General features: G+C 67.1%; 50 protein-coding genes (2 of these 50 running past the window's edge). 15 read left to right on the top strand and 35 right to left on the bottom strand.

What is annotated here, in order from left to right; translation table 11 throughout:
* Both VG561_RS11890 and VG561_RS11885 read right to left on the bottom strand, forming a co-directional pair.
* Positions 1-281: the start of a LacI family DNA-binding transcriptional regulator gene (locus VG561_RS11890; RefSeq protein WP_005411045.1), read on the bottom strand. 787 nt of this gene lie to the left of the window's left edge; the window shows 281 of its 1,068 coding nt (coding positions 1-281); the start codon lies at positions 279-281; its stop codon lies beyond the left edge, outside the window.
* A gap of 39 nt (positions 282-320) precedes the next feature.
* Entirely contained in the window at positions 321-1,610 is a 1,290-nt protein-coding gene (locus tag VG561_RS11885; protein ID WP_241887116.1) for a sugar MFS transporter, read from the bottom strand.
* A 375-nt stretch (positions 1,611-1,985) separates the two neighbouring features.
* Between VG561_RS11885 and VG561_RS11880 the strand changes: the two genes are divergently transcribed.
* The 3 genes from VG561_RS11880 to VG561_RS11870 all read left to right on the top strand — a co-directional run bounded on the left by VG561_RS11880 (position 1,986) and on the right by VG561_RS11870 (position 8,281).
* Positions 1,986-3,005 carry a glucokinase family protein gene (locus VG561_RS11880; protein WP_111205667.1) on the top strand — a complete coding sequence of 340 codons (1,020 nt, stop codon included), beginning with the start codon at positions 1,986-1,988 and terminating at the stop codon, positions 3,003-3,005.
* Positions 3,006-3,148: 143 nt separating this feature from the next.
* Positions 3,149-5,812: a TonB-dependent receptor gene (locus tag VG561_RS11875; protein WP_046432541.1), complete on the top strand. Its 2,664-nt coding sequence runs from the start codon at positions 3,149-3,151 to the stop codon at positions 5,810-5,812.
* Positions 5,813-5,923: 111 nt separating this feature from the next.
* The gene (locus tag VG561_RS11870; RefSeq protein WP_014648424.1) at positions 5,924-8,281 is read left to right on the top strand and encodes a beta-N-acetylhexosaminidase; all 2,358 of its coding nucleotides are present in this window, start codon (positions 5,924-5,926) and stop codon (positions 8,279-8,281) included.
* A 116-nt stretch (positions 8,282-8,397) separates the two neighbouring features.
* Here VG561_RS11870 and VG561_RS11865 read toward each other — a convergent pair whose 3' ends face one another.
* Together VG561_RS11865 and VG561_RS11860 are read right to left on the bottom strand one after the other, a co-directional pair.
* Positions 8,398-8,790 (bottom strand): membrane protein, encoded by a 393-nt coding sequence (locus VG561_RS11865; protein ID WP_049439957.1) that lies wholly within the window; start codon positions 8,788-8,790, stop codon positions 8,398-8,400.
* Positions 8,787-9,971: a class I SAM-dependent methyltransferase gene (locus VG561_RS11860; protein ID WP_014648426.1), complete on the bottom strand. Its 1,185-nt coding sequence runs from the start codon at positions 9,969-9,971 to the stop codon at positions 8,787-8,789. Before VG561_RS11860 ends, VG561_RS11865 begins: the two co-directional genes overlap by 4 nt.
* 59 nt (positions 9,972-10,030) lie before the next feature.
* Here VG561_RS11860 and VG561_RS11855 point away from each other — a divergent pair, with 59 nt between their 5' ends.
* The gene (locus VG561_RS11855; RefSeq protein ID WP_014648427.1) at positions 10,031-10,768 is read left to right on the top strand and encodes a pteridine reductase; all 738 of its coding nucleotides are present in this window, start codon (positions 10,031-10,033) and stop codon (positions 10,766-10,768) included.
* Positions 10,769-10,833: 65 nt separating this feature from the next.
* Here VG561_RS11855 and folK read toward each other — a convergent pair whose 3' ends face one another.
* Positions 10,834-11,319, bottom strand: a complete 486-nt coding sequence (folK, locus tag VG561_RS11850; protein ID WP_014648428.1) for a 2-amino-4-hydroxy-6-hydroxymethyldihydropteridine diphosphokinase — start codon at positions 11,317-11,319, stop codon at positions 10,834-10,836.
* Between the two features lie 89 nt (positions 11,320-11,408).
* Between folK and VG561_RS11845 the strand changes: the two genes are divergently transcribed.
* Positions 11,409-12,152: a 20S proteasome subunit A/B gene (locus tag VG561_RS11845; RefSeq protein ID WP_423179614.1), complete on the top strand. Its 744-nt coding sequence runs from the start codon at positions 11,409-11,411 to the stop codon at positions 12,150-12,152.
* 74 nt (positions 12,153-12,226) lie between these two features.
* Here VG561_RS11845 and VG561_RS11840 read toward each other — a convergent pair whose 3' ends face one another.
* The 4 genes from VG561_RS11840 to VG561_RS11825 form a co-directional block, all read right to left on the bottom strand.
* On the bottom strand, positions 12,227-13,738 hold the full coding sequence (locus tag VG561_RS11840; protein WP_046432552.1) for an ATP-binding response regulator: 1,512 nt from the start codon (positions 13,736-13,738) through the stop codon (positions 12,227-12,229).
* A 4-nt stretch (positions 13,739-13,742) separates the two neighbouring features.
* Positions 13,743-14,183, bottom strand: a complete 441-nt coding sequence (locus VG561_RS11835) for a response regulator (protein WP_005411057.1) — start codon at positions 14,181-14,183, stop codon at positions 13,743-13,745.
* Positions 14,180-15,997 carry a sensor histidine kinase gene (locus tag VG561_RS11830; RefSeq protein ID WP_142235163.1) on the bottom strand — a complete coding sequence of 606 codons (1,818 nt, stop codon included), beginning with the start codon at positions 15,995-15,997 and terminating at the stop codon, positions 14,180-14,182. The genes VG561_RS11835 and VG561_RS11830 overlap by 4 nt, the downstream gene beginning before the upstream one ends.
* Before the next feature lie 192 nt (positions 15,998-16,189).
* Positions 16,190-16,573, bottom strand: coding sequence for a BON domain-containing protein (locus VG561_RS11825; protein ID WP_014648433.1), 384 nt, complete (start codon positions 16,571-16,573; stop codon positions 16,190-16,192).
* Positions 16,574-16,743: 170 nt separating this feature from the next.
* Here VG561_RS11825 and VG561_RS11820 point away from each other — a divergent pair, with 170 nt between their 5' ends.
* Complete coding sequence (locus VG561_RS11820; RefSeq protein ID WP_423179613.1) at positions 16,744-17,787, top strand: oxidoreductase; 1,044 nt, start codon at positions 16,744-16,746, stop codon at positions 17,785-17,787.
* Positions 17,788-18,107: 320 nt separating this feature from the next.
* Here VG561_RS11820 and gnd read toward each other — a convergent pair whose 3' ends face one another.
* From gnd to VG561_RS11785, 7 genes are all read right to left on the bottom strand, one after another.
* On the bottom strand, positions 18,108-19,013 hold the full coding sequence (gnd, locus tag VG561_RS11815) for a phosphogluconate dehydrogenase (NAD(+)-dependent, decarboxylating) (protein WP_014648435.1): 906 nt from the start codon (positions 19,011-19,013) through the stop codon (positions 18,108-18,110).
* Positions 19,014-19,023: 10 nt separating this feature from the next.
* On the bottom strand, positions 19,024-20,277 hold the full coding sequence (locus tag VG561_RS11810) for a hypothetical protein (protein WP_423179612.1): 1,254 nt from the start codon (positions 20,275-20,277) through the stop codon (positions 19,024-19,026).
* Positions 20,278-20,279: 2 nt separating this feature from the next.
* Positions 20,280-20,876 (bottom strand): DUF2242 domain-containing protein, encoded by a 597-nt coding sequence (locus VG561_RS11805; RefSeq protein ID WP_423179611.1) that lies wholly within the window; start codon positions 20,874-20,876, stop codon positions 20,280-20,282.
* Positions 20,877-21,090: 214 nt separating this feature from the next.
* Entirely contained in the window at positions 21,091-23,268 is a 2,178-nt protein-coding gene (locus VG561_RS11800; RefSeq protein ID WP_014648438.1) for a carboxy terminal-processing peptidase, read from the bottom strand.
* Between the two features lie 247 nt (positions 23,269-23,515).
* The gene (gene lipA / locus VG561_RS11795) at positions 23,516-24,526 is read right to left on the bottom strand and encodes a lipoyl synthase (RefSeq protein ID WP_032960206.1); all 1,011 of its coding nucleotides are present in this window, start codon (positions 24,524-24,526) and stop codon (positions 23,516-23,518) included.
* Between the two features lie 17 nt (positions 24,527-24,543).
* A complete protein-coding gene (lipB, locus tag VG561_RS11790) occupies positions 24,544-25,254 on the bottom strand; it encodes a lipoyl(octanoyl) transferase LipB (protein ID WP_014648440.1) in 711 nt (236 codons plus the stop codon).
* Entirely contained in the window at positions 25,242-25,520 is a 279-nt protein-coding gene (locus VG561_RS11785; protein ID WP_005411067.1) for a YbeD family protein, read from the bottom strand. Before VG561_RS11785 ends, lipB begins: the two co-directional genes overlap by 13 nt.
* Before the next feature lie 352 nt (positions 25,521-25,872).
* Between VG561_RS11785 and VG561_RS11780 the strand changes: the two genes are divergently transcribed.
* Positions 25,873-26,931 (top strand): lipid A deacylase LpxR family protein, encoded by a 1,059-nt coding sequence (locus tag VG561_RS11780; RefSeq protein WP_168708239.1) that lies wholly within the window; start codon positions 25,873-25,875, stop codon positions 26,929-26,931.
* Positions 26,932-27,272: 341 nt separating this feature from the next.
* Here VG561_RS11780 and VG561_RS11775 read toward each other — a convergent pair whose 3' ends face one another.
* The 3 genes from VG561_RS11775 to mltB all read right to left on the bottom strand — a co-directional run bounded on the left by VG561_RS11775 (position 27,273) and on the right by mltB (position 31,004).
* On the bottom strand, positions 27,273-28,493 hold the full coding sequence (locus tag VG561_RS11775) for a D-alanyl-D-alanine carboxypeptidase family protein (protein ID WP_014648443.1): 1,221 nt from the start codon (positions 28,491-28,493) through the stop codon (positions 27,273-27,275).
* Between the two features lie 100 nt (positions 28,494-28,593).
* Positions 28,594-29,862, bottom strand: a complete 1,269-nt coding sequence (locus tag VG561_RS11770) for a septal ring lytic transglycosylase RlpA family protein (protein ID WP_069117853.1) — start codon at positions 29,860-29,862, stop codon at positions 28,594-28,596.
* Positions 29,859-31,004: a lytic murein transglycosylase B gene (gene mltB, locus VG561_RS11765; RefSeq protein ID WP_032957863.1), complete on the bottom strand. Its 1,146-nt coding sequence runs from the start codon at positions 31,002-31,004 to the stop codon at positions 29,859-29,861. The genes VG561_RS11770 and mltB overlap by 4 nt, the downstream gene beginning before the upstream one ends.
* A gap of 45 nt (positions 31,005-31,049) precedes the next feature.
* Here mltB and VG561_RS11760 point away from each other — a divergent pair, with 45 nt between their 5' ends.
* Positions 31,050-31,370, top strand: a complete 321-nt coding sequence (locus tag VG561_RS11760; protein ID WP_414615787.1) for a hypothetical protein — start codon at positions 31,050-31,052, stop codon at positions 31,368-31,370.
* A 323-nt stretch (positions 31,371-31,693) separates the two neighbouring features.
* Here the strand turns inward: VG561_RS11760 and rodA (VG561_RS11755) are convergent, their stop codons facing one another.
* The 6 genes from rodA (VG561_RS11755) to VG561_RS11730 form a co-directional block, all read right to left on the bottom strand.
* Positions 31,694-32,788, bottom strand: coding sequence for a rod shape-determining protein RodA (gene rodA / locus VG561_RS11755; protein ID WP_049406772.1), 1,095 nt, complete (start codon positions 32,786-32,788; stop codon positions 31,694-31,696).
* Between the two features lie 123 nt (positions 32,789-32,911).
* On the bottom strand, positions 32,912-34,024 hold the full coding sequence (gene rodA, locus VG561_RS11750) for a rod shape-determining protein RodA (protein WP_014648447.1): 1,113 nt from the start codon (positions 34,022-34,024) through the stop codon (positions 32,912-32,914).
* Positions 34,021-36,096: a penicillin-binding protein 2 gene (gene mrdA, locus VG561_RS11745; RefSeq protein ID WP_142235157.1), complete on the bottom strand. Its 2,076-nt coding sequence runs from the start codon at positions 36,094-36,096 to the stop codon at positions 34,021-34,023. Before mrdA ends, rodA (VG561_RS11750) begins: the two co-directional genes overlap by 4 nt.
* Before the next feature lie 3 nt (positions 36,097-36,099).
* Positions 36,100-36,585 (bottom strand): rod shape-determining protein MreD, encoded by a 486-nt coding sequence (gene mreD, locus VG561_RS11740; RefSeq protein ID WP_005419400.1) that lies wholly within the window; start codon positions 36,583-36,585, stop codon positions 36,100-36,102.
* Positions 36,582-37,730, bottom strand: coding sequence for a rod shape-determining protein MreC (gene mreC / locus VG561_RS11735; RefSeq protein ID WP_423179610.1), 1,149 nt, complete (start codon positions 37,728-37,730; stop codon positions 36,582-36,584). The genes mreD and mreC overlap by 4 nt, the downstream gene beginning before the upstream one ends.
* 121 nt (positions 37,731-37,851) lie before the next feature.
* On the bottom strand, positions 37,852-38,898 hold the full coding sequence (locus tag VG561_RS11730) for a rod shape-determining protein (RefSeq protein ID WP_005419402.1): 1,047 nt from the start codon (positions 38,896-38,898) through the stop codon (positions 37,852-37,854).
* A 283-nt stretch (positions 38,899-39,181) separates the two neighbouring features.
* On the opposite strand from VG561_RS11730, the gene VG561_RS11725 reads away from it, so the two are divergent.
* Positions 39,182-40,120, top strand: a complete 939-nt coding sequence (locus VG561_RS11725; protein WP_005411078.1) for a carbohydrate kinase family protein — start codon at positions 39,182-39,184, stop codon at positions 40,118-40,120.
* 185 nt (positions 40,121-40,305) lie between these two features.
* Here VG561_RS11725 and VG561_RS11720 read toward each other — a convergent pair whose 3' ends face one another.
* The 4 genes from VG561_RS11720 to ubiE all read right to left on the bottom strand — a co-directional run bounded on the left by VG561_RS11720 (position 40,306) and on the right by ubiE (position 44,775).
* Positions 40,306-40,926 carry an HAD family hydrolase gene (locus VG561_RS11720; RefSeq protein WP_049406055.1) on the bottom strand — a complete coding sequence of 207 codons (621 nt, stop codon included), beginning with the start codon at positions 40,924-40,926 and terminating at the stop codon, positions 40,306-40,308.
* On the bottom strand, positions 40,926-41,657 hold the full coding sequence (locus tag VG561_RS11715; protein ID WP_423179609.1) for a hypothetical protein: 732 nt from the start codon (positions 41,655-41,657) through the stop codon (positions 40,926-40,928). The genes VG561_RS11720 and VG561_RS11715 overlap by 1 nt, the downstream gene beginning before the upstream one ends.
* A gap of 127 nt (positions 41,658-41,784) precedes the next feature.
* Positions 41,785-43,713 carry a M1 family metallopeptidase gene (locus tag VG561_RS11710; protein ID WP_423179608.1) on the bottom strand — a complete coding sequence of 643 codons (1,929 nt, stop codon included), beginning with the start codon at positions 43,711-43,713 and terminating at the stop codon, positions 41,785-41,787.
* 300 nt (positions 43,714-44,013) lie between these two features.
* Positions 44,014-44,775, bottom strand: a complete 762-nt coding sequence (gene ubiE, locus VG561_RS11705; RefSeq protein ID WP_005411082.1) for a bifunctional demethylmenaquinone methyltransferase/2-methoxy-6-polyprenyl-1,4-benzoquinol methylase UbiE — start codon at positions 44,773-44,775, stop codon at positions 44,014-44,016.
* An 80-nt stretch (positions 44,776-44,855) separates the two neighbouring features.
* Here ubiE and VG561_RS11700 point away from each other — a divergent pair, with 80 nt between their 5' ends.
* From VG561_RS11700 to VG561_RS11685, 4 genes are all read left to right on the top strand, one after another.
* On the top strand, positions 44,856-45,308 hold the full coding sequence (locus VG561_RS11700; RefSeq protein ID WP_005419409.1) for a nucleoside deaminase: 453 nt from the start codon (positions 44,856-44,858) through the stop codon (positions 45,306-45,308).
* A gap of 199 nt (positions 45,309-45,507) precedes the next feature.
* Entirely contained in the window at positions 45,508-45,768 is a 261-nt protein-coding gene (locus tag VG561_RS11695) for a hypothetical protein (RefSeq protein WP_014648454.1), read from the top strand.
* A gap of 75 nt (positions 45,769-45,843) precedes the next feature.
* Positions 45,844-46,179 carry a hypothetical protein gene (locus VG561_RS11690; protein WP_005411085.1) on the top strand — a complete coding sequence of 112 codons (336 nt, stop codon included), beginning with the start codon at positions 45,844-45,846 and terminating at the stop codon, positions 46,177-46,179.
* Positions 46,180-46,246: 67 nt separating this feature from the next.
* Positions 46,247-46,669, top strand: a complete 423-nt coding sequence (locus tag VG561_RS11685) for a low affinity iron permease family protein (RefSeq protein ID WP_032961193.1) — start codon at positions 46,247-46,249, stop codon at positions 46,667-46,669.
* A 142-nt stretch (positions 46,670-46,811) separates the two neighbouring features.
* Here VG561_RS11685 and smeF read toward each other — a convergent pair whose 3' ends face one another.
* The 3 genes from smeF to smeD all read right to left on the bottom strand — a co-directional run bounded on the left by smeF (position 46,812) and on the right by smeD (position 52,624).
* A complete protein-coding gene (smeF, locus tag VG561_RS11680) occupies positions 46,812-48,212 on the bottom strand; it encodes a multidrug efflux RND transporter outer membrane subunit SmeF (protein WP_115444190.1) in 1,401 nt (466 codons plus the stop codon).
* Positions 48,213-48,304: 92 nt separating this feature from the next.
* A complete protein-coding gene (smeE, locus tag VG561_RS11675) occupies positions 48,305-51,427 on the bottom strand; it encodes a multidrug efflux RND transporter permease subunit SmeE (protein ID WP_014648457.1) in 3,123 nt (1,040 codons plus the stop codon).
* Between the two features lie 12 nt (positions 51,428-51,439).
* On the bottom strand, positions 51,440-52,624 hold the full coding sequence (gene smeD / locus VG561_RS11670; RefSeq protein WP_423179607.1) for a multidrug efflux RND transporter periplasmic adaptor subunit SmeD: 1,185 nt from the start codon (positions 52,622-52,624) through the stop codon (positions 51,440-51,442).
* Positions 52,625-52,848: 224 nt separating this feature from the next.
* Here smeD and smeT point away from each other — a divergent pair, with 224 nt between their 5' ends.
* Positions 52,849-53,508 (top strand): efflux transporter SmeDEF transcriptional repressor SmeT, encoded by a 660-nt coding sequence (gene smeT, locus VG561_RS11665; RefSeq protein ID WP_032961200.1) that lies wholly within the window; start codon positions 52,849-52,851, stop codon positions 53,506-53,508.
* A gap of 46 nt (positions 53,509-53,554) precedes the next feature.
* Positions 53,555-54,547, top strand: a complete 993-nt coding sequence (locus tag VG561_RS11660) for a Gfo/Idh/MocA family protein (protein ID WP_423179606.1) — start codon at positions 53,555-53,557, stop codon at positions 54,545-54,547.
* A 96-nt stretch (positions 54,548-54,643) separates the two neighbouring features.
* On the opposite strand, the gene hslU is transcribed toward VG561_RS11660, so the two are convergent.
* The 3 genes from hslU to xerC all read right to left on the bottom strand — a co-directional run.
* Entirely contained in the window at positions 54,644-56,017 is a 1,374-nt protein-coding gene (gene hslU, locus VG561_RS11655) for an ATP-dependent protease ATPase subunit HslU (RefSeq protein WP_164077329.1), read from the bottom strand.
* 103 nt (positions 56,018-56,120) lie between these two features.
* Positions 56,121-56,672 carry an ATP-dependent protease subunit HslV gene (hslV, locus tag VG561_RS11650; RefSeq protein WP_005411093.1) on the bottom strand — a complete coding sequence of 184 codons (552 nt, stop codon included), beginning with the start codon at positions 56,670-56,672 and terminating at the stop codon, positions 56,121-56,123.
* Positions 56,673-56,757: 85 nt separating this feature from the next.
* On the bottom strand, positions 56,758-57,138 hold the 3' end of the coding sequence (xerC, locus tag VG561_RS11645) for a tyrosine recombinase XerC (protein WP_423179605.1). The gene runs 516 nt beyond the window's last position; 381 of the gene's 897 nt are visible here — the last part of the coding sequence; its start codon lies beyond the right edge, outside the window — the gene reads right to left on this strand; the stop codon is at positions 56,758-56,760.

Below are 57,138 nucleotides of genomic sequence, written 5' to 3'. Positions count from 1 at the left end.
AGGCCGAACCCGGTCTCGCGGCAGGCGGCGAGCACGCCGTTCTGCACGCCGATGATGTGGTACGGGTTCGGGTTGTCGTAGACCAGCCCGATCACGAAGGTGGTGCCGCTGCGCAGGTTGCGCGCGGACGGATCGGGCTCGTAGTCCAGCTCGGCGATGGCACGCAGCACCCGCGCGCGGGTGGCCTGCATCACCGAGGGCTCGTTGTTGATCACCCGCGATACCGTCTTCAGCGAGACCTTGGCCTTTTCGGCAACGTCCTTGATGGTCGCTCTGCGCATCGGTTTTTCCTGGGGTTGGCTGCCGTCCATCATCGCCGATCAGCTCCGGTCCTGCGGCAGGCCCACGCGGTGGCCCACCACCGAATAGAACAGGATGTACAGGTAGCAGGGCACCATCAGCAGCACGAACACCAGCTGGAAATCGATGTGCTGCTTGAGCAGAGCGAACAGCTGCGGAATGATCGCGCCACCGGCGATGCCCATCACCAGCAGGGCCGAACCGGTTTCGGTGAAGCGCCCCAGGCCGCGGATGGCCAGCGGGAAGATGGCCGGCCACATCATGGCGTTGGCAAAGCCCAGCAAGGCCACGAAGGCCACCGACACATAGCCGTGCGTTGCCCACGCGCCCAGGCAGAACACCACGCCCAGCACCGCCGAAATGGTCAGGTAGCGCGACTGCGACACCACCCGCGGAATCACCAGCAGGCCGACCACGTAACCGACCAGCATCGCGCCCAGGGTGAAGGCGGTGAACATCTTGGTCTCGTCCAGCGGCAGGTTGAAGCCATGGCCGTAGGTGCCGATGGCATCACCGGCCATCACTTCCACGCCCACGTACACGAACAGGCACAGCACGCCCAGCCACAGGTGCGGGAACTGGAAGATGCTGCGGCGCTCGACCGCACCGGCGGCCACCGGCGTAGCGTTGGCTTCGGACGATTTGATTTCCGGCAGCGGCGAGAACAGGATCGCCACCGCCAACACCACCAGCAGCGCCGCCATGGCCAGGTACGGAGCATGGATCTTGGCGGCGAACTGGTTCAGCAGCACGGCTTTGGTCGCGGCATCGGCCGCCTGCACCTGCACGTCCAGATCGCCAATGCCATGCAGCACCACCGTGCCGATCAGGATCGGCGCCAGGATGCCGGCGATCTTGTTGCAGATGCCCATCAACGCGATGCGCCGCGCCGCCGTTTCGATCGGCCCAAGGATCGAGATGTACGGGTTGATGGCCGTCTGCAGCAGGGCCAGGCCGCTGCCGATCACGAACAGGCCGCCCAGTGCGCCGGGGTACCAGCGCTGGGTGGCGAATTCGCCGAACAGGGCGGCACCACCGGCCATCACCAGCAGGCTCAGGCTCAGGCCCTTCTTCATGCCGGTGCGGCGCAGGATCCACGACGCCGGCAGGGCCAGGAAGAAGTAGGACAGGTAGAACACCATCAGAACCAGGAAGGCGCCGACCTCGCTGAGCTCGAAGGCGAGCTTGACGAAGGTGATCAACGGGCCGTTGAGCCAGGTGAAGAAGCCGATCAGGAAGAACAACACGCCGACGATGGCGATGGAGGTGGCCACGTTCGGGCGCGCGCTTGCAGCGGGGACGGCGGACATCAGGAGGGCTCCTGCGGCGACAGCCGCAGAACGCGGCGTCGGAGAGTGGCTGGGAACAACGTTGTCACATTCTTTCGGTGGACAACGGCGGTTTGTCAACTTCCATGCACGCCCCTTCAACCTCGTGCTGCACTGCGCAAGTCGATTGCGGTGCTCCGCGCTGAATGCGCGCCAGGCCTAGAGCCCCATGCAGCAACGGTTCCCACGTGAAACCCGCACTCACGCCATGTAAACGTTTACTGCCTGTCGCATTCGTTGCGGCGCAGCAACGAAAGTGTCACGAACTCGTTGACATCGTTGTCAGCGCGGTTACAGACTCCGCCCCAATCGCTGCCCCCGATCCCGGGGCCAGCCCCACCTGCAGCAGGAGCCCGCGTGACCGCCAGCCACCCCGCCCCGTCGCATGTCCTGTCCCGCGTCGCGCCCTCGTTCCTGGCCGCGGACGTCGGTGGCACCCATGTGCGCGTGGCCCGGGTCCAGGCCAGCGGTGACACCGCCCATCCGGTGCAGGTGCTGGAATACCGCAAGTACCGCAACGCCGACCATGCCGGCCTCAGCGCGATCCTGTCCGACTTCCTCGGCGAAGGCCCGCGGCCCACGCATTGTGTGGTCGCCAGCGCCGGCTACGCCCGCGAGGACGGCACGGTGATCACCGCCAACCTGCCGTGGCCGCTGTCGGCACGCCAGGTGGAGGCCGATGTCGGCCTGCAGCGGGTCTACATCGTCAACGACTTCGAAGCGGTGGCCTATGCCGCTGCGCAGGTGGACGCCAGCGGCGTGCTGCACCTGTGCGGGCCGGACACCGGCACGCGTGGCCCGACTCTGGTGGTCGGTCCCGGCACCGGCCTCGGCGCCGCGCTGTGGATCCCCACTGCGCACGGCCCGGTGGTGCTGCCGACGGAAGCCGGCCAGCCGACCCTGGCCGCCAGCACCGAACTGGAAATGGCCATCGTCCGCCACATGCAGCGCGACCGCGCGCACGTGTCGATCGAGCATGCGATCTCCGGCCCGGGCCTGATGAACCTGTACCGCGCGGTGTGCGCGCTGCAGGGGCAGGCACCGACGCTGGCCAGCCCCGATGCGGTCACCGCCGCCGCCATGGCCGATACCGATGCGCACGCGCGCCAGGCGCTGGATGTGTTCTGCGGCCTGCTCGGCAGCACCATCGGCGACATGGCCCTGTTCTATGGTGCCCACGGTGGCGTCTACCTGGCCGGCGGCATCCTGCCGCAGATCCGCGAATACCTGCACGCCAGCACCTTCGTCGAACGCTACCTGCAGAAGGGGCCGATGGGCGAAGCACTGGCACGCATCCCGGTGAAGGTCGTCGAACACGGCCAGCTGGGCGTGGTCGGCGCTGCCAGCTGGTACCTGCAGCAGCAGTCGGCCGCCTGACACCGCAACAGGCTTCAACGCAATCGCAGCACGCAGTACGTGGCACGCCAACGCACGGGACTTCGCCGCCGCCCCGCGCATGTCATCGCAACCGTTATCGAACACCGCCGCCGGCATCCAATCGAGTGATGAGGAGAGACATCATGAATACCCGCAAGACCCTGCTTTCGGCCGCCATCGTCAGCTGCATCGCCTTCAGTGCGCACGCGCAGCAGGCTGCCCCGACCGCCACCGACCTGGACACCGTGACCGTTACCGGCATCCGTGGTTCGATGGAAAAATCGCTGGACACCAAGCGCGAAGCCAATGCGCGCGTGGAAGTGGTCACCGCCGAGGACGTGGGCAAGCTGCCGGCGCACAACGTCGCCGACACCCTGCAGCGCCTGCCGGGCGTCAACATCAGCTCGTCCAGCGCCGATGAAGGCGGTTTCGACGAAGCCGACCGTGTCAGCCTGCGCGGCACCAGCCCGAGCCTGACCCAGACCCTGATCAACGGCCACACCGTCGGTTCGGCCGACTGGTTCGTGCTCAGCCAGGGCAACAACGTCGGCCGTAGCGTCAGCTACTCGCTGCTGCCGTCCGAACTGGTCAGCTCGGTGGAAGTGAACAAGTCCTCGCAGGCCAAGCTGCAGGACGGCGGCACCACCGGTACCGTCAACATCATCACCCGCAAGCCACTGGAATTCTCCAAGCCGTTCACCGCGGAAGGCTCGATCGGCCTGGTGCGCTCGGACCAGGCCAAGTCGAACGACCCGCAATATTCGGCGCTGTTCAACTACAAGAACGACGAAGGCACCTTCGGCGTGATGGTGCAGGGCTTCAGCCAGAAGCGCGAACTGCGCCGTGAAGCGCAGGAAATCCCGGGTGGCTTCTTCAAGATCGGCGCAAACGATCCGGTCGCCAGGACCAATCCGGACCTGATCGGCGTCAACGTTCCGGGCCTGCTGGGTTCGACCCTGTTCGAACAGACCCGCGAGCGCAAGGGCGGCCTGGTCTCGCTGCAGTTCAAGCCGAGCGACAGCCTCACCCTCGGCCTCAATGGTTTCAGCTCCGAGCTGAAGGCGAACAACTACAACCGCAACTTCATGATGTTCGGCAACAGCTTCGCCAAGTCGCAGGCGCCGGATCCGGGCTATGTGGTCAAGGACGGCGTGCTGACCAACGCCAACTACAAGGGCGTGCCCGGCACCGACTATGCGGTGTACGACATGATCTACCGCGAGTCGAAGGCCAAGTCGAGCTATGTCACCTTCGATGCCGACTGGCAGATCAGCGACAGCCTGACCGCCAAGTTCCAGGCCGGCAGCACCAAGGGTACCGGCGAGACGCCGCGCCAGTACATCGCCGAGGTCACCCTGGCCAACGGCGGCGGCGCCAGCTGGGCTACCCACGGCAATGGCTCGCCGATCGACTGGAACGTCGGCGGCGACATCTCGCCCAACGGCGTGACCAGCTTCGGCACCTGGGGCAACCAGCAGGTCACCGCTGAAGACAAGGAGAAGTGGGCCACGCTCGACTTCAACCAGTACTTCAACGATGGCGGCGTGCTGAGCTCGATCGACTTCGGCCTGCGTTTCGCCGACCACAAGCGCGAAGCGCTGTCGCCGGAAGGTGCAACCCCGGGTGACATCTGGAGCGCGCTGAAGAACGGTGCGACGGCCAACTATCCCAGCGGCTTTGCCGGTGACATCGGCGGCACCTTCCCGCGCAACCTCTGGTACTTCACCCCGGGCGCGCTGAAGGACGCGGTGACCAACAACTCCACCTGGCTGGCCGGCAATGATGGCCCGACCGGTCGCCACAACTATGGCGCCGAGTGGAAGGTGAAGGAAAAGAACTTCGCCGGCTACGTGCAGGCCAACTTCCGCGGCGACTGGTGGAGCGGCAACGTCGGCCTGCGCTACGTCAACATCAAGCAGGACATCGACACCTACAACGCCGTCAGCAAGGCCGCCGATGCCGATGTCAGCAGCCTGTTCGGCATGTGGGAGCGCCTGGCCTTCCAGAACAAGCGCAACCGCGTATTGCCCAGCGCCAACATCAAGTTCGACCTGGACGACTCGCTGGTGCTGCGCGTCGCCGCCTCGCAGACCCAGACCCTGCCGGACTACTCGGCACTGGGTGCCTCCTCGTACGGTTCGGACCTGAACCGCACCGGCGGCGGTGGCAATCCGAACCTCAAGCCGACCCTGTCGACCAACCTGGACGCCAACCTGGAGTGGTACTTCATGCCGCGCGGCCTGCTGTCGGTGGGCGCGTACCACATGAACCTGAAGGACTACATCGCCTTCGACGTGGTCTCGCGCCAGCTGTACAGCGAACTGACCAACCAGCTTGAGACCTACCAGATCTCCACCCCGATCAATGCCGACGGCAAGGTCACCGGCGTGGAAGTGGCCTACGAACAGCCGATCGGCGAGTACTTCGGCGTCAATGCCAATTACACCTACGCCAACGGCACCACCTCGCACACCTGGTCGGACGGCTCGCACAACCTGCTGGGCACCTCGAAGAACACCTACAACGTGGGTGCCTACTTCGAGAACGAGCGCTTTGGCGCCCGCGTCAGCTATACCCGCCGTTCCTCGTTCCTGATCAGCCTGTCGGGCACCAATCCGTACTACCAGGATGACTTCGGCACGCTGTCGGCGTCGCTGAGCTACAAGGCCACCGACTGGCTGAGCATCACCCTGGATGGCCTGAACCTCAACAACCCGACCTACAAGTACTACCAGACCGCGGCCATCCCGACCTCGTTCTACAGCAACGGTCGCCAGTACTACCTCAACTTCCGCTTCAAGTACTGATCCAGCGGCGGCAACATCGCCGAGTCGTGCACGCACGCCGGGCCTGGGTCATTCCGGGCCCGGCGTTTTTCATGTATAGCGTTCATCGCACCGTTCCAAGGAGTCGTACCGATGGTCAAGCCTTCCCGCGCCCGGATGCGCAGCGCAGTGCTGCTGGGCAGCCTGCTCGCCCTGTTGCCGGCACTGCCGGCACTTGCCGCCGACCCCATGCCGGCCGCTGAGGCACCCGGCCCGCAGCTGCGTGCCGGCAGCCTGATGCTGATTCCCGCCCCCAGCAATGTGCAGCCTGGCCAGGGCAGCGGCATCACCGTGCGCGCCGATACCGTGCTGCAGGCCGAAGGCGAGGCCGCACAGCGCGTCGCCAGCCAGTTCGCCGACCTGCTGGCGCGCAGTGGCGGCCCGCGCCTGGGGCTGGCCAAGGGCAAGGCGGCGGCCAGGACCGGTGGCATCCGCTTCCAGATCGTGCCCACCTTCCGCGACAGCGGCGAGGGCTACACGCTGGAAAGCACCGCACAGGGCGTAGTGGTACAGGCCGGTAACGAAACCGGCCTGTTCTACGGCGCAACCACCCTCGCCCAGCTCGCCACCGGCGGCAGCAACGGCGTGCTGCCAGCGGTGCAGATCCAGGACGCGCCACGCTTCAGCTGGCGCGGTTTCATGCTCGACTCGGCGCGGCATTTCCAGAGCCTGGACGAGATCAAGCGCGTGCTCGACGCAATGGCCGCGCACAAGCTCAACACCTTCCATTGGCACCTGACCGATGACCAGGGTTGGCGCATGGAGATCAAGCGCTATCCGAAGCTGACCGGAGTGGGCAGCTGCCGCCTGCCGGCCGGCGACGGTGGCATCGATCCGGTCACTGGCAAGGAGCATCCGTATTGCGGCTTCTACACGCAGGACCAGATCCGCGAAGTGATTGCCTATGCCGCGAAGCTGCATATCCAGGTGATTCCGGAAATCGATGTGCCGGGGCACGCGACCGCAGCGATTGCCGCATACCCGGAACTGGGTTCGATCAATACCCCGCTGAAGCCGATCAGCGAATGGGGCGTGTTCCCGAACCTGTTCAACGTGGAAGACAGTACTGTCACCTTCCTCGAGAACGTACTGGAGGAAGTGATCGAACTGTTCCCGGCCAAGTACGTGCACGTCGGCGGCGACGAGGCGGTCAAGGACCAGTGGGAAGCCTCCAGGCAGGTCCAGCAGCGCATGCGTGCGCTGGGCATCAAGGATGAAATGGCCATGCAGAGCCACATCATCAAGCGCCTGGAGACCTTCCTGGAGGAGCACGACCGGCGCCTGATCGGCTGGGATGAAATCCTTGAAGGCGGGCTGCCGCCGCAGGCCACGGTGATGTCCTGGCAGGGCACCGAAGGTGGCCTGGCCGCGGCCAGTGCTGGCCATGACGTGGTCATGTCGCCCGTGGGCTACCTCTATCTGGATTACCTGCAGACGGCCTCGCCGAACGAACCGCCGGGCCGCCCGGCCCAGGTCAACCTCGGCAAGCTGTACAACTTCGAGCCCGTGCCGGCCGAGCTGGCCGCTGACAAGCGCGGGCACATCCTCGGCCTGCAGGCCAACATGTTCACCGAACACACGCGCACCTATGCGCGCCTGCAGCACAACCTGTTCCCGCGCCTGGCCGCGGTGGCCGAGACCGGCTGGAGCACGCCGGAACATCGCGACTTCCGCGATTTCCTCGCGCGCCTGCCCGCGCAGCTGCAACGCTACCGCGCCTGGGGCCTGGCCTACGCGCAGACCCCGTTCGAAGTGGGCGTGGACTACACCGACAACCGCGCCGCCAACACGGTGACCGTGTCGCTGGCCAACCCGCTGGGCTATGAAGTGCGCTACAGCACCGATGGCCAGCCGGTGACGGCGCAGTCGCCGCTGTACCGGCAGCCGCTGACCAGTACGCTGCCGACCACGGTGCAGGCCGCCGCGTTCTACCAGGGCCAGATGCTGGCGGCGAAGCCGACGGTCGCGGACTTCAGTGCGCAATCGCTGCTCAGCCGCCGCAGTGACGAACTGCTCAGCTGCGTAGGCAAGAAGGGGCTGGTGCTGCGCCTGGAAGACGATGGCCCGCGCGAGGGAAACCGCGCAGTGTTCAACGTGGACATCTTCCAGCCATGCTGGCGCTGGCCACAGGCACAGCTGGACGGCATCGGCAGCGTGGAAGTCCGCGCGGGGCGTATTCCGTACTACTTCCAGCTGGCCCACGACGAGCCCAAGCGTCGCTTCGAGAAGGCCAAGCGTGCGCATGGCGAGATGCTGGTGCGTCGCGGCGACTGCAGCGGCAAGGTGCTGGCCGAAGTGCCGCTGCCGGCCACGCCGGATGCCGATGGCTTCGTGACGCTGCGTGCGACGCTGCCGAAGGGCTCCCAGGGCACCGGTGACCTGTGCATCAACTTCACCGGCGACACGCGCCCGGCGATGTGGGTGCTGGATGAGGTCACGCTGGGGAAGTGACCCCAAGCCTGTCCTGGCGCAATCGATCCACGCATGGCGTGGATCTACTGTAGAGCCGAGCCCATGCTCGGCTGCCTTTGGGAGGAAGCCGAGCATGGGTCGGCTCTACAGGAACTTTACCCGCGCCAGCGCAGCAGCAGATCGCGCAGCGGGGTCAGTGCCGTAGCCAGGCCGGCCAGCACGCCGATCATGTTGGCCAGCGCGTCCATCGGATCGGCCATGCGGTCATCGGTCAATGCGCCCTGCGCGAACTCGATGCCGATCCCCATCAGCACCAGGCCCACGCCCACACACAGCAGCGGACGTCCGTGCCGGAACAGCTGTACCGCGCTGCCAGCCAGGATGAAATAGGCGAGGAAGTGCTCACCCTTGTCGCCGTTTTCCGGCAACGGAATCGGTGGCGGTGGGATCAGGCAGACCACGATCACCAGCAGCACCGCGCTGAACCACAGTGCGGCCCACAGCCGCGGCCGCCGCAGCGGCTTGATCAGCGGCAGTGCATCGCTCACAGGCGCCAGCTCAGGTCACCCAGCTCGAAGGCGGGCTCGAAGTCGACGCCGCGCTGCAGGCCGATCGCCTGGAAGCGCTCCCCCATCTCGGTCGGCAGGGTCAGCTTCTTCACCTGGTCGCGCAGCTGGATGCGGCCGACCTCATCAGTGCGCTCCTCGGCCAGCGACAGCACCTGGTCCAGGCCGTTGCCGAGCAGGAAGCTGGCCTGGCTGCAGTAGCCCGCCAGCTCGAAACCGCCGTGCATGCCGGCCTCGGCCATCGCAGTGAAATCCACCGACGCGGTGATGTCCTGCAGCCCCGGCCAGCGGTGCACGTCGTTGTGCACGTGGTGGCGGTAGAACGCGCGTACGGTGCCCTCATCGCGGTCGTGCTGGTAGAACTCGCCACGGTTGTAACCGTAGTCGATGAACAGCATCGCACCGCGCTGCAGGCCGCCCGCCACCGCCTGCAACCAGTACGGCAGCTGCGGCAGCACCTCGGAACGGTAGCCCTCGGCGAAGGGGCGCTCCAGGTAGCGCTCGATGTGGCGCACCGCACCGTTGAGCAGGATGTCGGCCGGCTGCGCACCACGGATGAAGTTGCCTTCGGCGTCCAGTTCCACGGTTTCCTCGTAGACCTCGCCATCCCGGATCAGGAAGCGCGGCGTCGGCAGCGCGTCGATCACTTCGTTGGCAAACACCACGCCCTCCCAGTCCTCTTCGAACGGGCGATCGACCCAGTCCACGCGTGCGGCCAGCTCGGCCGGCAGGTTCTGCTGCAGGCGCTGTTGCTGGCGCTCGCGCAGGTCGGCGCTGGGTTCGAGGATGGCGTAGCGCGACGGCAGCGCGTCCAGCTCGGCCAGGCGCAGCAGCACCGCTTCGGCGAAGGCGCCGGTACCACCGCCCAGTTCCAGCATCCGCGCCTGCGTACCCAGCTGGGCGAACACCGGCGCCAGCGCGTTGGCCACGCTGCCGGCGAACAGGCTGCCGAGCTCGGGCGCGGTGGTGAAGTCGCCACTGCCGCCGAATTTGCTGGCGCCGGCGCTGTAATAGCCCCAGCCGGGGGTGTACAGGCACAGCTCCATGAAGCGGGAGAACGGCATTGCCCCGCCCTGCGCAAGGATTTCGGCGCGCAGGGCAGCGGCCAGCTGGTCGCTGTGGGCCAGGGCATCGGCTTCGGGCAGGGGGAAGGTGGGCTGCATGGCGTCTTCGAATGCGGTGACAATGGTGCACAGGATAGCCGAGCCTTGGAGGACCCTCGATGAGCGATACCCACCCCGTGGTCCTGATCACCGGCAGCGCGCGCCGGATCGGTGCGGCCATCGCCCGCCAGTTCCACGCCTGTGGCTGGTCGGTGGTGCTGCACGCCAACACCTCCAGCGCCGAGCTGCAGCAGGCTGCGTTCGATTTCGACAACGTGCGCCCGGGCAGCGTGCTGGCCCTGCAGGCCGACCTGCGTGACGCCGACGCCCTGGCCGATCTGGTCGAACAGGCCGTCACCCACTTCGGCCGCCTGGACGCGCTGGTCAACAACGCCTCCAACTTCTTCCCCACCCCGCTCGGCCAGGTCACCGCCGAGGCGATGGACGCGCTGTATGCGGTCAATGCACGTGCGCCGCTGCTGCTGTCACAGGCGGCAGCGCCCTACCTGCGCCGCCAGCAGGGCTGCATCGTCAACCTCACCGACCTGCACGGCACCGACCCGATGCGTGACCACATCGCCTACACCATGGCCAAGGCCGCGCTGGAGATGGCAACGCGCGCGCTGGCGCTGGAGCTGGCGCCGAAGGTGCGGGTCAATGCAGTAGCGCCGGGTGCGATCCTGTGGCCGGAACAGGGCAAGGATGATTTCGCCCGCGAAGCGCTGCTGGCACGCACGCCTTTGGCGCGGATCGGTACCGTCGAGGAGATCGCCGAGGCGGTGTATTGGCTGGTGGCCGAGGCCAGCTTCGTCACCGGCCACACCCTGCGCGTGGATGGCGGGCGTACGGTCAGCTGAAAGGTTGCCGGGGTCCACAACGGGGTCAGATGCCTTTTCCCGGCGGGAAAAGGGATCTGACCCCGTCACTCCAGATCCACCACCTCGAACGCCTCGCCAAACTGCGGGTGCGCGCGCCACAGCGTGGCCAGGTCCTGGCCGCTGACCGGGTCGATGAAGCCCGGCGCGATGTCGGCCAGCGGCTTCAGCACGAACGCGTGCTTCAGCTCCGGCCGCGGGATGCGCAGGTGCCCCGGGCCTTCCAGCACCAGGTCGCCATAGAACACCACGTCGATGTCCAGGGTCCGGTCGGAGAAGCGCGGCCCGCTGCGGTCGCGACCGTGCGCGTCTTCCAGCGCGTGCAGCCAGTCGTCCAGTTCCTGCAGCGGCAGATCGGTCTCGATCGCCACCGCATTGTTGAGGAAGGCCGGGCCATCGAAGCCGACCGCGGCGGTACGGTAGGCCGGCGATACCTGCAGCGCGCCGAAGCGCTCGCGCAGGGCCGCCACCGCGGCGTGGAGGTAGCGGCGGGGCTGGACATTGCTGCCCAGGCTCAGGAGCACGGTCGTCATGCGGTTCAGGTGGCAGCAATGGGGGCGTGGACATGCCGTCGTCACGGCGGCCTGCCTACAATCCGGGATGCACATGATAGGGCACCGACATGACCTATTGCGTTGGAATCGAGGTGGACGAGGGCCTGGTCTTCGCTGCCGACACCCGGACCAATGCCTCGCTGGACGATGTGCGCGTGCACCGCAAGCTGCACGTGTTCGAGTATCCCGGCCAGGCAGCCTACGTGCTGATGGCGGCTGGCAACCTGGCCACCACCCAGCTGCTGGTGTCGCGTCTGGGCCGCGACGCCGCAGAGCGGCGCGTGCCCAACCTGCGCGACATGCCCCACCTGTTCGAAGCCGCCGAGTACGTCGGCCAGCTGCTGGTGGACAGCCAGGTGCACAGCAACCACAGCGAACATGGCCACGATGGGGTCAATACCCAGGCCACGCTGATCTTCGGCGGGCAGATCGCCGGCGAGCGCCCCGGGCTGTACATGATCTATCCGCTCGGCAACGCCATCGCCGCCTCGCCGGAGACGCCCTACCTGCAGATCGGTGAATCCAAGTACGGCAAGCCGATCCTCGACCGCATCCTCAGCCCGGCCACGCGCCTGGAGGATGCCGCACGCACGGCGATCGTCTCGTTGGACTCCACCATCCGTTCCAACCTGTCGGTGGGCCTGCCGATCGACCTGGCGCTGCTGCGCGACGGCGAACTGCGCATCGGCCAGCAGCTGCGGCTGGGTGCGGATTCCACGCTGTATGCGGACATCCACCAGAACTGGTCGCGGCGGCTGGAACAGGCAGTGGACGCCCTGCCGCGCTTCCCCTGGGAACCTGCCGAACGGTAGTGCCGGCCGCTGGCGGCAACCGCGTTGATCCCACCACACAGGGATGCCGGCCAGCGGCCGGCACTACCGCGACATCAGCCCAGCGCTTCGGACACCGCGCGGAACACCTGCTGCATCTGCAGCGGCTTGCGCAGCACGTGCACCTGCACGCCAGCGGGAAATGCATCGGCCGCCACCTCCACCGCTGCGTCTTCCAGCACCAGCGCCGGGCCGCGATAGCCCAGCGTGGCCATCTCGCCCAGCAGCTGGCTGGCCGGCAACAACTTCGAGCCGGCGTCGGCAATCACCAGCGCCGGCATTGCCTCCTGCTGCATCCAGCGCAGCGCCGCCGGGCCATCGGAGGCCAGCTGCAGCTGATATCCCTGGCTTGACAGCGCATTGCCGAGCAACGACAGGCGCGTGGCCTCGCCATCGACCACCAGGATCGACTGGCCACTGCCCAGGGCCACCAGCTGCTCGATCGGCTCACTGCCGTCGCTGGCTTCGTGCATCGGCAAGTGCAGTTCGAAGCAGGTGCCCTGCCCCGGCTGGCTGCTGACATGGATGCTGCCGCCGGCACCTTCGACGATGCGCTTGCAGGAAATCAGGCCCAGGCCGGTGCCGTCGGCCTTGGTGGTGAAGAACGGATTGAACAGGTGCGACAGCGTGTCTGCATCCATGCCGATGCCTTCATCGGCCACGCAGATCCGCATCCAGTCCACGCCATCGCGCTGGCCGGCATGGCTGGCGGTCAGGCTCAGGCGACCGCCGTTGGGCATCGCCTGGATCGCGTTGAGCGCCAGGTTCAACATCACCTGCTGCAGCTCGGTGTAGTTGGCATCGACCACCAGGCCTTCGTCCTGCACCTGCAGTTCCAGGCGCACGGCATCGGGCACGTTGCTGCGCAACAGCAGTGCAACCGCATCGAACAGGCCATCGATCTCGATGCGCTCGCTCGGCTTGCGCGAACCGCGCACGAACGACAGCATCGATTCGGCCATCTCATGGCCACGGCGACCGCACTCGGCGATGACATCGGCCAGGTGGTGCAGCTGCGGATCCTCGGTGCGCGCCTTCAGCAGGTCCGGCATGATCAGCAATGGCTGCAGGATGTTGCGCAGGTCATGGCTGAGGCCGGCAGCAAGCAGCGACAGGCTTTCCAGGCGCTGCGCGCGCATCAGCTCGGTTTCCACCCGTGCACGCTCCACCGCGCTGCGTGCATCGCGGATCGCACGCGCCACCGCCGACGGCAGGCGCGCCGGCAGGTGCTTGATGATGTAGTCATTGGCGCCCTTCTGCAGCGCCGCCACCGCGTTCTCCTCACCCATCGTGCCGGAGACGAAGATGAAGGGCACGTCCGGCGAGGTCTCGCGCACGATGCGCAGCGCGTCATCACCGGAGAACCCTGGCATGCTCAGGTCGGACAGCACGATGTCCGGCTGGAACGCAGCCAGTGCCTGGCGCAGTTCCGCCTCGCTCTCGACACGCTCGAAGCGGGCGTCCAGGCCCGCGTCGAGCATCTGTTCGGACATCAGCTCGGCATCCTCTGGTGAGTCTTCCACCAGCAGGATGCGCAGCGCCCCCAGGGCGGGACCGGTCAGGGGCATGGGCTCACTCGAGTTCCGGTGCCTGGTTGATCAACGCCCAGAACTTGCCCAGGGTCTGCACCGCGCCGAAGAACTGGTCCACGTCCACCGGCTTGACCACGTAGGCGTTCACGCCCATGTCCCAGCTGCGGGCCAGATCGCTTTCCTCGCGCGAGGACGACAGGATCACCACCGGCAGGCGCTTGAGTTCTTCATGCTCGCGGATCTGCCGAAGCACTTCCAGGCCATCCATGCGCGGCATCTTGATGTCCAGCAGCAGCACCGCCGGCAGGCCTTCCTCGCGATTGGCGAAGGCGCCGCGGCGCAGCAGGTAGTCCATCACTTCCACGCCGTCTTCGACGTGCACGATGGGATTGGCCAGACGCGCCTCTTCCAGGGCATCGATCGCCATTTCGGCATCCGCCGGGCTGTCTTCGGCGAGAAGAATGGTGCGCAGAGTGGTCATGCAGAAGGCCCTTGTTTGTCCGCGTCGATCGCGGGAGGCAGGTAGAAGTGGAAGGTGGCGCCGACGTCCGGTTCGGCCTCGGCCCAGATACGGCCGCCATGGCGGGTCAGCACGCGGCGCACGCTGGCCAGGCCGATGCCGGTACCCGGGTAGTCGCTGGCCTTGTGCAGGCGCTGGAATACACCAAACAGCTTGCCGGCGTAGGCCATGTCAAAGCCTGCACCATTGTCGCTGACCGTGAACTGATGGCCGCCATCGGGCTGCGGCTGGTAGTCCACGCGGATCTTCGCCGGCTCGCGGTTGCCCGAGTACTTCACCGCGTTACCGAGCAGGTTCAGCCAGACCTGGCGGATCATGTTCTCGTCGCCCACCACGATCGGCAGCGGCGCGATGCTCCACTCCACGTGGTGCGCATGGCCGCTGTTCTCGGCCTCGGCCTGCAGGTTGGCATCGAGCATGGCGCGGGTATCGGCCACCAGCGACTGCATGTCCACCGCCTGCTGGCGCATCGCTGCGCGGCCCAGCCGCGAATAGACCAGCAGGTCGTCGATCAGCGCCGCCATGCGCCGGGCCGAACTGGAGATCACCTCCAGGTAATGCCGGCTCTTGTCATCGGCGGCGTCGCCGAGGTGGCGCGACAGCTTGTCGGAGAATCCGGCCACGTGGCGAAGCGGCGCACGCAGGTCATGCGAAACCGAGTAGCTGAAGGCTTCCAGCTCGCGGTTGACCTCGGACACCTGCGCGACCTTGCCCTCCAGCTGGCGGTTCAGCTCTTCCACGCGCAGCTGCACTGCGCGCTGCATGGTGACGTCGCTGATGGTCAGCAGCACCACTTCGTCATCGGTGTCGGGCAGCGGCATGCGCCGTGCGTTGAGCAGCATATAGCGCACCATGCCAACGGCGGTACGCTGCTCATGCTCGAAGTCCCAGAGTTCGCGGCCACGCGACAGCACATCGGCCAGGCGCTGGCGCACCACCGGATCCCGCCAGGCGCCGTCGCCGATGTTTTCCAGCAGCAGGCCATCGGCGCGCTCGTCCTGCAGGTCATACAGTTCGGCGAACGCCGGGTTGTGCAGCTGCACGCGCAGGTCGCGGTCGAGCAGCACAATCGGTTCGCGCACGGTCTGCAGCACCGACGCCGCGCGTGCGGCCGAGCGCAGCGATTGCCGTTCCGCATGCAGGCGGCGGCCGATCTGCCGCTGCAGCAGCCACAGCACCAGGCCGAGCAGGGCCAGCTGGATCGCCAGCGAACTCCACGACACCAGTTCGGTCTGCTTGCGCTGGCGCGCGGCCTGCTGGGCGCGCAGTGCCAGCAGATTCTGCTCGCTGGCCTGCAGCTCCTCCACCAGGCCACGGATCGGATAACGCGTGCTCAGGTCCTGCACCAGCTCACGCTGGTCGGAGTTCGGTTCGGACCGGGCCAGCTCGCGGGCAAGCGCCATGCGGCCTTCGAGCATCGATTCGATCCGACCAATGCGGATCAGCTGATCGGGATTGTCACGCGTCATCCGGCCCAGTTCGGCCAGGCGCCCGGGGATCTCGTTGGCCTTGGCCATCCGCTCGCGCAGGCCGGGCGCATCCACGCCCTTGGACAGGGTCAGGGCGGCGGATTCGACGTCGCGCACATCGGCCTGCAGCTGTTGCAGCGCCACACCAACGGACTGGGTGTGGTTGACCCAGGCCATCGCCTCTTCGCTGTCCTGCTGCAGTTTGCGCAGGGTCAACCACGGCACCACGATGATCGCGGCAGCCGCCAGCGCCAGGGCCGGCAACCGCCAGCGGTCCCAGATGTCGTCACTGAAAACCAGCGCCATAGTTCCTCGTCAGCACGGCCGCGGAGCGGGACCCGGGACGAGCCCGGCTGCGGCGGAACCGGCAATATAGCGCAGGCAATCACAACTCTGGAGTCCAAAGCGCGGCAGGCTGAACGGGCCCCCGCAGCCGGCCCCATACGCGAGTGGGCGCCCCCTTCGGGGCGCCCACCCTGTTCAACGGTCGGTGGATGCTCAGCGCTTGGCAGCGGCGCTGACCTTAAGCGCGGCGGCATCGACGCGGGTCACGCCCTTGATGCCCTTGGCGGTGTTGACCGCCTTGTCCTTCTCCGCCTGCGTAGCGACGGCACCGCTCAGGCTGACCACGCCGTTCACGGTTTCCACCTTGATCTCGGTGCCCGGAACGTTGCTGCTGGCCAGCAGATCGGCCTTCACCTTGGTGGTGATCCAGGTATCGGTCACCGGCTCATTGGAGTCGTGACGATCAGCATGGGTCGTCGGATGGGTGCTGGTCGGCGGGCTCTTCGCGGCCGGGTCCTTGGCGAATGCGGCCGAGGAGGACAGCGCCAGGCCCAGGGTCAGGGCGGAAGCAATCAGCGTGCGGGTGGTATTGCTCATCGTGTCGTACTCCTTCGGAATGTGCTGCCAGTCTGGACAACCCACCGTAGAGCAGGCGTGGCGTTGCGGTCATGCCGCCGTGAATCGAAACGTTTCCAATGGCAACCGTTCAGTTTTGGACGGCCAGCACCCGTCGTTTACCCTGCCCTTCCCACTGCCGGAGCCCTGCCATGCGCCCCGACCTGCAACTGGCCCTGATCGGCTACGGCCTCGCCGGCCGCGTCTTCCATGCACCGCTGATCCAGCACACCCCCGGGCTGGCGCTGCACAGCATCGTCAGTTCACAACGCGACACCCTGCTGCGGACGTTCAGCGATGTGCACGTGCGTGCCACGCCGCAGCAGGTATTCGATGATCCGGCCGTGGATGCCGTAGTGATCGCCACGCCGAACGAACAGCACGCGCCACTGGCCATCGCGGCGCTGGCGGCAGGCAAGCATGTGCTGGTCGACAAGCCGTTCGCGCTGGATGTGGCCGAAGCGGAAACGGTGCTGGCTGCGGCACGCGATGCCGGGCGCATCGCCACCGTGTTCCAGAACCGGCGTTTCGATGCCGACTTCCTCACCCTGCAGTCGCTGCTGGCCGAAGGCAGCTTGGGCGACGTGGCCGAGTGCCACGCGCACTTCGACCGTTACCGTCCGCAGGTGCGCGACCGCTGGCGCGAACAGGACGGGCCCGGCAGTGGCCTGTGGTACGACCTCGGTCCGCACCTGCTGGACCAGATGCTGGTGCTGTTCGGCTGGCCCGAGGCAATCGATGCCGACCTGGCCGTGCAGCGCGAAGGTGGCGGCGGCATCGATTACTTCCACGCGATACTGCACTACCCACGGCATCGGGCGATCGTCCACGCCGGTTCCCTGGTGGCAGCGCAGACGCCGCACTTCAGTGTGCATGGCAGCGCCGCCAGCTGGATCAAGCACGGCGTGGACGTGCAAGAGGCGCAGCTGCGCCGCGGCGTGGCGCCGGGCGCACCAGGCTGGGGCATCGATCCGCGGCATGGCGAGCTGGTGCGCTGCGATACCGAAGACAACGTGCAACGCAGCACCGTCGACAACCTGCCCGGCGACTATCGCCGGTTGTATGCGCAGTTCGCAGCGGCGATGCACGGCGAGGGCGAAGCCACGGTCAGCCCGGTGCAGGCGCTGCAGCTGATGCGGTTGCTGCAGGCCGGCATGGACAGCGCGCGCGAAGGGCGGCGGATCGCGTTGGGGTGATCGGCAGGGCTGCGCCCTGCACCCGCAGAAACGGTAGTGCCGGCCGCTGGCCGGCAACCTCAACAGCAACGGCAAAAAACGGCTACCCGTGAGATGGCGGCCCCCCCCGCCTTCGACAGTTATCCGCGCCCGACGGTAGGTGTCGACCTTGGTCGACACATCAACGTGGAAGCGATCGGAGCAGGCTTCTGTAGAGTCGAGCCATGCTCGATTGGCTGCATGGGGTCAGAGCCCGTTCCGGCGGAAAGGGATCCGACCCCGATCTGCCTGGGGCCGGATCCCTTCGGCAACGCCGAAGGGCTCTGACGCCACCGCAGTGCTTACGACTTCTTGATGGCGTGGCCACCGAATTCATTGCGCATCGCCGACAGCAGGCGGTCGGTGAACGAATTCGATTCGCGCGAGCGCAGGCGTTCCAGCAGCGACAGCGTGATCACCGGCGCCGGCACATCCAGCGCGATGGCTTCGGCCACGGTCCAGCGGCCTTCGCCGGAATCCTCCACATACGGGGCAATGCCATCCAGCGAAGGATTGCGCTTGAGGGCTTCCGTGCTCAGGTCCAGCAGCCACGAACGCACCACGCTGCCGTGGCGCCACACCTCGGCCACCTGCGCCAGGTCCAGTTCCATCTCCTGCTTGCGCTCCATCAGCGCGAAGCCTTCGGCATAGGCCTGCATCATTCCGTACTCGATGCCGTTGTGGACCATCTTGGTGAAGTGGCCGGCACCGGACGGGCCGACGCGCCCCCAGCCACGATCTTCGGCCGGGGCCAGCGTGCGCAGCAACGGTGCGATCTGCTCCACCACCGACGCTTCGCCACCGACCATCAGGCTGTAGCCTTCCTGCAGGCCCCACACGCCACCGCTGGTGCCGCAGTCGACGTAGCCCAGATCATCCTCGGCCAGCGCCTTGGCGCGGCGGATCGAGTCCTGGTAGTTGGAGTTGCCGCCGTCGATGACGATGTCACCCTCGGCCAGGTGCGGGGTCAGCTGGCCCAGCGTCTGGTCGACGGTTTCGCCGGCCGGTACCATCAGCCACACCACGCGCGGCACCGGCAGCGCGGCCACGGCGGCGGCCAGCGAATCAACCACCTCCAGGCCGGCCTCGGCGGCGCGCTGGCGGGCGCCTTCGCCCGGGTCGTAGCCGACCACGCGGTGGCCGCCGCGATGCAGGCGCTGGGCCATGTTGGCGCCCATGCGGCCGAGGCCGATCATTGCAATATCCATTGTTTCACCTTCAGTTGGGGTCTAGGGTCAGGCTGCCTGGCCTGCCGGTAGCCGCGCAGTGGCGCAGCTGCGCCTCGCGCCAACGCCGGTAGAGCGTGGTATGCAGATTGTGCACCGCCAGGTCGATTGAAAACGGGGTTCGCGGGTTGCGATCGAGCAGGCGGGCGACGTGGTAGCCGATGGGACGTATACCGCGTGGATGCACATAGATCACGAACTGCTGGTAGAACGGATCGTCCAGCAGCTGGTCCATGCGCGCGAGCGTGTCGTGGTAGCGCGGCGCCAGCCGTGCGCGCAACTGCGGATCGCGCTCGAACAGCAGGCGCTCGAAGTAGCGCTGGCCGATGCGCGGGATGTCCTGCGCCAGGTTCCAGAGTTCGGCATTGCGCTGGTCGTACCAGGCCAGGCCGCCGTGCTGCGCCAAGGCCTGCGCAGCGCCCTCGCCCACAGTGACGACCACGAAGTTCTCGGCCTGGTTGCTCAGGTCATCCAGCGTACCGTTGTCGTACACATGTTCGATGAAGCCGGGCACACCCACGAACGCCTGCCGCCCCATCGCCGAGGTGCGCACCGCCTTGCCGTCGGCGAAGAACTCGCCCGCGTGCGCGCCAAGCAGGATGCTGTCGGTGGCGTGCAGCGCGAGGAAGGTGCCGATCGACAGTTCATCCGCTGCGAACTCTGTATCGAACGCAGCATCGCCATACAGCTCGCGCTGGGTGGCCAGCTGCGCGACCTGGCGGCCGACACCGCACTCGGCGCGCACGGCACCGCTGTAGAACGCCTGCAGCGCATGGCTGTTGCCCGCACTGGGCACGAAGCCACGGCCGAAACTGCGCGTACGCTGCCAGCCCTGTGCCGGCGCGCCGCGCAGACCAAAGCCGATCCAGCCCAGTTGTGGGCCGGAGAAACGGAACGTGGCATTGCCCTGCAATGCCGAGGTCGCGCGCCGCGTGGCCGCCCCCAGCTCGAAGGCATAGGCGCAGACCGTAGCAGGGTCTTCCAGCAGCTGCTGCAGCAGTGCCTGTCGTTCGCCTGCAGGCAGATCCGCCGGCCAGCGTACACGCAGGTCACCCGCTGCCTGTGCCGCGGCGAGCGAGGAACGCGTACACACCGGGCCCTTGTGTACCTGCGGTGCACGCAGCCCGGCATCCTCGAAGCGCCACCCCAACCGCTGCAGCAGACCCTGCGTACAGCCCGGGGATGGCGCTGCGACGACCCACGCGGGCGCCAGCAGCAGGGCTGCAATCAGCCACCTGCCGCGCACGCTCAGCCCTGGTCCGTGACCGCCGGTGCGGGTGCGGGCTCCGGTGCCGCCGCCGGCGATGGCGGCGGCTTGCCCGCCGCGGCCGGCAGGTACTGGTGCAGGCGCTGGAAGAAGCGACGATAGAACTCGGCATCGGTGACCGTGCTGCTGGCCACCTTCACCAGCGAGTCGTCGTTGCTGCCGAAGGGCAGCGATACCGAACCCAGCGCTCCCACACCGACACTGGCCGAGGTCGGGCTCTTCTTCAGCGCGTAGCGATCCTGCACTGCGCTGACGAACACCAGCGTCTGGCCGCCACGCGGGGCGCAGGAGATGCGCAGCACCAGCTGCTCATGGTCATCCTCGCGCGGCTGGAAGTTCTTGTTGCCTTCCACCTGTGCATCGTCGGAACGGGCGATGGCATAGCCCTGGCTGAGCAGCGTGCGGCGCGCCGCTTCGCAGGCTTCGCCCGGGCGCCCATCGACCGTGCGCGAGAAGGTATCGCCGGAATCGAAGGACTCGCGCAACACGGTGCTGTCGGCGGCACGGCCACCGCAGGCCGAGAGGATCAGGGCGCTGGTGAGCGCCACGGCGGCGCTGGAAAGACGGGAGGCCCGCATGGGTACTCCTGCGAGAACGGAAGCACCAAGGGTAGTCCCACCCCCGTGTGCGGCAGGTCGACATACCCTCCCACGTTGCTCCCGGTTCATGCACGAAAAAGGGGACGGAGGGAATTAAGTCGTTTGTGCCACAAACGACTTAATTCCCTCCGTCCCCTTTTACGCCGAGGGGCCGGCAATGCCGGCCCCTGAGGTGTCACATGCCGTGGCCGGCTCAGTCCGCCCAGCGCCCCGCGCCGGTGGACTGCGGCAGCACCTGGGCCGACAGCGGGCGGTCATTGGCCAGCAGATTGACCGCGTCAGCGAGGATCGAGGCCGACTCGCGCAGCAGCGGGTCCGGACGCTTTTCAGCGGCCTTCTCACGGGCGGCATCCTTGACGATGTCGCGCTCGTTGCCGGTCAGGCCATCGTCGCTGCTGTCGTCGGCCAGCGGGTCCAGGGCCAGGCCCAGTTCCTTGCGCTGCACCTGGCGCTCCTTGCGCTGGGCGTCCTGGCGCTCGCGCTCGGCACGACGGGTCGCCTCGTTGAGCGAGATGTACTTCTTCGCGGCCTCGGTGCGGAACTGCTCCACGTCCTCGTTCCACCACTGGAATTCCTTGTCAGTGGCGATGCGCGCGTCGTGACGGGTCTCCAGCTTCGGCAGCAGCGGCGCGAAGTTGCCGTACTGGGTGTGCGGCACGGCGGCGATGCGGGTCCACGGCAGGGCGTTGTCGTAGGTGCTTTCGCCGAATTCGGTGGCATCGACGCTGGCCGGGAAGGCCAGGTCCGGCACCACACCCTTGTGCTGGGTGCTGCTGCCGCTGATGCGGAAGAACTGGGCGATGGTCAGCTTGACCTGGCCGAAGCGCTGGGTCTCGCCGCTCGGCCAGCGATCGAGGTCGACGATGTTCTGCACGGTGCCCTTGCCGAAGCTGGTTTCACCGATCACCAGGCCACGGCCGTAGTCCTGGATGGCACCGGCGAAGATCTCCGAGGCCGAGGCCGAACCGCGGTTGATCAGCACCGCCAGCGGGCCATCCCACGCCACGCCCTGGTTGCGGTCGCTGTTGACGGTAACGCGGCCACCGGACTCGCGCACCTGCACCACCGGGCCCTGTTCAATGAACAGGCCGGTCAGTTCGATCGCTTCATCCAGCGAGCCCCCCCCGTTGTTGCGCAGGTCCAGCACCACGCCATCCAGCTTGTCGTTCTTGAAGCCGGCCAGCAGCTTGGCGACGTCGCGGGTGGCCGAGGCGTAGTCAGCGGCATTGCGGCGACGGCCTTCGAAGTCCTGGTAGAAGGTCGGCAGCTTGATCACGCCGATCCTGCGCGCCGGTTCGCCGTTGGCGGCCGGGATGCTCATGGTCTCGCCCTTGGCGGCCTGTTCGGCCAGGCGCACCTTCTGGCGGGTCAGGACCAGCGTGTGGTGCTTGCCGTCCACGCCCTCGGCGGCCGGGATGAATTCCAGCTTGACCTGGGTATCCTTGGCACCGCGGATCTTGGCCACGACGTCGTCGATGCGCCAGCCGATCACATCCTCGACCAGGCCGGACTTGCCCTGGCCAACGCCGACGATGCGGTCCCCCGGCTTCAGGGTGCCGTCCACTGCGGCCGGACCACCGGCGATGATCTCGCGGATCACCACCATGTCGTCCTGCCGCTGCAGCTGCGCACCGATGCCTTCCAGCGACAGCGACATCGCCTGGTTGAAGTTCTCGGCGGTGCGCGGGGTGAAGTAGTCGGTGTGCGGATCAACCGCGCTGGTGTAGGCGTTCATGAAGAACTGGAAGACGTCTTCGCCCTTCAGCTCGTTGACCGACTTCTCCAGCGTCGCGTAGCGCTTGTCCAGCGTCTTGCGGATGTCGTCCGGCTTCTTGCCGGCCAGCTTCAGGCGCAGCCAGTCGTTCTTCACCGACTTGCGCCACAGCTCATCCAGTTCGGCACTGCTGGCCGCCCACGGAACCTTCTTGCGGTCGTATTCGAAGCGCTCGTCGGTGGTGAAGTCCGGCTCCTGCTTGAGCAGCTTGCGCGCATAGGCCACGCGCTCGCCGACGCGCTGCTTGTAGACCGCGAACACCTGGAACGCCGGCTCCAGCTCGCCGCCACGGATGGCCGAAGAGATGTTGGCTTCGAACGGCGCGAAGCGCGCCACGTCGGCCTGGGTGAAGTACTGCTTGCCGCCGTCCAGGGTCTCCAGGTAGCGCTTGAACACGTCCTTGGAGGTGGCCTCGTCCAGCGCGCGCGGGCGGTAGGCGTAGCGGCTGTCGGACAGCAGGCCGTACACCAGCTTGGAGGTGGTCACCTGATCGGCGGTGGCCGCCGCGGGCAATGCGGGCGAGTCGGCCTTGGCCGCCAGCGCCAGCGGCGCGACCAGCGCCAGGGCCATCAGGAATGCGGGGGCTTTGAATTTCATTGACGTGCTCGAAGGCGCCTTGCCAAGGGGGAGACTGCAGGGTGTTCAGACACCACGACAGTGCCGAAAGTTGCCGGGTTTGTCATCCGGCCGCGCTCGGTGGAAAACCAGCCTAGCCGGGCCGGTGTAGCAAATTGTGAATGCAGGTAGAGCCGAGCCCATGCTCGGCTGGCCGGCAGCAAGCAGCCGAGCATGGGCTCGGCTCTACGGCAGGCAGAGGCGTGCGGACCAACGGTCCGCACCCACCTCAGGAGATGCCGGCGCCCTTGGCCTGCACGTCAGCGTGGTACGACGAGCGCACCATCGGGCCGGACGCCACGTGGCTGAAGCCCAGCGCGTAGCCGTAGTCTTCCAGCGCCTTGTAGTCCTCGGGGGTCCAGTACTTCAGTACCGGGTGGTGATGCGCGGTCGGCTGCAGGTACTGGCCGATGGTGATCATGTCCACATCGTGCGCGCGCAGGTCGCGCATGGTGGCCTTGATCTGTTCGAAGTCTTCGCCCAGGCCCAGCATGATGCCGCTCTTGGTCGGCACGTCCGGGTGCTGTGCCTTGAAGTTCTTCAGCAGGTTCAGCGACCACTGGTAGTCCGCACCCGGGCGCACGTTGCGGTACAGGTCCGGCACGGTCTCGATGTTGTGGTTGAACACATCCGGCGGGTTCTGCGCCAGGATCTCCAGCGCGCGCTCCATGCGGCCCTTGCCACGGAAGTCCGGGGTCAGCACTTCGATGCGGGTACCCGGCGACTTTTCGCGGATGGCGGTGATGCAGTCGACGAAGTGCTGGGCACCGCCGTCACGCAGGTCATCGCGGTCGACGCTGGTCACCACCACGTACTTCAGGCCCATGTCGGCCACGGTCTGGCCGAGGCTGGCCGGTTCGTTGGCATCCGGCGGCTTCGGGCGGCCATGGGCCACGTCGCAGAACGAGCAGCGGCGGGTGCAGACCTCGCCGAGGATCATGAAGGTGGCGGTGCCATGGCCGAAGCATTCGTGGATGTTCGGGCAGCTGGCTTCCTCGCACACCGTCACCAGGCGGTTCTCGCGAAGCTTGGCCTTGAGGTTCTGCACGGCGTTGCCCGAGGGAATGCGCACGCGGATCCACGACGGCTTGCGCAGCACCGGCGCGTCGGCGAACTGCACCGGCGAACGGTTGATCTTGTCACCGCCCAGCTGCTTGACCCCGGCCTGCAACGGCGCGGCGGACGGAGAGTCGCCCTGCACGATCTGCAGGGGAATGGAACGGGCGGTGGTTTCAGTCATGGCAGTTCCGGGGGCGGTCAGGCGGCCGCAGAAAGATCGGGCAGTTCCGGCGTGTGCTGCAGCAGCAAGCCGAACTGGCGGGCCAGGTGGTCCAGCAGCACCGGCTTGACGGCATCCAGCCCGGAGGGGCCGCCCAAGTCTACCACCGAGGTCACCTGCAACCCCTGATAGCCACAGGGGTTGATGCGGTGGAAGGGTTCCAGGTCCATGGCCACGTTGAAGGCCAGGCCATGGAAGGTGCAGCCGCGGCGCACGCGGATGCCAAGCGCAGCGATCTTGGCGCCACCGACGTAGACGCCCGGGGCACCCTCGCGGCGTTCGGCGCCGATGTTCCACTCGGCCAGGGTATCGATGAGGGCCTGCTCGATGCGGCACACGTAGTCGCGCACACCGATGCCCAGCCGCGGCAGGCGCAACAGCGGGTAGACCACGATCTGGCCGGGCCCGTGATAGGTCACCTGGCCGCCACGGTCCACGTGCAGCACGGGGATGTCACCCGGCGCCAGCACGTGCTCATCCTTGCCGGCCTGGCCCAGGGTGAACACCGGATCGTGCTCGACTACCCACAGTTCGTCGGCGTCGGCGTCGCTGCGCTGGTCGGTGAAGCGCTGCATGGCGCGCCACACCGGCTCGTACGCCTGGCGGCCGAGGTCGCGAACCACCGCCGGACGCGGCGCGCGGTCTTCCGGGGCGGCTTCGGCCGGGCAGCTGTCGGCTACAGCGTCCACTTCACTTCCGGGTGGTCGCGCAGTGCCTGGTGCGCCAGGTCGTACTGCTCGCGGCTCTCGGCCTTGAACACGATGCGGACGGACACGTACTTGCCGTTGGACGAATGCTTCCAGCTGATGCGTTCGTTCACCACATCGATGCCGGCAGCCAGCAGCAGACGGGGAAGCTCATGCTCCAGGCCGCGGTTGGCCGGGCCCATGGCGCTGAGCTCGAACTGGCCGGGGAACTGGAAGCCGTGGTCGGGGTTGTCGGACTTGATTTCCATGGCCCCATTATCGGGCCGCAGGGCAACAAACCCAAGAGTATTCATCAACGTCAAAGACAGCACTGGCGGCCTGCTGCGTTGCAGCTGGCCCAAAAGCGCGGGCGGAGAGCCCAACGGCAGCTGACTGGTTCTTTCGGCCCCTCACTGACCGGGGCATCGTGCGCGCGGCCTGCAGTCGCCTTCACGCCAGGCCTGCGGCGCGTGCGCGGGTAACGAATTGTGTCCGCCGGACAATGTTGTTTTCGGAACAGACAAGTGATCCCAACGTGCTCGTTCCGGCGCGCGGGCACGAGTACCGTAGCGTTGCAGAAAACGACAGAAAACCGCCCCCTTCCCCATGAGCATTCCATCCATGCATAGTGTCGCAGCCCTCGGGCTGGCCGGCCTGCTGGCCTCTGCCCTCCCCTTTGCCGCCCAGGCGGCCGAACAATGTGGCCCGGACGCGATGCGCGATCACCCGCCGCAGGTCAATTTCCGCGTCGACAACGACCTGTTCGGCGGCCGCCACCAGGACCAGGGCTATACCAACGGTGCGCTGTTGACCCTGGTCTCGCCCAATCTGGTCGATTACACCGACGACCCGTGCCTTCCACGCATGGCGCGCTGGGTGAACCAGTACCTGGAAGGCCTGCATCCGGGCAGGTTCGAACAGCAGAACATGATCTTCAGCATCGGCCAGGGCATCTTCACCCCGACCGATTTCAGCCGCAGGGACCTGATCGAGGACGACCGCCCTTACGCGGGCGTACTGATCGCAAACTTCGGTTTCAATGCGCGCAGCGGCGACCGCCTGCAGACCACCCAGCTGACGTTGGGCGTAGTTGGCCCGTGGGCACAGGGCAAGCAGGTGCAGAATGCCGTGCACGAAGTGCTGGGCGACGAGAAATTCAAGGGCTGGGACAACCAGCTGCACAACGAGCCGCTGTTCATGCTGACCCATGAGCGCATGCGCCGCTGGCCGGGTGATGCCAGCATCAATGCCGACGGCTGGGGTTGGGACGCGATCAGCCACTACGGCGGCTCGATCGGCAACCTGGAAACCAAGGCCAACCTCGGCGGTGAAGTGCGCTTCGGCTGGAAGCTGCCGGACGACTTCGGCAGCACGCCGTTGCGCCCGGCCGGTGAGAACACGGCACCGACCCGCAGCGGCCGTCCCAATGGCTGGTCCTGGCACCTGTTCGCGACCTCGGACGCGGCCTGGGTGATCCGCGACATCACGCTGGATGGCAACACGTTCCGCAACAGTCACAGCGTGGACAAGCGCCATGTGGTGGCCTACGGCGGCTATGGCGTGGCCGTGATGTACGGACGCTGGAAGTTCGCCGCTGCGCGTTACCACAGCACGCGGGAGTTCAACGGCCAGCGCCAATCGCCGGTGTTCGGCAGTTTCACCATCAGCCGCTCGCTGTAGGCGAGGGGCTGAGGGTGAAGCGGGTAGGTGCCGACCGTTGGTCGGCACACCGGTTACCGCATCGCTCGCTGCAAGTCAGGCGCTGCAGGTCGTGCCGGCCGCTGGCCGGCTGCCGGCAGTTCCGGATGAGTTGCTGGGGAGCCGGCCAGCGGCCGGCTCTACCCGCATCCGGGTGGGCTCATGCGGAGCCGGCCAGTGGCCGGCACGACCCGCATCCGGATGGGCTCATGCGGAGCCGGCCAGCGGCCGGCTCTACCCCCCGCGTGCGGGGGGAAGCGGCATCCCGAAACAGAAAAGGCCGGCATTGGCCGGCCTTTTCGTTCACCACGCCAAGGCGTGGATCATTCCGATTCCCACCACATCCAGAAGCTGTCCCACAGGCGCTTGAAGAAGCCGGCCTGCTCGACGGCGGCCACGGCCACCAGCGGTGCCTCGGCGATGACCTTGCCATCCAGCGTGACCTTCACGGTGCCGATCTGCTGGCCGGCGGTGAACGGTGCTTCCAGGGTCTTGGGCACGTCGATGCTCGGCTTCAGATCGTTGTAGCGGCCGCGCGGCACGCTCACCAGCATCGGCTGGGCCACGCCCAGCTGTACCTTGTCGGTGGTGCCCTTCCAGACCTTGTGCTCGGCCACGGCCTTGCCCGGTTCGTACAGGCGGTGGGTCTCGAAGAAGCGGAAGCCCCAGTTCAGCAGGGCCAGGCTGTCGTCGGCACGCTGCTTCTCCGACGCACCACCCAGCACTACGGCGATCAGGCGCTGGTCGCCACGCTGGGCCGAGCTCATCAGGCAGTAGCCGGCTTCGGACGTGTGGCCGGTCTTGATGCCATCCACGCTGCCATCGCGCCACAGCAGCAGGTTGCGGTTCGGCTGCTTGATGTTGCCGACCTGGAATTCCTTGATCTTGTTATACGCGTAGGTTTCCGGGTAATCACGCACCATCGCGCGGCCCAGCAGCGCCAGGTCGTAGGCGGTGCTGTGGTGGCCCTGTGCGGTCAGGCCGTGGGCGTTGACGAAGTGCGAGTCCTTCATGCCGATCTTGGCGGCGTAGCTGTTCATCAGCGACGCAAAGGCCTCTTCGCTGCCGGCCACATGCTCGGCCAGGGCGATCGCGGCGTCATTGCCGGACTGGATCGCCATGCCCTTTTCCATGTCTTCCAGGCGTGCGGTCTGATTGACCGGGAAGCCGCTGTAGCTGCCGTCGGTACCGGCGCCACCTTCGCGCCAGGCGCGCTCGCTCATCATCACCTGGTCATCTGCACGGACCTTGCCGTTCTTGACCTCGGCGGCAACCACGTACGACGTCATCACCTTGGTGATGCTGGCCGGGGCCAGCTGCTCGTGGATGTTCTCGCCGGCCAGCACCTGGCCGGTGGCGTAGTCCATCAGGACCCAGGCCTTGGACACGCTCGGGGCCGGGGCCGGCGGGGTCGCGACGGTGGCCGGGGCGGCAGCGGCGGCGGCAGGCGCCGGCGTGGCCGGGGTCGGCAGCGGCGTCTGGGCGGAAGCCAGGCCCACCACCAGGGTGGCGGCCAGGGCGGTGGCGGCGGAACGGAAATTCATTGGACAGCAGGCTCCAGGGGACGGCCGGGAATGGAGGGTGGAACGTAACGGCCATTGTAAGGCCGGGGGAGCCTGGGCCGGCAGCACCGGCCCGGGCGGATCAATCCTTGACGATCTGCGGCGAACCCAGGCCCAGACCGGCGATGCGGCCGGCAAGTTCCGCGGCACTGGCATGGTCGGTGGCAGGAACGCGCAGACGGAACAGGGTGCGGCCACCGGCGGCGATGTCGCTGATGGTCGCGCCGACGATGCCGGCAGCGTTGAGCTGGCCCATCGCACGGTTGGCGTTGTCGCGACTGGAGAAGCTGGCGACCTGCACCATCACCGCGCCCACCACCTGCTGCGACAGGCTGGGTGCCGCCGGCGTGGCGGCGACGGTGCGCACGGGTGCCGGCGCGACGGCGCGCGGCGCGGCGCTGGCGACTGCAACCGGCGCCGGTGCGGTGCTGCGCAGCGGTGCACTCGGCGGCAGGCTGCTGACCGCCACGTCCGGCACGGTGCTGGCCACGCCCTGGGTGGTGGCCGGCTGGCCGCGTGCCGGCATGCCATCGGCCGGCAGGCGCTTGACCAGGCGATCGATATCGCTGTCGGCAGTGGCGCGCGCGGTCGCTGCCGGGCGTGCACTGGCCACCGCAGCTGCCGCTTCGGCGGCACGACGCTCGCGGCGGGACGGCTTCTGCGCCAGCAGGTTGCTCTCGCCCGGCTGCAGCGCGCGCACTTCCACGTTGCCGGTACCGCGCTGGGTGATGCCCAGGCGCACGGCGGCGGCATAACTGAGATCGACCACGCGACCATCGTGGAACGGGCCGCGGTCGTTGACGCGCACGATCACCGACTCGCCATTGTCGAGGTTGGTCACGCGGGCGAAGCTGGGCAGCGGCAGCGTCTTGTGCGCGGCGGTGAACTGGTACATGTCGTAGACCTCGCGGTTGGAGGTCAGGCGGCCATGGAACTTGGCGCCGTAGTACGACGCGGTACCGCGCTCGACATAGTCGTGGGTATCGTCGAGCACCTTGTACGACTTCCCCAGCACCACGTACGGCGACTTGTTGCCGATCGCCGAGCGCTCCTCGGCGGTCACTTCCGGCTCGGGAATGCAGGCCACGTTGGGAATGTAATCCGGCGTGCTGTCACGCACGCCCGGCTTGTACAGGCCACCGGCAGTGTAGTTGCCGCGGGTGCTCAGGTCTTCCTTGGCCGCCGCGTACGGTGACCCTTCCGGGCAGTGTGCCGGGCGCGAGCCACGCCCCTGCACCAGCGTGCCGCCGGACTTGCCACCATGGCCGGCCGTGGCCGGCTTCTTCGGCGCGCTGCTGCAGGCAGCCAGCGCGAGGACGATCAAGCCTGGGACCAGCCATCTGATGTTCATGCCGGGGGCAGCTCCTGTCCGGCGATGGCCTGGGACAACTGGAACACGGCCATCGCGTACATCTTCGAGAGGTTGTAGCGGGTGATCGCGTAGTAGTTCTGGAAGCCCAGCCAGTACTGCTTGCCGGTGCTGCCTTCAAGCGTGATCGGCGTGGCGGTGGCGCCCGGCTGCACCGGCGCGCCCGGCTGGTAGCCGCGCTGCGCCAGGTCGGCCATCGTCCAGGTCGGCATCCATTCGGTCGGGTTGAACTCCTCGCGGCCCGGCGCCAGCGTGGCCGGCACGGCCACCTGCCCGCCACGCACCCAGCCGCCCTTCTTCACGAAGTAGTTGGCGATGGACGAGAACACGTCGTCGTAGCTGGTGAACAGGTCGCGGCGGCCATCACCGTTTCCGTCCACGGCGTAGTCGAGATAGCTGGACGGCATGAACTGGCCCATGCCCATAGCACCGGCATAACTGCCCTTGAGCGTGGTGATATCCAGTTTCTCTTCGTGGCCCAGCTCGAACAGCTTGGCCAGCTCATCGCGGAAGAACAGCTCGCGGCGCACTTCGCGTTCCAGCTTGGCCGGGTCGCCGCTGCGCGGGTAATAGAACGCCAGCGTGTACAGCGCATCGAGCACGCGATGGCTGCCAGCATTCCTGCCGTAGCTGGTTTCCACACCGATGATCGCGACGATCACTTCGGCCGGCACGCCGGTGCGCTGCTGCACGCGATCCAGTTCGGCGCGGTGTTCGGCCAGGAACGCGCGGCCGCCATCGATGCGCGCCTTGCTGATGAACATCGGCCGGTACTCATTCCACGGCTTGACCCGTTCGGCCGGGCGCGACATCGCGGCGATGATCGGCTGGCGCACCTGCGCCTGGTCGAGCACGCTGCTGATCTGCTCCGGCTTCAGGCCATAGCGCTTGGCGGTATCGGCAATGAAGCGGGCCCGTGCGACCTCAAACGGCACCGGGGTGAGATCGACCGGCGCCGCGGTGGCGGCGGTGGCTTCAGGCGCGGCCTCGGCCGGGCCATGGGCCTTGGCGGCGGGCTGGCGCGGCGTACTGCTGGCCTGGGGCGAAGACGGTGGGGACTTCGGCTGGGTCGCGCAGGCGACCAGGCCGAGGGTGAGCATGCAGGCCAGAGTGCGTCGAATCATCGTCGCAGGTTAGCAGGTCATGGATGAATTAAAACCCCTAACACCATGAATCACAACGATTTGCCTGCGACCAGCGGGAAATGTGAAGGCACCGTGATCGCCCTTCCCCATTCAGATGGAGGTTGCCGGTTGCGTCCCCATCCCCGCAGACGCAACCGGCGACCGGATCCGGTCGGTACCTGCGCGGCTGCCGCTCCCCAGTGGCAGTACCCCGCGCTCCCTGTACCCGTTGGATCAGTACTGCTTCCCGCCCGACGCCCCCTCGCGCTGCAACGATTGACGGCGCGCCGTGCCGAACGGGCCGCCATTGTGCAGGCCGATTACGACAAGTCCATTGATCAAGATCAACGCGGTGTAAAAGTGTGAACCAGCTAACGTTTTTTGCGGACTTTCGTCAGCGGGCGTGCTGTCGTGCATCGGTGTGAGAACGCTTCCACAACGGGCGTTGCGCAGTCAGGAGTTTCCAGCCAACGGCGCAGCCCCTCGTGGGTGGCCGCGAAAAGCAGTTCATGGGTGGGGCCGGGTAGACGGGCTGCGCAGGGGCCGCTGCAAGTACGTCCATGTAAGCTCGGTCGCCGCATCCATGCGGCTCACGCCCCTGCGCAGCCCGTCTACCCGGCCAGCCCTCAGCAATCCGGCTTTCAGCGACCCATTCCACCCACGAGGGGCTGCGCCGTTGGCTGGAAACCCTATCCCCCGTGCACGGGCCGGTGCCCGCGTACCGCCATCACCAACCCGATGCCGGCCAACAGCGAAACCGCCGATGTCCCGCCGTAGCTGATCAGCGGCATCGGAATGCCCACCACCGGCAGCAGGCCGGAAATCATTCCGCCGTTCACCAGCACGTAGACGAAGAACGCCAGCCCCAGGCTGCCGGCCAGCAACCGTGCATGCGTGTCGCGCGCGTGCACGGCAATCCACAGGCAACGCCCGACCACGAACAGGTACAGCGCGAACAGCGTCGCCACGCCGATCCAGCCGAACTCTTCGGCCAGCACCGAAAACGCGAAGTCGGTGGTGTATTCGGGGAGGAAATCCAGCGTGGCCTGGGTGCCCTGCCCCCAGCCGCGTCCCTGCCATCCCCCGGAGCCGATCGCGATGCGTGACTGCAGGATGTTCCAGCCGGTGCCCAGGGGGTCGGCCGCCGGGTCGAGGAAGGTCAACACACGATCCTTCTGGTACTGACGCAGCAGACCGAACCACGCCAGCGGCGCGGCCACTGCCAGCCCCGCCGCGCCGGTCGCCACCCAGCCCCAGTGCAGGCCCGCCAGCAACAACGCGAACACGCCGCTGGCGGTGACCAGCGTGGCGGTGCCGAGGTTGGGCTGCATCAGGATCAACACCGCCGGCGCGCCGATCAGCACCGCGGCGGTCAGTACCGTGCGCGGCGACGGCGGCAGCGGTTGCCGGTGCAGGTACCAGGCCATCATCAACGGCAGGCTGAGCTTGAGCAGCTCCGACGGTTGCAGGTAGAACACGCCGAGGTTGAGCCAGCGCTGCCCATATTTGCCGGTGCCGATCACATACACCGCCATCAGCGGCAGCATCGACAGCGCGTACAACGCTGGTGTCCACGCGCGCAGGCGCAGCAGCGAAACACGTGACAGCAGCCACATCGCCAGCAGTCCACCCGCAAAGCGCGCCGCCTGCCCGGCCACCGGCCCGGACACACTGTGCAGCACCGCCAGGCCCGCGCCCATCAGGATCAGCAATGCGACCAGCAACGGCAGATCGATCGTGCGCACTGCCTCACGGCAGCCGCCAAACAGTCGTTTCCATTCCACGCGCAGCACGCTAGCAACGGGCGCTTGCGTGAAGCTGTCAGGGTGCTTCTGATCTCCGTAGCCGGGCTGTGGGGTCAGATCCCTTTTCCCTGTGGAAAAAGGGATCTGACCCCGACGCCGTACTCAGCCGTAGCCGCCGTGCACCGGGTTGTGACTGCGCACCGCCATCACCAATCCGAAGCCGGCCAGCAGTGACACCGCCGAGGTACCGCCGTAGCTGATCAGCGGCATCGGCACGCCCACCACCGGCAGCAGGCCGGAAATCATCCCGCCGTTCACCAGCACATAGACGAAGAACGCCAGGCCGGTGGCGCCGGCCAGCAGGCGCGAATACGAATCGCGCGACTGGCTGGCGATCCACAGGCAGCGCCCGATCACCACCAGGTACAGCGCCAGCACGGTGGCCACGCCGATCCAGCCGAACTCCTCGCTCAGCACCGAGAACGCGAAGTCGGTGGTCTGTTCGGGAATGAAGTTCAGGTGCGACTGCGAGCCCTCGCCCCAGCCCTTGCCATCGAAGCCGCCGGAACCGATCGCGATCTTCGACTGGATGATGTTCCACCCGGCCCCCAGCGCATCCATCTCCGGGTCCAGGAACATCATGATGCGGTCCTTCTGGTACGGCCGCAGCAACCAGAACCAGGCCACCGGCGCGACCGCGGCCACGCCACCCACGCCCAGGCCGACCCACCACCACGGCAGGCCGGCCAACAACAGCACGAACACGCCACTGGCAGCGATCAGCACACCAGTACCGAAGTCCGGCTGCAGCATCACCAGGCCAGTGGGCACGCCGATGATGACCAGGGCCACGAGCACGGTGTTGAAGCGCGGCGGCAGCGGCATCTTGTGGAGGTACCAGGCCACCATCATCGGCAGGCTGACCTTCAGCAGCTCGGCCGGCTGCAGGTAGAAGAACTTCAGGTCCAGCCACTGCCGGCCGTACTTGCCGGTGCCCAGCACGAACACCGCCAGCAACGGGATCATCGAGATCGCGTAGATCATCGGCGTAGCCGAGCGGATGCGCAGGATCGGCACCCGCGAGATGCCCCACAGCGCGGCCATGCCCACGGCGAAGCGCGCGCCCTGGGCCATCACCAGGCTGTCGCCACCGGCGCTCTTCAGGGTAGCCAGGCCGATCACCATCAGCGTCCCCAGGGCCAGGCACAGCACCCAGTCAAGCGTGCTGAAGAAGCGGCGCAGCATGTCGCCGGCCCAGCGCAGGAACACTCTCATCGTACGGGCTCCGCGACGGTCGGGCGTGGCGTGGCGGGCAACGCGGCGGCGGCCGGCGTACCCGGCTGCGGTGCGGGTACAGGTTCCGGCGCCGGCACGCCGACCAGCACCGGATGTTCACCCAGCTGCGCCGCGGCGAGGTCGCCAGCCTGGCGCGCGCCGGCATCTTCGTTGTCGAACGCGGTGGCGCCGATGGCGGTGGTGCCGCGCTCGCTGTCCAGTGGCTGCATGCCTTCGGGCATCTTGCCCAGCAGGTAGGCGTCGAACACCTTGCGTGCGATCGGCGCGGCCGCCGAACCACCATAGCCGCCGCCTTCCACGGCCACCGCGATCGCGATCACCGGGTTTTCCACCGGTGCGAAGCCGACGAACAGCGCGCGATGGCGCAGGTGCATCGGCAGGCTCTTCGGATTCACTGCCGCCGTGCCCTTTCGGCTGATGACCTGCGCGGTACCGGTCTTGCCGGCCATCACGTACGGCGCACCCACTGCCACGCGCCAGCCGCTGCCGCCGGGCCGCATGGTCGCCATCATGCCCTCGCGCACGGCCTGCACGTTGGCGGGGTTGGGGCTGACCGGCTTGCTCTCGCCAGCCGGCATCGCCGACCAGTTGCTGTCGAAACCCTCGCGCTGCTGGATCACCAGGTGCGGGGTGCGCAGCTGGCCGTCGGCCAGACCGCTGACGCCGCGCGCCAGCTGCAGCGGGGTGACCTTCCAGTCACCCTGGCCGATGCTGATGTTGACCGTATCACCGGGGTACCAGGCTTCCTTGCGGCTCTTCCGCTTGTAGGCCGGCGACGGCAGGATACCGCCGATCTCGCCGGTGAGGTCGATGCCGGTCGGCTGGCCGAAGCCGTAGTACTCCATGTAATGGTCGAAGCGCTCGATGCCCAGGTCCAGCGCCAGCTTGTAGTAGTAGGTGTTGACCGATTCGGCGATGGACTTGCGCAGGTCGGTCCAGCCATGGCCGCCACGGTGGGCGTCACCCCAGCCGCGGGAAGTGCCCGGCAGATAGAACATGCCGGTGGACAGCACCTTGTCTTCCGGGCGTCGAACGCCCGAATCCAGGCCGGCCAGGCCGATCAGCGGCTTCAGCGTGGAACCGGGGGCGACGCCACCGAGCACCAGGCGGTTGAACTGCGGCCGCGACGGGTTTTCGTTCAGCGCCTTGAAGTCGGCATGCGAGATGCCGTTGACGAACAGGTTGGGGTCGTAGGACGGCAGGCTGACCATCGCCAGCACTTCGCCGGTGCGCGGGTCCATCGCCACCGCCGAGCCTTCCTGGTCGCCGAAGGCGGCCACCATGGCGCGCTGCAGGTCGGCGTCGATCGACAGCCGCAGGTCGGCGCCGGACTGCGCGGCGACGCGGCCGATGGTGCGGATCGCGCGCCCCTGCACGTTGGTCTCGACCTGCTCGTAGCCGACCTTGCCGCGCAGCTGCTGCTCGTAGTAACGCTCCAGGCCGGACTTGCCGATGTGGGTCAGCGCGGCATTGCCTTCGCCGAGGATCTCCAGATCCTTGTCATCAACGCGGCCAACGTAGCCGATGATGTGCGCGAACAGATCGCCGTAGGGGTAGCGGCGGGTCAGGTAGGGCTCCAGCTCGACGCCGGGGAAGCGCCAGCGGTCGACCGCGAAGCGCGCCATCTCCTCGTCGCTCATGCGCAGCTTCAGCGTGACCGGCAGGAACTTGCGGCGCGCCTTGCGCGACTTGTTGAACGCTTCCAGCTCTTCCGGGCTGATGTTGATGATCTTCGCCAGCCCTTCCAGGGTGGCGTCCATGTCCTTGACCTTGTCCGGGGTCACGTCCAGGCGGAAGGCCGGCACGTTCTCGGCCAGCAGGCGGCCATTGCGGTCGTAGATCATGCCGCGCCCGGGCACCACCGGCCGCGGCTTGATGCGGTTGGCTTCCGAGCGCGTGGCATAGACGTCGTGGTCCAGCACCTGCAGCTTGAAGTACCAGCCGCCCAGGCCCAGCAGGCAGACCAGCACGCCCAGGAAGCCCAGCGCCGCGCGGCGGCGGAACTGTTCGGCTTCGGCGTGCGGGTTCTTGACCTGGCGGCGCGGGATCATGGCTCAGCGCCCGCGCTTGCCGAAGCGCACCGCGTCCAGCAGCACGAACACCAGCGGCCACAGGCCCATGCCCAGCAGCGGTGCCCACCAGTACGACCACGGCAGGGTCGGCTCATCCACCACGATGTGGACCAGCGCGCTGACGATGCGGTCGTTGAACAGCAGGCCGCCGATGGCCAGCATCTGCTGGGACATCGGGAAGAAGCGGATGCGGGCGCGGAAGCGCTGCAGGATGAAGGCCAGCATCACCAGCCGCAGCGCCTGTTCGCCCAGCACGCCGCCGTACAGCAGGTCGGCAACCACGCCGCTGGCGAAGGCGATGCCCAGGCCGACGCGTTCGGGGGCTTCGATGACCCAGTACGCCAGCACCAGCGCCAGCCAGTACGGGCGCAGCGGCTGCAGCAGCGCCGGCAACGGCAGCAGGCCCAGCAGCAGCGCCACCACCAGGCTGGCCGGCAGCACCCACGGGTTGTCGCGCAGGCGGCTCATCGCTGGGCCTCCGGCGTGGTCGGTTGCCGGCCAGCGGCCGGCACTACCGTAGCGCCGGAGGCTGGGGTGGAGCCCCCCTCTTGTTGAGGGGGGCGCGCCGAAGGCGCGGGGGTAAGGGAGAATGCGGGGGCAACAGTCCTCGTTTGCGACGAGGGCTGTTGCCGGCCAGCGGCCGGCACTACCGGGGAGCTGGCCGGAGCCGGCGTCGTTGCCGCTGGCGCGGCTCCCGCAGGCACGCTGGCGCCGGTGGCCGGCCCCCCCGGGGCGGTTTCTTCCAGCTGCAGGCGCAGTTCCGGCGGAATGCGGATCGCCGCCCCCGGGCGCAGCAGCAGCACGTCGCGGCCGCGGTCGAGCTGGGCCGCCGGCTTCAGTTCGCCGACCAGGAAGGCATGGGTGTCGTCCGGGCGCAGGCCGGTGATGGTGCCGACCGGGAAGCCGGCCGGGAAGCGCCCGCCGAGGCCGGAGGTGACGATCTCATCGCCCACTTCCACGCCGGCGCTGAGCGGGATGTCGCGCAGTTCCAGCGTGTCGCCGCGGCCATAGACGATCAGGCGCACGCCGTTGCGGGCCACGGTAACGGGCACCGCGTGGTCGGGATCGGTCAGCAGCAGCACGGTGGAGGTGCCGCCGGTGACGCTGATCACCTGCCCCATCAAGCCGCCGGCATCGATCACCGCCTGGCCGACGTGCACGCCTTCGCGGGTGCCGGCGTCGAGCACCAGGCGCTGCTTCACCGGGTCCAGGTCGATGTCCAGGATCGGCGCCAGCTGCACGTCCAGGCCGCTGCGCTCGGCCACGTTCAGCAGTTCGCGCAGCTGGGCATTGTCCAGCGCGGCGGTCTGCAGGCGGGTCAGGCGCGCGTTGGCCAGCAGCAGCTGGTTGCGCAGTTCGCGATTCTCGGTCACCAGCTGGGTATGGCTGGCGGCGGAATCCTTGACCTGGTTGCCGAGCTTGCCGGGCAGGCCGGCCAGCGCCCATACCGGCTGCACCAGGCTGTTGGCCTGCTCGCGCAGGCGCGCCAGCCAGCCGGCCTGGTCATCGAGCACGATCAGGGTGATGGCCAACGCGAGATAGGCCAGCAACCGCAGGGGGCTGGCGGCATCACCGGATCGGGAGGCAACGGGAGGACCGGCGTAGGGCGGCACGGCAACGATTCAACTGGCAGAAGGCGAAAGGGAAACACGCGGGCGCCCCGCCGGTGCCGGCCCGCCATCACGGCGGGCCGCACCCCGGAAGGGCGCGGCGGGCAGGAACGGCCGGGACGGCTTATTCCGGCGCAAAGAACTCGTTGCCGTGCATGTCCACCAGCTCCAGCGCACGGCCGCCACCGCGGGCCACGCAGGTCAGCGGATCGTCGGCCACCTGCACGTGCAGGCCGGTTTCCTCGGAGATCAGGCGGTCCAGGTCGCGCAGCAGGGCGCCACCACCGGTCAGCACGATGCCGCGCTCGGCGACGTCGGCGCACAGTTCCGGCGGGGTCTGCTCCAGCGCCAGCTTGACCGCGCTGACGATGCCCGACAGCGGCTCGTGCAGGGCCTCGAGCACCTCGTTGGAGCTGATCTTGATCATCTTCGGCACGCCCTCGGCGAGGTTGCGGCCGGAGATTTCCATCTCGATCACTTCCGCCTGCGGGTAGGCGCAGCCCAGCTCGACCTTGATGCGCTCGGCGGTGGCTTCACCGATCAGCATGCCGTGGTTGCGGCGCACGTAGTTGGTGATCGACTCGTCGAAGCGGTCGCCGCCGATGCGGACCGAGGCCGAATAGACGATGCCGTTGAGCGAGATCACCGCCACTTCGGTGGTGCCGCCGCCGATGTCGATGACCATCGAGCCACGGGCCTCGGTGACCGGCATGCCGGCGCCGATCGCGGCCGCCATCGGTTCTTCGATCAGGAACACGTCACGGGCACCGGCTTCCTCGGCCGATTCCTTGATCGCGCGGCGCTCGACCTGGGTCGAGCCGGCCGGCACGCAGACCAGCACGCGCGGGCTCGGGCGCAGCACGCGCGATTTGTGCACCTTCTTGATGAAGTGCTTGAGCATCGCCTCGGTGTAGGTGAAGTCGGCGATGACGCCGTCCTTCATCGGGCGGATGGTGGTGATGTGACCCGGGGTACGGCCCAGCATCTGCTTGGCTTCGGCGCCCACGGCTGCCACCGAGCGGGTGCCACCGATGGCACGGTCCTGGCGCACGGCCACGACCGACGGCTCGTTCAGCACGATCCCCTGCCCGCGCACGTAGATGAGGGTGTTGGCCGTGCCCAGGTCGATGGACAGGTCGTTGGAGAACATGCCACGGAGTTTCTTGAACATCTGAGGAAGGAGTCCTGAGGGGTGTCGTGCCCGCCGCGGGATGGCGAAAAAATGGGCAGAAATCGAGGCCGACAAGCCTAGCAACCCGCCTGCCGCCGAGCAAGGAAAAAACTAGCTGAACCCGCGTCTTCACAGGCTTTCGGCCTGATCGGGCATCACCCGGTTCTGGCCCTGAGCGGCACCAGCGGGTAACCTTTGCGCCGTCGGGCGCCCAAGGGCGCCGTTTGCTTGCCCGCTGAACCGGGCTGGCCCACCCCAAAATTCACCGCATAGGCTTACATCGATGTCCGCTCTGATCTGTGGTTCTCTTGCCTTCGACACCATCATGGTGTTTCCGGACCAGTTCAAGAATCACATCCTGCCGGACAAGGTGCACATCCTGAACGTGTCCTTCCTGGTGCCGCGCATGCGCCGCGAGTTCGGCGGCTGCGCCGGCAACATCGCCTACAACCTGCACCTGCTTGGCGGCCAGCCGATCCCGATGGGCACCGTGGGCTCGGACTTCGGCCCGTACCGCGAGTATTTCGAAGGCCTGGGCATCGACCTGTCGCGCGTGCGCGTGATCGATGAGCTGTTCACCCCGCAGGCGTTCATCACCACCGACCACGACAACAACCAGATCACCGCCTTCCACCCGGGCGCGATGATGCGTTCCTACGAGAACCATGTGCGCGGCGTGCCGGGCGTGACCCTGGGCCTGGTCGGCCCGGACGGCCGCGAAGGCATGATCCAGAACGCGCAGGAATTCCACGAGGACGGCATCCCGTTCATCTTCGACCCGGGCCAGGCCATGCCGCTGTTCAACGGCCCGGAACTGCGCGCCTTCATCGACCAGGCCGACTACGTGGTGGTCAACGACTACGAGTCGAACCTGCTGCAGGAGCGCACCGGCTGGGACGAAAAGGAGATCGTCAGCCGGGTCAAGGCCTACATCACCACCCGCGGCCCGAAGGGCGCGGTCATCCACACCCCGGAAAAGAGCTACGACATCCCGCCGGCGCACGAGCGCCGCGTGGTCGACCCGACCGGCTGTGGCGACGCCTTCCGCGCCGGCCTGATCTACGGCATCCAGAAGGGCTACGACTGGCTGACCATCGGCCGCATGGGCAACCTGATGGGCGCACTGAAGGTCGAGCACCCAGGCACGCAGAACCAGCGCTTCACCTTCGACGAGTTCAACGAGCAGTTCAAGCAGCAGTTCGGTTACGCGCTGGGCGCGTAAACCGAACTGCCCGCGCATCGCTCGGTGGGTGTCGACCTGGGTCGACACTGCCGGCCGGCGGCCGGCACTACCGGAACTTCCGACCGACACGTTGCCTGCTCTGTAGAGCCGAGCCCATGCTCGGCTTGCGCGCGCCTGCGCGATCTGACCGCAGAGCAGCCGAGCGTGGGCTCGGCTCTACACGGTCATGCGGCCTGCCAGGCCGCCAACAGCGCGCGGCAATCGGCGAAATGCCAGTCGGCACGGCCGGGCCACGGGTTTTCCGGCAGGTTGACCAGCACGGTATGGGCGCCCGCGGCGCGGCCGCACTCCAGGTCGTAGGCGTGGTCGCCGACCATCACCGCCTCCCTCGCTGCAATGCCCCAGCGCCGCAGGTGCTGCTGCAGGCCATCCGGCGAGGGCTTGGGCACCGCTTCATCACGGCCGACGATGTCGGCATCATCGAACAGTTCCCCGACCCCGATCGCGTCCAGCGTCAGCTTCGCCAGCGCATGATCGTTGCGGGTCAGGATGCCCAGCCGGCAACCGTCGGCTGCCAGCGCACGCAGCAGCGTCACCGCACCCGGCGCCGGCAGCGCCTCCTCGGCCAGCACACGTTCGTGATCCAGCAGCCACTCACGCTTGGCCTGCGCCGGCGCATCCGGCAACGCTGCGATATGGTCCAGGATGTCCTCCTCGGCCGCGATCTGCAGCGCACGGCGGATCGCGGCGAAATCATGCACGGCGACGGTCAGCGTGCCATCCATGTCGAAGACCCAGTGCCGGATCGCGGACAACGCGTGCACTGCGCTGCCCGTCGCGATCATCACTGCCACCACTGCGGCATGCGACTGGCGTCGACACCGCCGGTCTCGAACACGGCCGTACGCGTGCCGCCAGCCTTGACCGGGAACTCGATGCTGATCGACTTGCCCTTGCGCGCCAGCTTCCACAACGCCTTATGGTCGGTGATGAACAGGGCGATGGCTTCATCGGTCTTCGGGCGCCAGGCCGCCATCGACACCGGCTTGCCATCGTCCACGGTCACCTTCACCGTGCACTGCGGGCAGCGGAAATCGCCGGCCTGCAGCACCAGGTAAGCGTGCCGCTTCCACTCCGGGTGATCGCGGAACACCAGCTGCACCGGCTTGGCGCCGCTGCCATCCACGTCCACCCGTTCCTTGCTGTAGATCTGCGCCGAAACCTGGTTGCCCTTGTTGCCCACCGGGATCTGGTTGTACTGCCACAGCGCCTGCATGCGGCGCAGGTCGCGCGCGGCATCGCCCTTGGCCTTGACCTCGTCGAAGCCCGCGGCGATGCGCTCGGCGGCGGCGGTGTCCTTGTACTGGTCCAGCAGCGAGGCGCCATGCAGGCGCGCGCGTTCCCAGTCCTGCGCGGCCACGGCCATGTCGTACTGCTTGGCCACGTCCTCGGCCTTGGCTTCCTTCTGCGCCTGCACGGCGGCCGCGGCGGCTTCCTGCGCCTTGCGCTCTTCCTCGGGGTTGCTGCAGGCGGCCAGGGCCAGGGTGCAGGCGGTGAGCAGGATCAGTCGTTTCATGGCGGAGGTCCTATGCGAGTGCATCCCGATTCTATCGGCAGCGAAAAGCGGATACAGCAACGGCGGGTTTCCCCGCCGTAGCTGGTGAAGCAGTGACCGGTTGCCGGCCAGCGGCCGGCACCACCGGTTACTTGGCTTCAGCCTTGGCCAGCATGTCCTGGACCGAGGCCGTGGTGATCGGGTGGTAGCCCGGCTTGGCCTTTTCAAAGGCCTGCTTGGCCAGCTCCAGCCCCTTCGGGGTCTTCACCAGTTCGGCGTAGATCGGCAGGATCAGCTTGCGACGGCCGACGCGCTCGATGAACGCGGCAGCACCTTCATTGGCCTGCTCGTAGCCGCTGCGGATCGCCAGCGGGTACCAGCGCATGGCGATCTCACCATTCGGGGTGCCGGTGAAGTGGAATGCCTTGTCCAGCGTGGCCAGCTTGTCCAGCGGCTGGGTCGCACCCAGGCCGTCGATGAAGCGCACCCATTCCTGCGTGCTCCAGTCGGCGATGACCTGGCTGCTCGGCACGGTGCCGGCGCTGGCGAAGGCAATGCGCGCGGTATCGACGCTGCTGAAGTTGCGCGACTGCGCCTTGGCCGCGAACGCCGGAATGCCCGGCTCGTCCAGCCACGCCTTCAGTTCGGCCTCGGTCACTGCCGAGGGATTCTTCGGCAGCAGGTTCTTCTTCATGTACGCGACGAACTGGTCGGTGTTCGCGCTCTGGAAGGCATGGTCATCGAACCAGCCGCGCAGGAACGGATCGAAGGTCTCGCGGCCGAAGCGCTGCTCCAGGAATTCCAGGAACCACGAACCCTTTACGTAGGCGACCTGGCTGAGGGCTTCGTCGGGGTCACGCTCGTTCAGCGGCGGCAGCGCCAGCGCCTGGTCGGCCGGGCTCATGTCCTTCACTTCGGCCAGCAGGTCGGTCTGGTCGATCTGCTTCTCCATCTCGGCCATCTCCTTGCCGTACAGGGCTTCGGTGATGCGGCCCTGGACGTAGGTGGTGAAGCCTTCATTGAGCCAGATGTCCTTCCAGCTGGCGTTGGTCACCAGGTTGCCCGACCAGCTGTGCGCCAGTTCATGGGCGACCAGCGAGACCAGCGACTTGTCACCGACGATCACGGTCGGGGTGGCGAAGGTCAGGCGCGGATTCTCCATGCCGCCGAACGGGAACGACGGCGGCAGCACCAGCATGTCGTAGCGGCCCCAGCGGTATTCGCCGTACAGCTTCTCGGCGGCACCGATCATCTTCTCGGTGTCTTCGAATTCCTTGGCCGCCTTGTTGACCATGGTCGGCTCGGCCCAGACACCGGAGCGGCCGGAGATCGGCTCGAACACCAGGTCGCCGGCGGCGATGGCCAGCAGGTAGGACGGAATCGGCTGCGGCATCTTGAAGGTGTAGTCACCGTCACGCGCGGCCTTCGGATCGTTGTCGGCACTCATCAGCACCATCACGTCCGGGCGCGAGACCACGTGCGCGCTGTAGGTGAAACGCACGCTCGGGGTGTCCTGCAGCGGCACCCAGGAACGGGCGTGGATGGCCTGCGACTGGCTGAACATGAAGGGCAGCTTCTTGCCCTCGGTCATCGACGGCGCCAGCCACTGCAGGCCCGAGGCGGTCGGTGCGGTGTGGTAGGTCACTTCCACCTTGACCGGCTGTTCCGGGGTCTCGATGGTCAGCTTGCTGCCGAACACCTTGTCGACCGGGGCCAGCGCGAACTGCAGCGGGCTGCGCGCGCCATCGGCGGCGACGGCCTCGACCTTGGACACGGTCAGCTCGCGGGTGTCGAGCACCAGCTGCCTGGCGTCCTTCTGCTTCCATTCCAGGGTGTAGGTGGCGGTGCCGCCGATCTGCTTCTGGTCGAAGTCCAGCTTCAGATCCAGTGCGATGTCCTTGATGACGACCTTGTCCGGCTCGGCGTACGAGCTTTCGTCGTGGCTGCGGTTCTCGGCGTTCACGGGGGCGGCGGGGGCCTTTGCGGCAGTCGGGGCGGCGGCGGGCGCGGCCGCCTCCTGGGAGCAGCCGGCGGCCAGGGCCACGGCCAGCGGAAGGAGCATCAGCGGATTACGCATGAATCGGGACCGTTACGGGGATCAAACCCCAATGGTACCTCCCTCCGGCCGCGCAGGCGTTGCGCGGTGCGGGGTAATGCAGGCCGGGGCCGTTCCTGCGCCTCCGGCGCATGCCAACCAAGGTTGGCATCTACAGGTAGGTGCCAACCTTGGTTGGCATCTACAGGCAGGTGCCCACCTTGGTTGGCACGGATCCATCAACGCACGCGGCAGGCCCGTGCCGACCAAGGTCGGCACCTACCAGAGCGGATGACCGCAGCGGGCGAGTGCCAACCAAGTTGGCACCCACCAGAGAAGGGCTTACAGCTTGTAGCCGGAGTGGATCGAGACGATGCCGCCGGTCAGGTTCTTGTAGTGGCAGCGCTCGAAGCCGGCCTGCCCCATCATCGCCTTCAGTTCGTCCTGCGGCGGGTGCTTGCGGATGCTCTCGGCCAGGTACTGGTAGCTGTCCGAATCGTTGGCGAACAGCTTGCCCAGCTTGGGCAGGATCTTGAACGAGTGGAAGTCGTAGATCGGCTTGAACCAGTCCGCGGTGACTTCGGAGAATTCCAGCACGCGGGCCTGGCCGCCCACCTTCAGCACGCGGTACATCTCGCGCAGGCCAGCGTCCTTGTCGGTCACGTTGCGCAGGCCGAAGGCAATGGTGACCAGATCGAAGCTGTTGTCCGGGAACGGCAGGGCTTCGGCGTTGCACTGCACGTAGTCCAGGCCGAGCACGAGGCCGCGGTTGGTCAGGCGGTCACGGCCGACCGACAGCATGCCGGCGTTGATGTCGCCCAGCACCACCGAACCCTCGGCGCCGACGCGCTCCTTCAGCAGGGCGGCGATGTCGCCGGTGCCGCCGGCCAGGTCGAGCACGCGGTCGCCCGGCTTCACCTGCGCGGTGGCCACGTAGTAGCGCTTCCACGCCCGGTGCACGCCCAGGCTCATCAGGTCGTTCATCAGGTCGTAGTTGCGCGCGACCGAGGTGAACACCTGGCCGACCAGCTTCTGCTTGTCCTTGGCGGCGACGTCGCGGAACCCGAAATGGGTGGTACCGGCTTTGTAGGGGGATTCGCTCATGGCCCCGATTATCGCACCGCCGGGGGCCAGCGGCACCCCCTGCCCGTATGATGGCGGGCCACGACTTACCGGAGCCCCGCATGATCACCACGCCCGACTACCAGGCCCTGCTGCAGACCGCCATCGCCGAAGCCCGCCAGGGCCTGGCCGAGGGCGGCGTGCCGATCGGCGCGGCGCTGTACCACAACGACGGCCGCCTGCTCGGCTGCGGCCACAACCGCCGCGTGCAGGAAGGCGACCCGTCGGTGCATGGGGAAACCGACGCCTTCCGCAAGGCCGGCCGCCAGCGCCGTTACCAGGACACCATCATGGTCACCACCCTGGCCCCGTGCTGGTACTGCTCGGGGCTGGTGCGCCAGTTCAACATCGGCACCGTGGTGGTGGGCGAATCGCGCACCTTCCAGGGCGGCATCGACTGGCTGCGCGAAAACGGCGTCAACGTGATCGACCTGGACAACCAGGAATGCGTGGACCTGCTGGGCGATTTCATCAGCCGTCATCCCGACATCTGGAACGAGGACATCGGCGAATGAGCCACGCGCGCTCGTCTCTGCAACACATTTAATGAACGCTTCAGCGCCGGTGCGCCCTTGTGCCGGCGGCCTTTGCGGGCATCGGCGTGACCGCGCGCACAGTCAGCCAGGTCACGCGCACACATTGCGGTAACACCCCACGCGGCTGACACGCCTACGGTGGGTTCACCGGGGCACCCTTTCCCCGGCGGAGCCAGCCATGTGCGCGCACGCCGTACGCCCTACGACAGACCCGATCCTCGATCCGATCCGCGAACGCTTGCAGCAGCAATATGCGCTGCACCGGCGCGGCGCGCCGTTCTGGACTGCCTATCAGCACATGCAACTGGAGCTGGTCCGCCGCCACCCGCTCGACCACGAACGCCTGTGCAATGCGATGGCCACTCTGGCCGAAGACCTCGGTGCGGTCGAACATGCGCAGTTGATCGGCCATGCCAACGCAGGCTCCACATCCCGCTGACGCGGCATGCACCGCCATATACGCCACACTCGGATGAACCCCCACTCCCTTTCCACTCAACCGAACTGGATTGTCATGCACGCTGAAGTCCCCACCATTCCTCCGGTCATCAACGTTGACGCCGAGCTTGACCACTGGCGCCGCCAACATGCCGAAGGCGCACTGCCGCACAACTCGTTCGGCTCGTACGTGCCGTGGATCAAGTTCGCCTGTGATTCGCTGATCACCCAGCCGCGCGCCAGCGAGGCCGAACGTGACGAGATGTTCCAGACCCAATACGCCCTGCAGATCATGCCGCGGCTGAGCGAAGCCCAGGCCCGTGAGTTCGTCGACCGTTGCTGGCAGCACGTCTACCAGAGCAGCCCGGTGCGCAGCCTGCAGGCGCCACGACTGCAGCGCATGCGCGCCTGACCGCCGCTGCACAACCCCTGCACGGGCCACTGCCGATCATCCTCGTCACCTGAGTGGGACGACGACGATGAAAGCACGCAACCTGTTCAATACGATCGCCAAGAAGGCCGCGGCCGCCACCGGCTCGCCGTGGACCTTCCTGGCTGCAGTAGCGATCGTGGTGATCTGGGGCATCAGTGGCCCGGTGTTCGGTTTCAACGACACCTGGCAGCTGGTGATCAACACCGGCACCACCATCATCACCTTCCTGATGGTGTTCCTGATCCAGCACACGCAGAACGCGGATACTGCCGCGATGCAGATCAAGCTGGACGAGCTGATCCGGGCGACGGCCGAAGCCAACAACGAACTGTTGGATCTGGAAGAACTGGATGAAGCGCGCCTGGAAGAGATCCGCGCCGAGTACGAGCAGATGGCGCGCGAAGCCGGCGATGCGCTGGCGCGCGTTCGCGCCTGCCATGCGGCGCGGCGCGACGATGAAGCGGTATAGCAGGCCTCCGAATGACAATGCCGGCCAACGGCCGGCACTACCCTCGATCTCCAGGTAGGTGCCAACCTTGGTTGGCACAGGGCCAGCCGCCTGCGCTGACGCATCCGTGCCAACCAAGGTTGGCACCTACCAGAAGCATTGCTTACCCGCGCTCGTGCCAGCCGCCGCCCAGCACCTTGTACAGGGTGATGCGGTTGGCCTGCTGCGCCAGCTGCGCCTGCAGCTGGGTCTGCTGCGCGTTGTAGGCGGTACGCCGCGCGTCAAGCAGGGTGACAAAGCTGTCCAGCCCCGCGTCGTAGCGTGCCTGCGACAGGCGATTGGCCTGTTCGGCCGCTTCCACCAGGCGCTGCTGTGAACTCACCTGCTCATCCAGGCTGACATTCAACGCCAGCGCATCGGCCGTTTCGCGGAATCCCACCTGGATCGACTTCTCGTACTGCGCCAGTGCGATATCACGATCCGCGTTGGCGATGGCCAGGTTGGCGCGCAGCTTGCCGCCCTGGAAGATCGGCAGGGTGATCTTCGGCAGGAAGCTCCACACACGGGTGCCGCTGTCGAACAGGTTGGACAGTTCGCTGGAGCCGCTGCCGATGCTGCCGGTCAGCGAGATGCTCGGGAAGAACGCTGCGCGTGCCGCACCGATGTTGGCATTGGCGGCCAGCAGCTGGTGTTCGGCGGCCATGATGTCCGGGCGCTGCAGCAGCACGTCGCTGGGCAGGCCGGCCGGCGGCGGGGCCAGCGCCAGCAGCTGCGGTTCGATGCTGTCCGGCAGCAGTGCCGGATCGAGCTGGCCACCGGCCAGCAGCGCCAGTGCGTTGCGGTCCTGGGCCAGCTGGCCGCGCAGGCGCGCGGCATCGGTGCGTGCGGTCTCGACCAGGGTACGGGTCTGGGTCAGCTCCAGCGCCGAACTGCCGCCGCGTTCGTGGCGGGCCTCGGCCAGGCGCAGCGAATCCTCGTAGGTCTTCAGCGTGGCATCGGCGATCTTCAGCCGCTGCGCATCAGCCCCATAGGTCAGCCACGCGGTGGCGGTCTCGGCCACCAGGCTCAGCTGCGCGTTGCGGCGGTTGGCAGCCACGGCGAAGTACTGCTGCAGCGCCGCCTCGCTGAGGTTGCGCACGCGACCGAACAGGTCCAGCTCGAACTCGGCCACACCCACGCCCGCGCTGAACTGCTCGGTGACACCGGCATCGGTACCACGGCGGTCCATCTGGCCGGTCACGGCCACGCCGGGCACGCGATCGGCGCGCTGCACGCGGTACTGGCCACGCGCGCGCTCGACATTGAGCACGGCCACGCGCAGGTCGCGGTTGTTCTGCAGCGACTGCTCGATCACCTGCTGCAGGCGCGCATCGGTGAAGAAATCGCGCCAGCCGACGGCGGCGACATCGGCCACCTCGCCCTGCGCGGCCTCGGCCGGCCACTGCGCAGGAATCGCCGGAGCGACGGCGGTGTTCTTCGGCGCCAGGGTGGAGCAGCCGGCCAGCGCGAGCGTGGCGGCAATGGAGAGGAACAGGGATGCACTTTTCATGGGGATCACTTCCATCGGTACTGCCGGATGGCAGGAGGCAGTGCCGGCCAGCGGCCGGCACTACCGTTTCGATAACGCCAGCCTGAGGCCGGCATGACCGTTTCAGGTCACGTCGTGGATCTGCGCTTGAACACGCGCTGCACCACCACGAAGAACAGCGGCACGAAGAACACGCCGAGCACGGTGCCGACGATCATGCCGCCGAGCACGCCGGTGCCGATCGCCTGCTTGGCGCCGGAGCCGGCACCGGTGGAGATCGCCAGCGGTACCACGCCCATGCCGAAGGCCAGCGAGGTCATCACGATCGGGCGCAGGCGGTCGCGCACGGCGTGCATGATCGACTCGATCAGGCTGGCGCCCTTTTCCAGGTTTTCCTTGGCGAACTCGACGATCAGGATCGCGTTCTTGCTGGTCAGGCCCACCGTGGTCAGCATCGCCACCTGGAAGTAGATGTCGCGCTCCAGGCCCTTGAAGGTGTTGGCCAGCACCGCGCCGAGGATACCCAGCGGGGCCGCCAGCAGCACCGCGGTCGGTACGCTCCAGCTTTCATACATCGCGGCCAGGCACAGGAACACGATCATCAGCGACAGCGTGTACAGCAGCGGCGTCTGCGAGCCGGCCTGGCGTTCCTGGTAGGACATCGCCGTCCATTCGATGCCGAAACCCGCCGGCAGCTGCTTGGCCAGCTGTTCGATCTCGGCCATGGCATCACCGGAGGCGACACCCGGGGCCGGTTCGCCCTGGATTTCCATTGCCGACACACCGTTGTAGCGTTCCAGGCGCGGCGAACCGTAATCCCAGTGCTTGGTAGCGAAGGCGCTGAACGGCACCATCTCACCCTTGTCGTTCTTCACGGACCAGAGATCGAAGTCCTCCGGCACCATGCGGAACGCCTGGTCGGCCTGCACGAACACGCGCTTGACGCGGCCACGATCGACGAAGTCATCGATGTACGAGCTGCCCCACGCCGCGGCCAGCGTGCCGTTGATCTGATCGATCGACAGTCCCAGCGAGGTCGCCTTGGCCGCGTCGATGTCGATGCGGAACTGCGGCGTGTCTTCCTGGCCGTTCGGGCGTACGTTGGCCAGCTTCTTGCTGCCTGCGGCCAGGCCGAGCAGCTGGTTGCGCGCGGCCACCAGTGCCTCGTGGCCCTGGCCGCTGTTGTCCTTCAGGAAGAAGGTGTAGCCCGAGGCGGTCCCCAGCTCCGGAATGGCCGGCGGCGGGAAGGCGAAGATGAAGGCATCCTTGATCTGGCCCAGGGCCGCCATCGCACGGCCGGTGATCGGCATCACGCCATTGTCGGCGTCACGCTCGCTCCAGTCCTTCAGCTTGACGAACGCCATGCCCGCGTTCTGGCCCATGCCGGCGAAGCTGAAGCCCTGCACGGAGAACACCGAGTCCACCGCATCCTTCTCGTTCTGCAGGAAGTGGTTTTCCAGTGCCGCGATCGATTCCAGCGTGCGTTCCTGGGTGGCACCGACCGGCGCCTGCACCAGCGCCATCAGCACGCCCTGGTCTTCATTGGGCAGGAACGAGCTGGGCAGGCGCACGAACAGCACGCCCATCAGCACGAACAGCGCCGCCACGATGCCCATGAAGCGCCACGGACGGTGGATGATGCCGCGCACGCCGCGCTGGTAGCTTTCGCTGGTGCGGTCGAAGCCACGGTTGAAGCCATTGAAGAAGCGACCGGCCAGGCCACGGTGGGCGACGTGGTGCTCACCCTTCTTCAGCGGCTTGAGCATGGTCGCGCACAGTGCCGGGGTCAGCACGATCGCCACCAGCACCGACAACGCCATCGCAGAGACAATCGTGGCCGAGAACTGCCGATAGATCACGCCGGTGGAGCCGCTCATGAAGGCCATCGGCACGAACACCGCCGACAGCACCAGGCCGATACCCACCAGCGCACCGGTGATCTGGCCCATCGACTTGCGGGTCGCTTCGAGCGGCGACAGCCCTTCCTCGGACATGATGCGCTCGACGTTCTCCACCACCACGATGGCATCGTCCACCAGCAGGCCGATCGCCAGCACCATCGCGAACATGGTCAGCATGTTCACCGAGAAGCCCAGCATCGCCAGCACGCCGAAGGTACCCAGCAGCACCACCGGCACGGCGATGGTCGGGATCAGGGTGGCGCGGAAGTTCTGCAGGAACAGGTACATCACCACGAACACCAGCACGATCGCTTCGATCAGGGTCTGCACCACGCCCTTGATCGACACGCGCACGAACGGGGTGGTGTCGTACGGGATCTCGGCCTTCAGGCCGGCCGGGAAGAAGCCCTTCATGTCTTCCAGCGCGGCATCCACACCGGCCGCGGTATCCAGCGCGTTGGCGCCGGTGGCCAGGGTGACTGCCAGGCCACTGGCCGGCTGGCCGTTGTAGCGGGTGACGAAGTCGTAGGACTCGGCACCCAGCTCGACGCGGGCGACATCACCCAGGCGCAGCTCGGCACCGTCCTGCGCACCGCGCACGATGATGTTTCGGAACTGTTCCGGGGTCTGCAGGCGCGACTGCGCGTTGATGGTGGCGTTGAGCTGCTGGCCCTTCACCGACGGCGCACCGCCGAGCTGGCCGATCGCCACCTGGGCGTTCTGCGCCTTGATCGCGGCGGTCACTTCCGGCACCGACAGGCCATAGGTATGCAGCTTGTTCGGGTCCAGCCAGATGCGCATGGCGTACTTGCCACCGAACACTTGGATGTTGCCCACGCCCGGCACGCGGCTCAGGCGGTCGACGACATTGGAACCGACGTAGTCGGCGATGTCGTTGGCGTCCATGCTGCCGTTCTCGGACACGAACGCGATGACGTTCAGGAAGCCCGAGCTGGACTTGGCCACGTTGATGCCCTGCCGCTGCACTTCCTGCGGCAGCAGCGGCATGGCCAGCTGCAGCTTGTTCTGCACCTGCACCTGGGCGATATCCGGGTTGGTGCCGCTCTCGAAGGTCAGGGTGATGGTGGCCTGGCCGTTGGACGAGCTGTTGGAGGAGAAGTAGATCAGGCCATCAAGGCCCTTCATGTTCTGCTCGATGATCTGCGTCACCGAGTCCTCGACCACCTTGGCCGATGCACCCGGGTAGGTGGCACTGATTTCCACCGCCGGCGGTGCGACGTTGGGGTACATCGAGACCGGCAGCTTGAACAGCGCCAGGCCGCCGGCGAGCATGATGATGATGGCGATCACCCACGCAAAGATGGGTCGATCGATGAAAAAGCGTGCCATGGGGTTCTCCGCTTACTTCGCGTCGCCGGCCGGGGCGGCAGGCTGGGCGGCTGCCGCCGGCTTGGCCGGTGCGTCGCCCTTCTCGGTGGCCTTGACCGGCATGCCGGGGCCGATCTTCTGCAGGCCTTCGACGATGACCTTGTCACCGGCCTTCAGGCCGTCCTCGACCAGCCACTTGTCGCCGACCGTGCGGCTGACCTTGACCGGGCGCACTTCGACCTTGTTGTCCTTGCCGACCACCATCGCGGTGGTGTCGCCCTTCGGGTCGCGGGCGATGCCCTGCATCGGCACCAGCACCGCATCGCTGCGCACGCCGCCGCCGATCACCGCACGCACGTACATGCCCGGCATCAGCAGGCCGTCCGGGTTGTCCACCTTCACGCGCAGGCCGAAGCTGCCGGTGGTCGGATCGACGCTGACTTCGGAGAACTCCAGCGTGCCCTTGTGCTCGAAGGTGCTGCCGTCTTCCATCAGGATGCTGACCGGCAGGGTCTGGTTGTCCTGCAGGCGGCCGGCGGCCAGTTCGCGGCGCAGCTGCAGCAGCTCGGCCGAGGACTGGGTCAGGTCGACATAGATCGGGTCCAGCTGCTGCACGGTGGCCAGTGCGTTGGCCTGGCCGGCGCTGACCAGCGCACCCTGGGTGACGCTGGACTTGCCGATGCGGCCGCTGATCGGCGCGGTGATGCGGGCGTAGCCCAGGGTGACGTTGGCCGCATCCAGCGAGGCCCTGGCGGCACCGACGTCGGCCTCGGCCTGCTTCTGCGCGGCGACGGCGTTCTCCAGGTCCTGCTGGCTGACCGCATCGACCTTGGCCAGCTCGGTGATGCGCTTGGCACTCAGGCGCGCGGCATTGGCGGTGGCTTCGGCGCGGGCCAGCTGGGCGCGGGCGTTGTTGGCCTGGGCCCGGTAGCTGGCATCGTCGAGCTGGTACAGCGGCTCGCCGGCCTTGACCATGCCGCCCTCGGTAAACAGGCGCTTGGCCACGATGCCATTGACCTGCGGGCGCACTTCGGCGACCAGGAAGGCATTGGTACGGCCCGGCAGTTCGCGGGTCAGGCCCACGGTCTCGGACTTCAGCGTGACCACGGTGACGTCACCCGGGCCCTGCTCGGGGGCCTGGGATTGGCCGCCGCAGGCAGCCACGGTCGCGGCGATTGCCAGCGACAGTGCAAAGGGTCGGATTCGGCTCAGCAACATGACGGAAAGGCTCTTGGAGGAAGGAATCTCAGAGGGAGCTGATATCGATGGACATTCCCCTTCCGGTGAAAGCCCGCAGATCGCGCCCACCCGGGTGGAGTGGGCGCCGGACCGGCCTGCCACGCACACGACGGGAATGATGGGTGCGAAATATACATACATGCTTGTTTGTTTGTAAACCGGTACAATTCAGCCACGTTTCACCCGCACTCGTACCCACACCCATGGCCCGCAAGACCAAAGAGGACACCCAGGCAACCCGGGAAGGCATCCTTGACGCCGCCGAAGCCTGCTTCCATGAACACGGCGTGGCCCGTACCACGCTGGAGATGATCGGTGCCCGCGCCGGCTACACCCGTGGCGCGGTCTACTGGCACTTCAAGAACAAGAGCGAGGTGCTGGCCGCCATCGTCGAGCGCGTGCACCTGCCCTTCATGCAGGAACTGGAGCGCACCTCCACCGACCAGCGCGACACCCCGGTGCACGACCTGCGCGCGGTGATGATCCACTCGTTCATCGAGCTGTCCGAGGACGAGCGCCTGCGCAAGACCATGGAGATCATGCTGCGCAGCGATGCGTCGGCGGACACCAGGGTGCTGACCGAAATGCAGCAGGCCGGATTCCGCGATGCGCTGGACCGGATGGAGCGTGCCCTGCGCCGCGCCCGCGATCTGGGCCAGCTGCGCGAAGGCGCCGACCCGAAAATCGCCGCGCGCATGCTGCACGCCACCGTGCTGGGCGTGCTGCACGGCGCGATGGTCGAACCGGAACTGATGGACCTCAAGCGCGACGGCATGCTCGCGCTGGACATGACCCTGGCCGCCTACGTGAAGGATGGTGTGTTCGTTCCCGGCACCGTCCCCGAGCCGCTGCCCGAGGCGTGAACGAGGCTGCTCCCATCACTGCGGCACCCCCTGCAAGGGCAGATCGATGATCCTGGACAACGTGGTGTGGGGCTTCATCGGGTGTGGCAGCGTCACCGAGAAGAAGAGCGGGCCAGCCCTGGCCAACACGCCGGGCTCACGGGTAGTGGCGGTCATGCGCCGCAATGCCGCATTGGCCGAAGACTATGCACGCCGCCACGCGATTCCGCGCTGGTACGCGGACGCCGATGCACTCATCGCCGATCCGGAGGTGAACGCGGTCTACGTTGCAACACCGCCCTCCACGCACATGCACTACGCATTGCAGGCGATTGCTGCGGGCAAGCCGGTCTATATCGAAAAGCCGATGGCCATGGACCACGACGAGTGCCAGCGCATCATCGCGGCCAGCGCCCGCAGCGGCGTGCCCGTGTTCGTGGCCTACTACCGCCGTGCCCTGCCCCGCTTCGCACAGGTGAAGCAGCTGCTGGACGACGGCGCGATCGGCACAGTGCGCGGCGTGCGCGCCACCCTGCACCGGCCGCATTCAGTGGATGCCGCATCGCCTGACTTCTGGCGGACCAACCCCGCGATCGCCGGCGGCGGGCGGTTCGTCGACCTGGGCTCGCATACCCTGGACCTGCTCGACCATCTGCTGGGGCCGCTGAGCGATGTGCGTGGCCTGGCCAGCTCGTTGACCGACGCCTACGCCGCCGAGGACAGCGTCTCGATGTGCTTCCGCACCGGGACGGGGACACACGGCATCGCGCAATGGAGCTTCTGCGCGTTCCGCCGCCAGGATCAGATCGAGATCACCGGCGACCGTGGGCAGCTGCGCTTTGCCACCTTCGAGGACGTTCCGGTGGAGCTGGAAACCGAAGCGGGCGTGCAGGCCTTCGACATCCCGAACCCGTCGTCGATCCAGCAGCCGTTGATCGCCTCCCTCGTCGACGAACTGCGCGGCAACGGGCACTCGCCCTCGAACGGCATCAGCGCCGCCCGCACCAGTGCAGTGATCGACCAGGTGCTGCGGGACTACCGCACCCGGCAATCGCACTGACCGCACAGGAAAAAGGCCACCTTGCGGCGGCCTTTTCTGCTGCAGTGGGCGGGGTCAGCGCCCTCGCCACGGCGAGGGATCCGACCCCACCAGGCATTACAGGATGTAGCGGCTCAGGTCCGGGTCCTGCACCAGCTCACCCAGGTGCTTGTCCACGTAGGCGCTGTCGATGGCCAGGGTTTCGCCGTCGCGGTCCGGTGCCTCGTAGCTGAGCGAATCCAGCAGGCGCTCCAGCACCGTATGCAGGCGACGCGCGCCGATGTTTTCCTGGCGTTCGTTCACCTGGAAAGCGATCTCGGCCAGACGATCAATGGCATCGGCAGTGAAGCTGACCTTGACGCCTTCGGTGGCCAGCAGTGCTTCGTACTGCTTGGTCAGCGCGGCCTTCGGTTCGGTCAGGATGCGCACGAAATCGTTCTTGCTCAGCGCACCCAGCTCCACGCGGATCGGGAAGCGGCCCTGCAACTCCGGAATCAGGTCGCTGGGCTTGGCCAGGTGGAACGCGCCCGACGCGATGAACAGGATGTGGTCGGTCTTGATCGTGCCGTACTTGGTGGACACGTTGGAGCCTTCCACCAGCGGCAGCAGGTCGCGCTGCACGCCTTCGCGCGACACGTCACCACCACCCACGTTGTCGCCACGCTTGGCGACCTTGTCGATCTCGTCGATGAAGACGATGCCGTGCTGCTCGCAGGCCTCGATCGCGGCGGTGCGGATGTCGTCCTCGTTGACCAGCTTGCCCGCTTCTTCCTCGATCAGCAGCGGGCGCGCGGCCTTGATGGTCAGCGTGCGCTTGTGCGCCTTGGCGCCGCCGCCGAGGTTGGCGAACATCGACTTCAGCTGCTGGCCCATTTCCTCCATGCCCGGCGGGGTCATGATGTCCATGCTGACGTTGGCGGCCAGGTCGAGTTCGATCTCGCGCTCGTCCAGCTCACCGTTGCGCAGCATCTTGCGGAACTTGATGCGGGTCTCGTTGTCCTGCGCCGACGGCTCGTTGCGGGCGACTTCCGGATCGAAACCAATGCCACCGCTGCGGCGCGGCAGCAGCGCATCCAGGATGCGGTCTTCGGCACGCTCTTCGGCCTGGGTGCGTACGCGCACCTTGGCCTGTTCGCGATAGAGCTTGACCGCGGTATCGGCCAGGTCGCGGATGATCTGCTCGACGTCCTTGCCGACGTAGCCGACTTCGGTGAAGCGGGTGGCTTCGACCTTCACGAACGGTGCGTTGGCCAGCGTGGCCAGGCGGCGCGCGATCTCGGTCTTGCCGACGCCGGTCGGGCCGATCATCAGGATGTTCTTCGGCATCACTTCATTGCGCAGCTCGGGCATCAGCTGCATGCGGCGCCAGCGGTTGCGCAGGGCGATGGCCACGGCGCGCTTGGCGTCGTGCTGGCCGACGATGTGCCGGTCCAGTTCCTGCACGATCTCGCGCGGGGTCATGGTGGCGGAGGAAACTTCGATCTTCGACATGGATGTGCTCACGGATTCTTTGTCGGTAGTGCCGGCCGCTGGCCGGCAACCAGGCACGCGTGCGGGGGATCATGAGGTTGCCGGCCAGCGCCCGACGCTACCCTCACAGCTCCTCGACCACCACGTTGCGGTTGGTGTAGATGCAGATGTCGCCGGCGATGCCGATCGCTTCACTGGCGATGGTGCGCGCATCCAGTTCGGTGTGCGCCATCAAGGCGCGTGCGGCCGACAGTGCATACGAGCCACCCGAGCCGATGGCGATGATGCCGTCCTCCGGCTCGATTACATCGCCGGTGCCGCTGATGATCAGCGAGGTTTCCTTGTCGGCCACCGCCAACAGGGCTTCCAGCTTGCCGAGGCGGCGCTCGGTGCGCCAATCCTTGGCCAGTTCGACCGCAGCACGCTGCAGCTGGCCATGCTTTTCCAGCTTGGCCTCGAACAGCTCGAACAGGGTGAAGGCATCGGCGGCGGCACCGGCGAAGCCGGCCAGCACCTGGCCATCACGACCAAGGCGGCGCACCTTGCGCGCGTTGCCCTTCATCACGGTGTGGCCCAGCGTGACCTGGCCGTCGCCGGCAATGGCCACGTGCTCGCCGCGACGGACGCAGACGATGGTGGTGGCGTGGAAAACGTTGGGGTTCTGACTGGGGTCCATGATGCCTCCGGGGTGACAGAACCAGAGGTGGGGACTGCGCTGCGCCCTTCAAGCCACCCGCGACCGGCTGCCGCAGGGGCAACGTTCAGCTTTCTCCGCTGCCCTCGTTGCTGCGTCGACGCTTCGCGCGCGGATGCGCGGCGTCGTAGACCTTGGCCAGGTGCTGGAAATCGAGGTGGGTATAGATCTGCGTGGTGGCGATGTCGGCGTGGCCCAGCAGCTCCTGCACACCGCGCAGGTCGCCGGACGATTCCAGGATGTGGCTGGCGAAACTGTGCCGCAGCATGTGCGGGTGCACGTGCTTGAACAGGCCCTGGCGCTGCGCCAGCTGGCGGATGCGGATCTGCACCGCGCGCTGGCTGATCGGCCCGTTGCGGCCGGGGAACACCGGCGAGGCCGGGCCGCCGCCACTTTCCGCGCGCCACGCCTGCAGCGCTTCGCGCGCCGGCCGGCCGAACGGCACCCG

It is taken from the genome of Stenotrophomonas sp. CASM110, assembly GCF_049384345.1.
GTDB classification, from domain to species: Bacteria; Pseudomonadota; Gammaproteobacteria; order Xanthomonadales; family Xanthomonadaceae; genus Stenotrophomonas; species Stenotrophomonas muris.
The sequence above is the reverse complement of the archived record's forward strand: the minus strand, read 5'-3'. Positions and strand labels throughout refer to the sequence as shown.

Coding starts and splice junctions, on each gene's coding strand:
- VG561_RS11690 (WP_005411085.1), top strand. CDS start 45,844: ATGCACGCTGAAGTCCCCACCATTCCTCCGGTCATCAACGTTGACGCC.
- VG561_RS11845 (WP_423179614.1), top strand. CDS start 11,409: ATGACCTATTGCGTTGGAATCGAGGTGGACGAGGGCCTGGTCTTCGCT.
- rodA (WP_014648447.1), bottom strand. CDS start 34,024: ATGAGAGTGTTCCTGCGCTGGGCCGGCGACATGCTGCGCCGCTTCTTC.
- VG561_RS11775 (WP_014648443.1), bottom strand. CDS start 28,493: ATGAATTTCCGTTCCGCCGCCACCGCCCTGGCCGCCACCCTGGTGGTG.
- VG561_RS11885 (WP_241887116.1), bottom strand. CDS start 1,610: ATGTCCGCCGTCCCCGCTGCAAGCGCGCGCCCGAACGTGGCCACCTCC.
- VG561_RS11725 (WP_005411078.1), top strand. CDS start 39,182: ATGTCCGCTCTGATCTGTGGTTCTCTTGCCTTCGACACCATCATGGTG.
- hslV (WP_005411093.1), bottom strand. CDS start 56,672: ATGGACCCCAGTCAGAACCCCAACGTTTTCCACGCCACCACCATCGTC.
- hslU (WP_164077329.1), bottom strand. CDS start 56,017: ATGTCGAAGATCGAAGTTTCCTCCGCCACCATGACCCCGCGCGAGATC.
- VG561_RS11860 (WP_014648426.1), bottom strand. CDS start 9,971: ATGCAGCCCACCTTCCCCCTGCCCGAAGCCGATGCCCTGGCCCACAGC.
- ubiE (WP_005411082.1), bottom strand. CDS start 44,775: ATGAGCGAATCCCCCTACAAAGCCGGTACCACCCATTTCGGGTTCCGC.
- VG561_RS11685 (WP_032961193.1), top strand. CDS start 46,247: ATGAAAGCACGCAACCTGTTCAATACGATCGCCAAGAAGGCCGCGGCC.
- VG561_RS11780 (WP_168708239.1), top strand. CDS start 25,873: ATGCATAGTGTCGCAGCCCTCGGGCTGGCCGGCCTGCTGGCCTCTGCC.
- smeE (WP_014648457.1), bottom strand. CDS start 51,427: ATGGCACGCTTTTTCATCGATCGACCCATCTTTGCGTGGGTGATCGCC.
- VG561_RS11760 (WP_414615787.1), top strand. CDS start 31,050: ATGAATCACAACGATTTGCCTGCGACCAGCGGGAAATGTGAAGGCACC.
- VG561_RS11875 (WP_046432541.1), top strand. CDS start 3,149: ATGAATACCCGCAAGACCCTGCTTTCGGCCGCCATCGTCAGCTGCATC.
- VG561_RS11835 (WP_005411057.1), bottom strand. CDS start 14,183: ATGACCACTCTGCGCACCATTCTTCTCGCCGAAGACAGCCCGGCGGAT.
- VG561_RS11785 (WP_005411067.1), bottom strand. CDS start 25,520: ATGGAAATCAAGTCCGACAACCCCGACCACGGCTTCCAGTTCCCCGGC.
- VG561_RS11825 (WP_014648433.1), bottom strand. CDS start 16,573: ATGAGCAATACCACCCGCACGCTGATTGCTTCCGCCCTGACCCTGGGC.
- VG561_RS11700 (WP_005419409.1), top strand. CDS start 44,856: ATGATCACCACGCCCGACTACCAGGCCCTGCTGCAGACCGCCATCGCC.
- mreD (WP_005419400.1), bottom strand. CDS start 36,585: ATGAGCCGCCTGCGCGACAACCCGTGGGTGCTGCCGGCCAGCCTGGTG.
- VG561_RS11805 (WP_423179611.1), bottom strand. CDS start 20,876: ATGCGGGCCTCCCGTCTTTCCAGCGCCGCCGTGGCGCTCACCAGCGCC.
- VG561_RS11840 (WP_046432552.1), bottom strand. CDS start 13,738: ATGCCCCTGACCGGTCCCGCCCTGGGGGCGCTGCGCATCCTGCTGGTG.
- VG561_RS11770 (WP_069117853.1), bottom strand. CDS start 29,862: ATGAACATCAGATGGCTGGTCCCAGGCTTGATCGTCCTCGCGCTGGCT.
- folK (WP_014648428.1), bottom strand. CDS start 11,319: ATGACGACCGTGCTCCTGAGCCTGGGCAGCAATGTCCAGCCCCGCCGC.
- mrdA (WP_142235157.1), bottom strand. CDS start 36,096: ATGATCCCGCGCCGCCAGGTCAAGAACCCGCACGCCGAAGCCGAACAG.
- lipA (WP_032960206.1), bottom strand. CDS start 24,526: ATGACTGAAACCACCGCCCGTTCCATTCCCCTGCAGATCGTGCAGGGC.
- VG561_RS11710 (WP_423179608.1), bottom strand. CDS start 43,713: ATGCGTAATCCGCTGATGCTCCTTCCGCTGGCCGTGGCCCTGGCCGCC.
- VG561_RS11695 (WP_014648454.1), top strand. CDS start 45,508: ATGTGCGCGCACGCCGTACGCCCTACGACAGACCCGATCCTCGATCCG.
- VG561_RS11870 (WP_014648424.1), top strand. CDS start 5,924: ATGGTCAAGCCTTCCCGCGCCCGGATGCGCAGCGCAGTGCTGCTGGGC.
- VG561_RS11820 (WP_423179613.1), top strand. CDS start 16,744: ATGCGCCCCGACCTGCAACTGGCCCTGATCGGCTACGGCCTCGCCGGC.
- VG561_RS11720 (WP_049406055.1), bottom strand. CDS start 40,926: ATGATCGCGACGGGCAGCGCAGTGCACGCGTTGTCCGCGATCCGGCAC.
- VG561_RS11730 (WP_005419402.1), bottom strand. CDS start 38,898: ATGTTCAAGAAACTCCGTGGCATGTTCTCCAACGACCTGTCCATCGAC.
- smeF (WP_115444190.1), bottom strand. CDS start 48,212: ATGGAAGTGATCCCCATGAAAAGTGCATCCCTGTTCCTCTCCATTGCC.
- smeD (WP_423179607.1), bottom strand. CDS start 52,624: ATGTTGCTGAGCCGAATCCGACCCTTTGCACTGTCGCTGGCAATCGCC.
- smeT (WP_032961200.1), top strand. CDS start 52,849: ATGGCCCGCAAGACCAAAGAGGACACCCAGGCAACCCGGGAAGGCATC.
- VG561_RS11830 (WP_142235163.1), bottom strand. CDS start 15,997: ATGGCGCTGGTTTTCAGTGACGACATCTGGGACCGCTGGCGGTTGCCG.
- VG561_RS11855 (WP_014648427.1), top strand. CDS start 10,031: ATGAGCGATACCCACCCCGTGGTCCTGATCACCGGCAGCGCGCGCCGG.
- VG561_RS11660 (WP_423179606.1), top strand. CDS start 53,555: ATGATCCTGGACAACGTGGTGTGGGGCTTCATCGGGTGTGGCAGCGTC.
- VG561_RS11800 (WP_014648438.1), bottom strand. CDS start 23,268: ATGAAATTCAAAGCCCCCGCATTCCTGATGGCCCTGGCGCTGGTCGCG.
- VG561_RS11715 (WP_423179609.1), bottom strand. CDS start 41,657: ATGAAACGACTGATCCTGCTCACCGCCTGCACCCTGGCCCTGGCCGCC.
- gnd (WP_014648435.1), bottom strand. CDS start 19,013: ATGGATATTGCAATGATCGGCCTCGGCCGCATGGGCGCCAACATGGCC.
- mltB (WP_032957863.1), bottom strand. CDS start 31,004: ATGATTCGACGCACTCTGGCCTGCATGCTCACCCTCGGCCTGGTCGCC.